Annotated in this window: 50 protein-coding genes, 1 tRNA gene and 1 pseudogene (2 of these 52 cut by a window edge); 31 read left to right on the top strand and 21 right to left on the bottom strand. The window is 60.4% G+C overall.

Annotated features, from left to right (window positions below):
• A protein-coding gene (locus ACR0LZ_RS07825; protein WP_480749230.1) for a LysR family transcriptional regulator crosses the window boundary here: on the bottom strand, positions 1-596 show its 5' portion. The gene continues 433 nt to the left of window position 1, outside the view; the window shows 596 of its 1,029 coding nt (coding positions 1-596); its start codon is at positions 594-596; its stop codon lies beyond the left edge, outside the window.
• Between the two features lie 68 nt (positions 597-664).
• Between ACR0LZ_RS07825 and cuyA the strand changes: the two genes are divergently transcribed.
• From cuyA to ACR0LZ_RS07795, 6 genes are all read left to right on the top strand, one after another.
• The gene (cuyA, locus tag ACR0LZ_RS07820; protein WP_480749337.1) at positions 665-1,678 is read left to right on the top strand and encodes a D-cysteate sulfo-lyase; all 1,014 of its coding nucleotides are present in this window, start codon (positions 665-667) and stop codon (positions 1,676-1,678) included.
• 33 nt (positions 1,679-1,711) lie between these two features.
• The gene (locus ACR0LZ_RS07815) at positions 1,712-2,671 is read left to right on the top strand and encodes an ABC transporter substrate-binding protein (protein ID WP_480749229.1); all 960 of its coding nucleotides are present in this window, start codon (positions 1,712-1,714) and stop codon (positions 2,669-2,671) included.
• A 69-nt stretch (positions 2,672-2,740) separates the two neighbouring features.
• Complete coding sequence (locus ACR0LZ_RS07810) at positions 2,741-3,796, top strand: betaine/proline/choline family ABC transporter ATP-binding protein (protein WP_170506780.1); 1,056 nt, start codon at positions 2,741-2,743, stop codon at positions 3,794-3,796.
• Entirely contained in the window at positions 3,793-5,337 is a 1,545-nt protein-coding gene (locus tag ACR0LZ_RS07805; protein ID WP_480749228.1) for an ABC transporter permease subunit, read from the top strand. The genes ACR0LZ_RS07810 and ACR0LZ_RS07805 overlap by 4 nt, the downstream gene beginning before the upstream one ends.
• A complete protein-coding gene (locus tag ACR0LZ_RS07800) occupies positions 5,334-6,056 on the top strand; it encodes an alpha/beta fold hydrolase (RefSeq protein ID WP_480749227.1) in 723 nt (240 codons plus the stop codon). Before ACR0LZ_RS07805 ends, ACR0LZ_RS07800 begins: the two co-directional genes overlap by 4 nt.
• A gap of 298 nt (positions 6,057-6,354) precedes the next feature.
• Positions 6,355-6,828 carry a hypothetical protein gene (locus tag ACR0LZ_RS07795; protein ID WP_480749226.1) on the top strand — a complete coding sequence of 158 codons (474 nt, stop codon included), beginning with the start codon at positions 6,355-6,357 and terminating at the stop codon, positions 6,826-6,828.
• Positions 6,829-7,056: 228 nt separating this feature from the next.
• Here the strand turns inward: ACR0LZ_RS07795 and ACR0LZ_RS07790 are convergent, their stop codons facing one another.
• The 4 genes from ACR0LZ_RS07790 to ACR0LZ_RS07775 form a co-directional block, all read right to left on the bottom strand.
• On the bottom strand, positions 7,057-7,254 hold the full coding sequence (locus ACR0LZ_RS07790) for a hypothetical protein (protein ID WP_480749225.1): 198 nt from the start codon (positions 7,252-7,254) through the stop codon (positions 7,057-7,059).
• Between the two features lie 711 nt (positions 7,255-7,965).
• Positions 7,966-8,050, bottom strand: a tRNA-Leu gene (locus ACR0LZ_RS07785).
• Positions 8,051-8,139: 89 nt separating this feature from the next.
• Complete coding sequence (locus tag ACR0LZ_RS07780; RefSeq protein ID WP_480749224.1) at positions 8,140-8,706, bottom strand: tetratricopeptide repeat protein; 567 nt, start codon at positions 8,704-8,706, stop codon at positions 8,140-8,142.
• Positions 8,707-8,736: 30 nt separating this feature from the next.
• A complete protein-coding gene (locus ACR0LZ_RS07775; RefSeq protein ID WP_480749223.1) occupies positions 8,737-9,225 on the bottom strand; it encodes an Lrp/AsnC family transcriptional regulator in 489 nt (162 codons plus the stop codon).
• Between the two features lie 103 nt (positions 9,226-9,328).
• On the opposite strand from ACR0LZ_RS07775, the gene putA reads away from it, so the two are divergent.
• From putA to ACR0LZ_RS07760, 3 genes are read left to right on the top strand one after another with little or no spacing between them, the layout of a single operon-like run.
• Entirely contained in the window at positions 9,329-12,733 is a 3,405-nt protein-coding gene (gene putA, locus ACR0LZ_RS07770) for a bifunctional proline dehydrogenase/L-glutamate gamma-semialdehyde dehydrogenase PutA (RefSeq protein ID WP_480749222.1), read from the top strand.
• A gap of 41 nt (positions 12,734-12,774) precedes the next feature.
• Positions 12,775-13,518: a rhomboid family intramembrane serine protease gene (locus tag ACR0LZ_RS07765; protein ID WP_480749221.1), complete on the top strand. Its 744-nt coding sequence runs from the start codon at positions 12,775-12,777 to the stop codon at positions 13,516-13,518.
• The gene (locus ACR0LZ_RS07760; RefSeq protein WP_480749220.1) at positions 13,515-13,880 is read left to right on the top strand and encodes a GFA family protein; all 366 of its coding nucleotides are present in this window, start codon (positions 13,515-13,517) and stop codon (positions 13,878-13,880) included. The genes ACR0LZ_RS07765 and ACR0LZ_RS07760 overlap by 4 nt, the downstream gene beginning before the upstream one ends.
• A 74-nt stretch (positions 13,881-13,954) precedes the next feature.
• Here the strand turns inward: ACR0LZ_RS07760 and ACR0LZ_RS07755 are convergent, their stop codons facing one another.
• Positions 13,955-14,740 carry an inositol monophosphatase family protein gene (locus ACR0LZ_RS07755; RefSeq protein ID WP_480749219.1) on the bottom strand — a complete coding sequence of 262 codons (786 nt, stop codon included), beginning with the start codon at positions 14,738-14,740 and terminating at the stop codon, positions 13,955-13,957.
• A 97-nt stretch (positions 14,741-14,837) separates the two neighbouring features.
• Positions 14,838-15,743 carry a LysR family transcriptional regulator gene (locus tag ACR0LZ_RS07750; protein ID WP_480749218.1) on the bottom strand — a complete coding sequence of 302 codons (906 nt, stop codon included), beginning with the start codon at positions 15,741-15,743 and terminating at the stop codon, positions 14,838-14,840.
• Positions 15,744-15,840: 97 nt separating this feature from the next.
• Between ACR0LZ_RS07750 and metF the strand changes: the two genes are divergently transcribed.
• Both metF and ACR0LZ_RS07740 read left to right on the top strand, forming a co-directional pair.
• Entirely contained in the window at positions 15,841-16,707 is an 867-nt protein-coding gene (metF, locus tag ACR0LZ_RS07745) for a methylenetetrahydrofolate reductase [NAD(P)H] (RefSeq protein WP_480749217.1), read from the top strand.
• Between the two features lie 61 nt (positions 16,708-16,768).
• Entirely contained in the window at positions 16,769-17,254 is a 486-nt protein-coding gene (locus ACR0LZ_RS07740; RefSeq protein ID WP_480749216.1) for a PaaI family thioesterase, read from the top strand.
• Between the two features lie 7 nt (positions 17,255-17,261).
• Here ACR0LZ_RS07740 and ACR0LZ_RS07735 read toward each other — a convergent pair whose 3' ends face one another.
• Together ACR0LZ_RS07735 and ACR0LZ_RS07730 are read right to left on the bottom strand one after the other, a co-directional pair.
• Positions 17,262-18,338, bottom strand: a complete 1,077-nt coding sequence (locus tag ACR0LZ_RS07735; RefSeq protein WP_480749215.1) for a DUF2235 domain-containing protein — start codon at positions 18,336-18,338, stop codon at positions 17,262-17,264.
• Positions 18,316-20,607, bottom strand: a complete 2,292-nt coding sequence (locus tag ACR0LZ_RS07730; RefSeq protein ID WP_480749214.1) for a xanthine dehydrogenase family protein molybdopterin-binding subunit — start codon at positions 20,605-20,607, stop codon at positions 18,316-18,318. The genes ACR0LZ_RS07735 and ACR0LZ_RS07730 overlap by 23 nt, the downstream gene beginning before the upstream one ends.
• A gap of 444 nt (positions 20,608-21,051) precedes the next feature.
• On the opposite strand from ACR0LZ_RS07730, the gene ACR0LZ_RS07725 reads away from it, so the two are divergent.
• From ACR0LZ_RS07725 to ACR0LZ_RS07715, 3 genes are all read left to right on the top strand, one after another.
• The gene (locus ACR0LZ_RS07725; protein ID WP_480749213.1) at positions 21,052-24,198 is read left to right on the top strand and encodes a valine--tRNA ligase; all 3,147 of its coding nucleotides are present in this window, start codon (positions 21,052-21,054) and stop codon (positions 24,196-24,198) included.
• Between the two features lie 132 nt (positions 24,199-24,330).
• A complete protein-coding gene (locus ACR0LZ_RS07720) occupies positions 24,331-25,494 on the top strand; it encodes a benzoate/H(+) symporter BenE family transporter (RefSeq protein ID WP_480749212.1) in 1,164 nt (387 codons plus the stop codon).
• A 39-nt stretch (positions 25,495-25,533) separates the two neighbouring features.
• Positions 25,534-25,866: a DnaJ family domain-containing protein gene (locus ACR0LZ_RS07715; RefSeq protein WP_480749211.1), complete on the top strand. Its 333-nt coding sequence runs from the start codon at positions 25,534-25,536 to the stop codon at positions 25,864-25,866.
• Here the strand turns inward: ACR0LZ_RS07715 and ACR0LZ_RS07710 are convergent, their stop codons facing one another.
• Both ACR0LZ_RS07710 and ACR0LZ_RS07705 read right to left on the bottom strand, forming a co-directional pair.
• Positions 25,867-26,649: a crotonase/enoyl-CoA hydratase family protein gene (locus ACR0LZ_RS07710; protein WP_480749210.1), complete on the bottom strand. Its 783-nt coding sequence runs from the start codon at positions 26,647-26,649 to the stop codon at positions 25,867-25,869.
• A 76-nt stretch (positions 26,650-26,725) separates the two neighbouring features.
• Entirely contained in the window at positions 26,726-27,796 is a 1,071-nt protein-coding gene (locus ACR0LZ_RS07705; protein WP_480749209.1) for an SMP-30/gluconolactonase/LRE family protein, read from the bottom strand.
• Between the two features lie 92 nt (positions 27,797-27,888).
• Here ACR0LZ_RS07705 and ACR0LZ_RS07700 point away from each other — a divergent pair, with 92 nt between their 5' ends.
• Both ACR0LZ_RS07700 and ACR0LZ_RS07695 read left to right on the top strand, forming a co-directional pair.
• Entirely contained in the window at positions 27,889-28,995 is a 1,107-nt protein-coding gene (locus ACR0LZ_RS07700; protein ID WP_480749208.1) for a pyridoxal phosphate-dependent aminotransferase, read from the top strand.
• A 72-nt stretch (positions 28,996-29,067) separates the two neighbouring features.
• Positions 29,068-29,247, top strand: coding sequence for a hypothetical protein (locus tag ACR0LZ_RS07695; RefSeq protein ID WP_480749207.1), 180 nt, complete (start codon positions 29,068-29,070; stop codon positions 29,245-29,247).
• Here ACR0LZ_RS07695 and ACR0LZ_RS07690 read toward each other — a convergent pair.
• A complete protein-coding gene (locus ACR0LZ_RS07690; protein ID WP_480749206.1) occupies positions 29,244-30,455 on the bottom strand; it encodes a pyridoxal-phosphate-dependent aminotransferase family protein in 1,212 nt (403 codons plus the stop codon). The genes ACR0LZ_RS07695 and ACR0LZ_RS07690 overlap by 4 nt on opposite strands.
• Before the next feature lie 209 nt (positions 30,456-30,664).
• On the opposite strand from ACR0LZ_RS07690, the gene ACR0LZ_RS07685 reads away from it, so the two are divergent.
• Positions 30,665-32,554: an ABC transporter ATP-binding protein gene (locus ACR0LZ_RS07685; RefSeq protein WP_480749205.1), complete on the top strand. Its 1,890-nt coding sequence runs from the start codon at positions 30,665-30,667 to the stop codon at positions 32,552-32,554.
• A gap of 11 nt (positions 32,555-32,565) precedes the next feature.
• On the opposite strand, the gene eda is transcribed toward ACR0LZ_RS07685, so the two are convergent.
• Genes eda through zwf form a run of 3 tightly spaced genes read right to left on the bottom strand, consistent with a single transcriptional unit; the run spans position 32,566 to position 36,457 of the window.
• Positions 32,566-33,195 carry a bifunctional 4-hydroxy-2-oxoglutarate aldolase/2-dehydro-3-deoxy-phosphogluconate aldolase gene (gene eda, locus ACR0LZ_RS07680; protein WP_480749336.1) on the bottom strand — a complete coding sequence of 210 codons (630 nt, stop codon included), beginning with the start codon at positions 33,193-33,195 and terminating at the stop codon, positions 32,566-32,568.
• 9 nt (positions 33,196-33,204) lie between these two features.
• Positions 33,205-35,010: a phosphogluconate dehydratase gene (gene edd / locus ACR0LZ_RS07675; RefSeq protein WP_480749204.1), complete on the bottom strand. Its 1,806-nt coding sequence runs from the start codon at positions 35,008-35,010 to the stop codon at positions 33,205-33,207.
• 1 nt (position 35,011) lies between these two features.
• Positions 35,012-36,457, bottom strand: a complete 1,446-nt coding sequence (gene zwf / locus ACR0LZ_RS07670) for a glucose-6-phosphate dehydrogenase (protein ID WP_480749203.1) — start codon at positions 36,455-36,457, stop codon at positions 35,012-35,014.
• 624 nt (positions 36,458-37,081) lie between these two features.
• Here zwf and ACR0LZ_RS07665 point away from each other — a divergent pair.
• From ACR0LZ_RS07665 to ACR0LZ_RS07615, 11 genes are all read left to right on the top strand, one after another.
• Positions 37,082-38,890, top strand: a complete 1,809-nt coding sequence (locus ACR0LZ_RS07665) for a helix-turn-helix domain-containing protein (RefSeq protein WP_480749202.1) — start codon at positions 37,082-37,084, stop codon at positions 38,888-38,890.
• A 93-nt stretch (positions 38,891-38,983) separates the two neighbouring features.
• A complete protein-coding gene (locus ACR0LZ_RS07660) occupies positions 38,984-39,982 on the top strand; it encodes a flavin reductase (protein ID WP_480749201.1) in 999 nt (332 codons plus the stop codon).
• Positions 39,979-41,487, top strand: a complete 1,509-nt coding sequence (locus tag ACR0LZ_RS07655) for an aldehyde dehydrogenase (RefSeq protein ID WP_480749200.1) — start codon at positions 39,979-39,981, stop codon at positions 41,485-41,487. The genes ACR0LZ_RS07660 and ACR0LZ_RS07655 overlap by 4 nt, the downstream gene beginning before the upstream one ends.
• A gap of 9 nt (positions 41,488-41,496) precedes the next feature.
• Positions 41,497-42,549 (top strand): LLM class flavin-dependent oxidoreductase, encoded by a 1,053-nt coding sequence (locus ACR0LZ_RS07650; RefSeq protein ID WP_480749199.1) that lies wholly within the window; start codon positions 41,497-41,499, stop codon positions 42,547-42,549.
• 46 nt (positions 42,550-42,595) lie between these two features.
• Positions 42,596-43,672, top strand: coding sequence for an ABC transporter substrate-binding protein (locus ACR0LZ_RS07645; RefSeq protein ID WP_480749198.1), 1,077 nt, complete (start codon positions 42,596-42,598; stop codon positions 43,670-43,672).
• A 26-nt stretch (positions 43,673-43,698) separates the two neighbouring features.
• Positions 43,699-44,523 carry an ABC transporter permease gene (locus ACR0LZ_RS07640; protein ID WP_480749197.1) on the top strand — a complete coding sequence of 275 codons (825 nt, stop codon included), beginning with the start codon at positions 43,699-43,701 and terminating at the stop codon, positions 44,521-44,523.
• Positions 44,523-45,326: an ABC transporter permease gene (locus tag ACR0LZ_RS07635; protein ID WP_480749196.1), complete on the top strand. Its 804-nt coding sequence runs from the start codon at positions 44,523-44,525 to the stop codon at positions 45,324-45,326. Before ACR0LZ_RS07640 ends, ACR0LZ_RS07635 begins: the two co-directional genes overlap by 1 nt.
• Positions 45,327-45,337: 11 nt before the next feature.
• Positions 45,338-46,243, top strand: a complete 906-nt coding sequence (locus tag ACR0LZ_RS07630) for an ABC transporter ATP-binding protein (RefSeq protein WP_480749195.1) — start codon at positions 45,338-45,340, stop codon at positions 46,241-46,243.
• Between the two features lie 3 nt (positions 46,244-46,246).
• Positions 46,247-46,414 carry a TOBE domain-containing protein gene (locus ACR0LZ_RS07625; protein WP_480749335.1) on the top strand — a complete coding sequence of 56 codons (168 nt, stop codon included), beginning with the start codon at positions 46,247-46,249 and terminating at the stop codon, positions 46,412-46,414.
• Positions 46,407-47,198 carry an alpha/beta fold hydrolase gene (locus ACR0LZ_RS07620; protein ID WP_480749194.1) on the top strand — a complete coding sequence of 264 codons (792 nt, stop codon included), beginning with the start codon at positions 46,407-46,409 and terminating at the stop codon, positions 47,196-47,198. The genes ACR0LZ_RS07625 and ACR0LZ_RS07620 overlap by 8 nt, the downstream gene beginning before the upstream one ends.
• 21 nt (positions 47,199-47,219) lie before the next feature.
• Positions 47,220-47,822, top strand: a complete 603-nt coding sequence (locus tag ACR0LZ_RS07615) for an amino acid synthesis family protein (RefSeq protein WP_480749193.1) — start codon at positions 47,220-47,222, stop codon at positions 47,820-47,822.
• Positions 47,823-48,265: 443 nt separating this feature from the next.
• Here ACR0LZ_RS07615 and ACR0LZ_RS07610 read toward each other — a convergent pair.
• From ACR0LZ_RS07610 to ACR0LZ_RS07600, 3 genes and pseudogenes are all read right to left on the bottom strand, one after another.
• A pseudogene (locus tag ACR0LZ_RS07610) lies at positions 48,266-49,017 on the bottom strand (alkaline phosphatase family protein); the annotation flags it as partial.
• Positions 49,018-49,297: 280 nt separating this feature from the next.
• Positions 49,298-50,554: an asparaginase gene (locus tag ACR0LZ_RS07605; RefSeq protein ID WP_480749192.1), complete on the bottom strand. Its 1,257-nt coding sequence runs from the start codon at positions 50,552-50,554 to the stop codon at positions 49,298-49,300.
• Entirely contained in the window at positions 50,551-51,918 is a 1,368-nt protein-coding gene (locus ACR0LZ_RS07600; RefSeq protein WP_480749191.1) for an MFS transporter, read from the bottom strand. The genes ACR0LZ_RS07605 and ACR0LZ_RS07600 overlap by 4 nt, the downstream gene beginning before the upstream one ends.
• Before the next feature lie 199 nt (positions 51,919-52,117).
• Here ACR0LZ_RS07600 and ACR0LZ_RS07595 point away from each other — a divergent pair, with 199 nt between their 5' ends.
• Positions 52,118-52,546 carry a DUF4177 domain-containing protein gene (locus ACR0LZ_RS07595; protein ID WP_480749190.1) on the top strand — a complete coding sequence of 143 codons (429 nt, stop codon included), beginning with the start codon at positions 52,118-52,120 and terminating at the stop codon, positions 52,544-52,546.
• A 145-nt stretch (positions 52,547-52,691) separates the two neighbouring features.
• Positions 52,692-53,462, top strand: coding sequence for a sulfite exporter TauE/SafE family protein (locus ACR0LZ_RS07590; RefSeq protein ID WP_480749189.1), 771 nt, complete (start codon positions 52,692-52,694; stop codon positions 53,460-53,462).
• A 123-nt stretch (positions 53,463-53,585) separates the two neighbouring features.
• Here ACR0LZ_RS07590 and ACR0LZ_RS07585 read toward each other — a convergent pair whose 3' ends face one another.
• From ACR0LZ_RS07585 to ACR0LZ_RS07575, 3 genes are all read right to left on the bottom strand, one after another.
• On the bottom strand, positions 53,586-54,887 hold the full coding sequence (locus ACR0LZ_RS07585) for an adenylate/guanylate cyclase domain-containing protein (protein WP_480749188.1): 1,302 nt from the start codon (positions 54,885-54,887) through the stop codon (positions 53,586-53,588).
• Positions 54,888-54,993: 106 nt separating this feature from the next.
• Positions 54,994-56,709 (bottom strand): tetratricopeptide repeat protein, encoded by a 1,716-nt coding sequence (locus ACR0LZ_RS07580; protein ID WP_480749187.1) that lies wholly within the window; start codon positions 56,707-56,709, stop codon positions 54,994-54,996.
• 89 nt (positions 56,710-56,798) lie between these two features.
• Positions 56,799-57,053, bottom strand: a complete 255-nt coding sequence (locus ACR0LZ_RS07575; RefSeq protein ID WP_480749186.1) for a BolA family protein — start codon at positions 57,051-57,053, stop codon at positions 56,799-56,801.
• A gap of 107 nt (positions 57,054-57,160) precedes the next feature.
• On the opposite strand from ACR0LZ_RS07575, the gene ACR0LZ_RS07570 reads away from it, so the two are divergent.
• On the top strand, positions 57,161-57,671 hold the 5' portion of the coding sequence (locus ACR0LZ_RS07570) for a J domain-containing protein (RefSeq protein WP_480749185.1). The gene runs 113 nt beyond the window's last position; only the first 511 of its 624 coding nucleotides appear in the window; the start codon lies at positions 57,161-57,163; its stop codon lies beyond the right edge, outside the window.

Below are 57,671 nucleotides of genomic sequence, written 5' to 3'. Positions count from 1 at the left end.
CCGAACGGCATTGGGGCGACGTTTCGCGCCTCATAGCATAGCAACATGTTGGTATCGCCGCGCAGGAACAGAGTGACGCAATCGTTCAGATTGGCAGTCCTGAGGCGAAAACGGAGCCCCTTGAACGTGGCACGTGCACGCAATGCCATATCAGGGAAGGTGGAGACGACCGATGCGTGTGTCGCGGCGATCGTCACAATCGAAACGGTGGGGTCATGTTGCGCAATTTTTGTGCGCAGGTCATTTAGCCTTGCGATCAAAGAGCGGATTTCGGCCTCGTTAGAGGCCAGTGCTGGACTGATCTCGACCCGGTTCGATTTGCGATCGAGAACTTCAATCCCCAGCCACTCCTCAAAACTGCGAATACGCCTTGAGAACGCTGGTTGTGTGATGTTTCTGCGGGCCGCGGCCCGCGTCATGTTCCGCTCTTCCAGAAGGGCCAGAACATCATCAAACCACAGCATATTCATCCGCACCTCCCGAGTACCCAAACAAAATGTATGAGCAGCCTGCGAAATATGCACTGTTTTTCTTCTTTTTCTTTTGAAAGTGTTTGGCTGTAGGCAAAAGCAGGGAGAGTGTGGTGGCGGAGACAATTCAGATGACCGGCGGTGACAAGATGGTCGCGCCGGAGATGGTTTTGAGCATGTGCAAGGAATTATCGCTGACGCTGGCGAAATTTCCCCGGGTATCGCTTGGTCATCTTCCTACGCCGTTGGAGCCGATGGATCGCCTGAGCGAGGCTTTGGGTGGTCCTCGGTTTTGGGTCAAACGGGATGATTGCACTGGCCTCTCGTCGGGTGGGAACAAGACCCGTAAGCTGGAATTTCTGATGGCTGACGCAGTCCAGAAAGGCGCAGATACAATCATCACGCAAGGGGCGACGCAATCTAATCACGCGCGTCAGACAGCAGCGGCGGCCGCAAAACTTGGCCTTGCGTGCCATATCCTGCTTGAGGATCGTACGGGTTCCAATGACCCGAACTATATTCTGAATGGAAACGTCCTGTTGGATCGATTGCATGGTGCCAGTGTCTCCAAGCGTCCCGGTGGCGCAGACATGAACGCCGAGATGGAAGCCTGCGCTGCGCAGATGAAGTCAGAAGGCAAAAACCCTTACATCATCCCGGGCGGTGGATCGAACCCGATCGGGGCATTGGGCTACGTGAACTGCGCGCGCGAGTTATGCGAACAGGCCGCCAATGCCGGGTTGAAAATTGATGCGCTGGTACATGCGACCGGCAGCTCGGGCACACAAGCCGGATTAGTCGCCGGTCTTGCCGCCCTAGAAAGTGACATTCACCTTTTGGGCATCGGCGTGCGGGCCCCGCAAGACAAACAGGAAGGCATGGTCCATGATCTGGCCGTACGTACTGTCGAGTATATGGAGACGGGTACGCCCATTGCGCGCGAAAATGTGCGCGCAAACTGCGACTACGTCGGTGCAGGATATGGTCTTCCGACCAAAGGGATGATTGACGCGCTCAAGCTGTTGGCCCGCACCGAAGGGCTTCTGTTCGACCCGGTCTATTCCGGTAAAGGGTTGGATGGTCTCATCGACCAAACCCGCAAAGGCTATTTCGACGGCATGGACAATGTCGTCTTTCTGCACACCGGCGGAAGTGCAGCCCTGTTTGGCTATCCCGAAACTTTCGAACTTCCTGGCTACGTGGCCTGAAAATATACAAAAAAACCAACAAGGAGATATCAAATGACACTAAAAAAATACTTGATCAGCGCGGCTTTGGTTTCAGCTCTCGGCGCACCACTCGCCGCTGAAGAGGTTAAGATCGGTGTTCCCACATGGACCGGAGCACAGGCTATTGCTCATGTCTTGGGTGAGATCGTGACCACTCGCATTGGCGGCACGGTGGAGTACGTGCCTGGTAACAATGCTACGATTTTTCAAGCGATGGATCAGGGTAAGGGTGACATCGATGTTCATCCAGATGTATGGTTGCCAAACCAGGAAGCGTTCACCAAGCAATATGTTGATGGTGCCGGCACAGTGACGTTGTCATCGAACCCCTATCAGGGCAATCAGGGTTTCTGTGTCTCCAAAGACTTTGCCGCAGAGATGAATATCACCGACATCGCGGATCTTGGACGCCCCGATGTGGCGGCTGCGATGGACAGCGATGGCAATGGTAAGGGTGAAATGTGGATCGGTGCACCCGGCTGGGCCTCGGCCAATGTGAACGAGGTAAAGGTGCGCGACTATGGCCTGTTGGATTTCATCGACCCGATCCGCGCCGAGGAAGCTGTAAAGACCGCGCGCATCAAGGACAGTATAGCCAAAAACGAAGGATATGCCTTCTACTGTTATGAGCCGCATGCTGTCTGGTACATGTTCGACGTGGTGATGCTGACCGAACCGACTTATGACCCCGAAAAATACGTCATGGTGCAGCCCTCCGACGATCCTGATTGGTACAACAAGTCGATGGTTGCCAGCAAGGACGCCCTGAAGGAAGTGCAGATCGCCTGGTCCAACTCGCTTGCAGATCGCTCGCCGGCGATTGCGGAGTTCTTCGCGAACTTCTCCCTGACCGCCGATGACGTGAGCTCGCTGGCCTTCGAGATCAGTGCCAATGGGCGGGATGCTGAGGAAGTTGCGGCCGAATGGGTTAACGCCAATTCCGAGCGCGTAGATTCGATGCTGGGTCTCTGAGCCAGGCCAAAAAACAACGGGCAGCACCTAGCGGTGCCGCCCCACTTGAAGGCACGCACGGGTGGGCGGATGAGCGACGAGACTGTAATCGAAATTTCCAACATCTGGAAAATCTTCGGGGCAAAACCCGAGGCCGCTCTTGAAGCCATTCGTGCGCGGGGGCTGACCAAGGCTGAAGTCCTTGCTGAATTCAACGCGGTGGTGGGCGTGGCCGATGTCAGCCTCGACGTCAAACGCGGTGAGATCTTCTGTATCATGGGCCTATCAGGGAGCGGCAAATCCACACTCGTGCGCCATTTCAATCGCCTGCTCGAACCAACGGCCGGCAAGATCGAGATCGAAGGCACGGACGTCATGGCGCTCGGCACAAAGGAACTTCAGGCTTTCCGCAACCGAAAAATCGGGATGGTCTTCCAGAACTTTGCGCTGATGCCCCACCGTTCAGTCCTTGATAACGTAGCAATGCCCCTGGAAATCCGCCAGGTCGCCAAGAACGAGCGCATGCGGCAGGCGGCCGCCATTCTCGACATTGTCGAATTGGGGGCTTGGGGGTCGAAATTCGCTCACGAACTCTCTGGCGGCATGCAGCAACGTGTGGGGCTTGCCCGTGCGCTCGCGGCCAACCCTGATGTTCTATTGATGGATGAGCCCTTCTCCGCACTTGATCCCCTGATCCGGCGACAATTGCAGGATGAGTTCATCCGGCTGTCCAAAATCCTCAAAAAGACCACGATCTTCATCACTCATGATCTGGATGAGGCCGTCCGTATAGGAGACCGGATTGCGATCATGCGTGATGGCAAAATGGTGCAGATCGGCTCGGCTGAGGACATTGTCATGCATCCCGCTGATGACTACGTTGCTGATTTCGTGGCCGGGATATCGCGCCTGAAGGTGGTGCATGCTCATGCGGCGATGCAACCCTTGGACAGCTACCTCGCCACGCACGGCCCGCTGCCCGCTGACATCGACCGGGTGGACCACAATGAGACGCTTTCCGCTTTAATTACGCGAGCCATCGACGATGAACGGCCGGTTCTGGTGTCCGAAGGCGGCGAAGACAGAGGTGTCATCACTCGCGCAGATCTGTTGCGCACCGTGATTGAAGGGACGGAAATGTCATGAGCGAAGATCTTGGTGTGAACCCCCTTGAAGACACAGAAAGCGAAGCCGCGCAGGCCTACGCCGAGGAACGCCGCGAGAATATCCGCACCTTTGTGCGCACAAGTCCCGACTACTACATCCGCAACTTCGACAAGATCGGTTCGTCCGCGCGCTTTACGGCAACCTTCAATGTGATGGCCGGGCTTTTTGGTCCGATCTGGTTCGGCGCACGCGGACTTTGGTCATGGGCATTGGCCTTTCTTGTCGTCGAGGCAATCGGCTTTGTGCAGATAGCGCGGGGCCTATTCGGAGATCTGGGAGCGGATGCGCTGGCCCGTGTGACCTCGATCGAAGGTACGCTCGATTTGCGCTACCAGCAGCTTGCTGCAGCTCAAGAAAGCGGCTCGGATCGAGCCGCCGCAATCCAGCGCCAGATCGAAGGGCTGGAGGCCAACATTGAAGGTTTCCGCGCCGAGGCAGAGCTGCTCGCCGCGCAAGGTCCGTCGATTGCACTCACCGGGGTTATCATCTTGCTTGTGGCTAAGCTCATACAGGCTGTGGCCGCCAACTGGGCACTGGAGGCCCGGTTTTCTGACTGGCTCTCAGATCGCGCCATTCGCTCTGGCATGCCGGTCAGTCAGATTGTTTTCAGCGCGGGTTTCATGATCTTGTTGGTCGCGACCGCAATGATCCACTACAGTTTCCCCGGCCGTTTTTCATTTCTCAGCGAGTTTCCGACGGACAACTCAATCCGCCTGGCCAGTATTGACAGCGTAGAGGGTTTTATCGCCTGGTGCGTCGCCAACAGTGTGGCGTTCTTTGAAGGGCTCACCGCGGCCATTCGCTGGTTGCTGGATGCCATGGAGGTTGCACTGGTTCAAACGCCTTGGATTGTGGTGGCCTCGCTGATCGTTCTGTTGACCTGGCTCACGGCTGGGTTGCGCATGGCTATATGGTCTGGTGCCTTTCTGGCCTACATGGGCCTTCTCGGCTTCTGGGAAAAAGCTATGACCACTTTGGCGCTTCTCGGCACTGCAGCGCTGCTTTCCATCGTGATTGGCATTCCTTTGGGCATGTTCTCTGCTCGCCGACCGCGGTTCTATGCTGTCATCCAGCCGATTATGGATTTCATGCAGACCATGCCTGCCTTTGTCTTCATGGTGCCTGTGATTGCCTTTTTTGGTGTTGGCAAGCCAGCGGCAGTGATTGTCACTATGATCTTCGGCGGGACACCTGTGGTACGCCTTACCGTTTTGGGTCTGCGCGGTGTTCCTGAAAGCGTGCGTGAAGCCGCGATCAGTTTTGGCGCCAACAAGTGGTACCTTCTCACCAAGGTCGATCTGCCGCTCGCCAGCCCCTCCATTCGCGCGGGCATCAACCAGACAATCATGCTGTCGCTGGCCATGGTCGTGGTGGCCTCGCTTATTGGCGCGAAAGGGCTGGGCGAAGACGTCCTTGAGGCGCTGCAATACGCCAATGTGGGCCAGGGTATCCTCGCAGGTTTTGCCATTCTCTTCTGTGCGATGATCCTTGATCGGATCGTTCAAGGTCAGCGAAAGTGATCCCCCTTGTCCTTGTTCATGGTTTCATGGGGGGCAGCGCACAATGGGATGGGTGTCGTGATGCCCTGCAGCAGTATACTGATGTGATTGCAGTCGACCTGCCTGGGTTCGGTGCAAATGCCTATCTGCCGCCAATTGACAGTATTGGCGGATATGCGGATTGGGTCGTCCGGCATCTCCGCGGCCTTGGAGTAGAGGAATATCATCTGCTGGGTCACTCCATGGGCGGTATGATCGCTCAGGAAATTGCCTTGCGCGAGGCTGAAAGGATTGACCGTCTTGTGCTTTACGCAACGGGCGCGGTCGGTGTTTTGCCGGGGCGGTTCGAGACCATTGAACACAGTAAAAAACGCGCTGCGGAAGACGGCCCGGCGGCCACCGCACGTAGGATCGCAGCGACTTGGTTTCTGGATTGCGAAGCTGCGCCAGGATATGAACACTGCGCCGGGATCGCCGCTCAAGCCAAACTGGCCGCCATAAATGCTGGGCTTGAAGCGATGCAATCCTGGTCAGGAGAGCAGAACCTTAGCCGGATCCGGCAGGAAACTCTTGTGCTTTGGGGCGATCAAGATCGGACATATCCGTGGAGCCAAATTCAAATGCTTTGGGAAACAATTCCCAATACATTGTTAGCAGTTGTGCCAGGTTGCGCTCACGCTCTACATGCCGAGAGACCTGATTTTTTCACACGTTTAATCTCCGACTTTTTGGACCGCTGAGCAATCCCAACAACTTGGACTTTTGCAGGGCGGCAGCCAAGATCAGCTTTGTCCGCAGTGTTCGTTTTCATCAGCTTGAGGAACGTGGTCTGCAATCGACCAAAAGCTGCCGAATGCATCCGCAGCACCTAAGCTGAGCGGCAATGTCGGCTCGGGGCTCTGACCGCCAGTCGGTGCCAGCCGCAGAGAATGGCGGCGCCGAGCCCGATGTGACCGATGCTGCGCGTCGTTCAAATGTCTGATATTCATTTGCGCAAGCGTCTCAATCAAACTGCACAAGCCCAATGAACCCATGCAAATGAAGCTGACATTATTAAATTTGATCTTTTCCGTGTGTTTCTCAATATCGTATCTCAAAACGAATGCGACGTACGCCAAGTCCGCTCATTTGAATGGTGCATGGGTCGCCACGTCCAAGGTCTCAACGGGAGTTTATTCGGATAGAGAGGTCGATGTTGTTGATCCTCTTGAAGGGATGCGGATCGTCATTGAGGGTCAGAACCTGCACCTTGCACAAGACGTCATTTGCTTAATTTCGCGAAGTTATCCAGAGGTTTTGGTCAACGACATGCGGACCTTTGGCTCGTTTGGAGGAGATTGGTCTGACCTTGGATTGATCGCGGCAGATGGTGAAAATTTCGAAGTTATTCGCCACGAAATGGAATGTCCGGACGCAAATCAACCGCGATTGTCAATTGTGGCGCAGCCTCAGCATGAAGTTGTCCTTCTAGGAGCCTTTCGTGTCTTTGTAAGGCTGCAGCCCTCGGAATGACACCCGATTGATCTATTTGAGTCTCCATATCCGCAAAAGCAGACGTAAGTTAGACCGTCCCAAAGGGAAGCTTCGTCCGCATAGCACCAGTTCCCCCAACTGCCGATATTGCTCTTGCAGCGAAAGTCCGGTCTGAGGAGCCGCACCGAAGCAACAACGGACGCTTGTCGAGGTCCAGTTGGCAGCGATCCACACCCAGCTCCGGGGACACCCGTCCCGGCACCGCAGTCAATCGGTGACTGAATGGCTATCGCGGCGCGGGAAGGCGACCATTTCGACGTCGGGGAACATGCTGTGTTTGACGTTGATCGACGTGATGTTGCCGCGGTCGTCGGTGTTGACGAAGAGCACCCCGCAGCGGTCCCAGAAGTTCTTGCCGTCTTTTTCGCCGGATTTGGCGTTCAGTTTCAGAGTTTGAGTAGCCATTTTTCGATCCTCACTTTGAGTGTTTCGATGAACATGACCAAAGCTGGCACCAAGGGACTGTCAGCGAGAAACTTGCCTCGCAAGGAATGCGCTGGCGCAGGGGAACTTTCTTGTTGAAGCGGGGCTTGCCTCGCGTCTGACACGGCTGCCTGCCTATGTTCAGCAATCGGAAACACGGCGTTGAGGATCTGGGTTCGGCACTAACAAACTGAACGGTCTCGTCATCCTGCGTCACAAGAACTGAGAACAAAAAATCCGCTGCGCCTTAACGGCTGTCACTCCTTCACTGCGGAACTTCAGTCGAATATGTTGTCAAAATCAGATGTGGAGCCCTTACTGCGTGTTCTGACCAATAGTTCCAGGTCGAGGGCTGCCAGCAGCGCCAGGATCGTGCCCAACAACGGCGGCGGCGAATGGATGATCGTGCACGGCTCAAGGCCAAACTGAGATCGAAGAGTTCGAAGCGTTGAAATTTTTCATGTGCCTTTTCAAAGAAGGTGCGCGACGTTCCCGACGATGAAATAGGAAACCAGGAATCAGGTCATCAAAAAATGACGCTCGACGAAAAGTGGAGCCCTTGGCCTTCACCCACCATGGATTTTCCAATTCAGGAGATCGAGAGTACAGATCGAGCATGAAGCGCCACACAAAAGGTGGGCTGAAAACAAGGCGATCCCTACAAATTATTGAAATACATTATTAATAAGTATTTGGTGCGGGCGGTGGGACTCGAACCCACACGGCACAAGGCCTTCGGATTTTAAGTCCGATATGTCTACCATTCCATCACGCCCGCATCGGCCTGTGGCTGAACAAGCTCTACTCAGTCACGGAAAGATGCTCAACGTGATATCGTGATGATCACCAAGATTTTTTCCGACCGTTTCAGATATCCTGCCCCTTTGGCGCCAGCGGCCCGCCCGGGGCGGCCAGTCCGCGCTCGGGCAGCCAGGGGTTCAGCTCCAGCGCCCTGGCCATGTCCCGCCGCGCCTCGTCGAACCGTTGCAGGCCCATCAGTGTCAGCGCGCGCCCGCTGATCGCCGCGATATGGCGCGGCGACAGTTCGATGGCACGGTCCAGATCGACAAGCGCCGCCGGGAAATCCTGCCGCAGAAAGTTGACAAAGGCGCGCTGATTGTACCCTTCGGCATAGTCCGGGCAATAATCGATCAACCGGTCGAAATCCTCGCGTGCGCCCAGCAGATCCCATGCCTCGCGCTTCGACATGCCGCGATCCAGAATCGCCTGCGACTGCTCGTTCGGCGCATCCGCCCAGAACTCCCACATCTGGTTCGAGATGGTCCGCGCCTCGGTCTCGTTCGGCGCATTCTGTATCTCGGCGATCAACCGCCCCAACCCCTCGGAATGGTCGGGCGCGTCAGGACAGGTTTCTGCCAGCACGGCGCTGGCGGCAAAGGCGGGCGCAACAAGCACGGAAAGAAAGCGTTTCATGACCCAATGCTGACGCAACTCACGTCCGCGTCAACTCACATTTTCGAGCGAGCCCAGCAAACCCGCCTCTTTCACCGCTTCCATCGCCACGAAGGTCGAGGTGCTGGACACATGCGGCAACGAGGAAATCTTCTCGGCCATCACTGCGCGATATTCCGACATCGACCGTGTGCGCACCTTGAGCAGATAGTCGAAATTGCTGGCAATCATATGGGCTTGCTCGACCTCTCCGATCTTGCGCACCGCCGCGTTGAACTCGGCCAGCGCCTTTTCGCGGGTATCCGTCAGGCGCACCTCGACAAAGGCCACGTGATCCAGCCCCAGCCGGATCGGATCGATCAGCGCGCGATAGCCGGTGATGATCCCGTCCGCTTCCAGTTTCTTCAGCCGCGCCTGCGTCGGCGATTTCGAAAGGCCGATCCGCCGCGCCAGATCGGCAACCGAGATTCGCCCGTCCCCGGCCAGTGCCTTGAGAATGGCACGGTCGAAGCGGTCCAGGTCAGGCAAGTCGTTTTGCATCGAATTGCGTCCAAAAATCAGGTCATTGAACCATTATTAGCAACTCTTCGGGCGATTGTCCCGTATATCTCGCGGTATACTACGCAAAACGCCCGGAGAAACCATGAAACACGACCTGCGCTTGCTGATCGACAGCCAGACCTATGCCGATCAATCCGACATTCTGGCCGCCCTGACCAAACAGGCGGCCCTGACCCCCGCCGACCGCACCGCCATCTGTGGCTCTGCCGCTCAGCTGGTGCGCGACATCCGCTCCAGCACAGCGCCGGGGTTGATGGAGGTGTTTCTGGCCGAATACGGCCTGTCGACCGACGAAGGCATCGCCCTGATGTGCCTGGCCGAGGCGTTGCTGCGCGTGCCCGATGCCGACACTATCGACGCGCTGATCGAAGACAAGATCGCGCCGTCGGACTGGGGCAAGCATCTGGGCCATTCCTCGTCGTCGCTGGTCAACGCCTCAACCTGGGCGCTGATGCTGACCGGAAAGGTGCTGGATGAACGCAAGGCCGCCCCGGTCAGTGCCCTGCGCGGCGCGATCAAGCGTTTGGGCGAGCCGGTGATCCGCACCGCCGTGGGTCGCGCGATGAAGGAAATGGGTCGTCAGTTCGTGCTGGGCGAGACCATCCAGTCCGCCATGAAACGCGCCAGCGGGATGGAATCCAAGGGTTACACCTATTCCTACGACATGCTGGGCGAGGCCGCGCGCACCGAAAAGGATGCCGCCCGTTATCACCTGTCCTATTCGCGCGCCATTGCCGCCATTGCCGAGGCCTGCACCCACAAGGACATCCGCGAAAACCCCGGCATCTCGGTCAAGCTCTCGGCCCTGCATCCCCGCTATGAGGTGGCGCAGGAAAAACGCGTCATGGACGAGCTGGTACCCCGCCTGCGCGCGCTGGCGCTGCTGGCCAAGGCCGCCGGAATGGGCCTGAACGTGGACGCCGAAGAGGCCGACCGCCTGTCGCTGTCGCTGCAGGTGATCGAAGAGGTCATGGCCGAACCGGCGCTTGCGGGCTGGGACGGCTTCGGCATCGTGGTGCAGGCCTACGGCCCCCGCGCCGGGCTGGTTCTGGACACGCTCTACGAGATGGCCGAACGCCACGACCGCAAGCTGATGGTGCGACTGGTCAAGGGCGCCTATTGGGATACCGAGATCAAGCGCGCGCAGGTTGCCGGCATCGACGGCTTCCCCGTCTTCACCCAAAAGGCAGCAACCGACATCTCCTACATCGCCAATGCCCGCAAGTTGCTGGGCATGACCGACCGCATCTATCCACAGTTCGCCACCCACAACGCACACACCGTTTCGGCAATCCTGCACATGGCGCAGGACGGACAGCCATTCGAATTTCAGCGTCTGCACGGCATGGGCGAAACCCTGCACAGCCTGGTGAAAGACCGCCAGAACACCCGCTGCCGCATCTATGCGCCCGTCGGCGCGCATCGCGACCTTCTGGCCTATCTGGTGCGCCGCCTGCTGGAAAACGGCGCCAACAGCTCGTTCGTCAACCAGATCGTCGACGAAAACGTTCCCCCCGAAGAGGTCGCCGCCGATCCCTTCGACACCGTTCAGAAACCCGCAAAGAACCTGCCCAAAGGCCCCGAGCTGTTTGCCCCCGAGCGGGTCAACTCCAAGGGCTTCGACCTGCATCATGTACCCACTCTCGACCAGATCGAAAAGGCCCGCGCCCCGTGGCTGACGCACCAGTGGAATGCCGCTCCCCTGCTGGCGGACGCTGCTGCGCCCGAAGCCTCCAAGGACGTCACCAACCCCAATGACGGCGGCGTCATCGGCACCGTTTCCATGTGCAGCCCCGAAGATATCGAACTGGCGCTGGCCTCGGCCAACACGTGGGAGGCCACGCCCGCCGAACGCGGCGCGATCCTGAACAGGGCCGCTGACCTGTACGAGGCGCATTTTGGCGAAATCTTTGCCATCCTCGCCCGCGAGGCCGGAAAATCCATCCCCGACGCCGTGGCCGAACTGCGCGAGGCAGTGGATTTCCTGCGCTACTACGGCGCCAACGCACCGACGGCCAAACCCGCCGGGATCTTCACCTGCATCAGCCCGTGGAACTTCCCGCTGGCCATCTTTACCGGACAGGTCGCGGCGGCGCTTGCCGCAGGCAACGCCGTGCTGGCCAAACCCGCTGACCAGACCCCGCTCATCGCCCACCGCGCGGTGCAACTGATGCACGAGGCGGGCGTGCCCCGTGCCACGCTGCAACTGATGCCTGGCCGTGGCAGCACCGTCGGCGCGGCGATCACCTCGGACCCGCGGGTGAACGGTGTGGCCTTCACCGGCTCGACCGCCACCGCCCTGCGCATCCGCAAGGCGATGGCCGAAAACCTGACCCCCGGCACACCGCTGATCGCCGAAACCGGCGGCCTCAACGCCATGATCGTCGACAGCACCGCCCTGCCCGAACAGGCGGTACAGGCTGTGATCGAAAGCGCCTTCCAGTCTGCGGGCCAGCGCTGTTCCGCCCTGCGTTGCCTCTATCTGCAAGAAGACATCGCAGATGACGTGCTGACCATGCTTCAGGGCGCGATGGACGCACTCAAGGTCGGCAACCCCTGGAACCTTTCCACAGATTGCGGCCCCGTCATCGACGAAGGCGCGCGTCAGGGCATCGCCGATCACGTGGCCAAGGCCCGCACCGAAGGCCGCGTCCTGAAAGAACTGGCCACACCGCCCCAGGGCACCTTCATCGCCCCCACGATGATCGAGATCCCCGGCATTGCCGCGCTGGAAGAGGAAATCTTTGGCCCGGTCCTGCACGTGGCCCGGTTCAAATCGCATGAAATCGACAATGTCATCGCCGATATCAACGCCACCGGCTATGGCCTGACCTTCGGTCTGCAAACCCGCATCGACGACCGCGTGCAGCACGTGACCGAAGCGGTGCATGCGGGCAACATCTATGTCAACCGCAACCAGATCGGCGCCATCGTTGGCAGCCAGCCCTTCGGCGGCGAGGGGCTCTCGGGCACCGGCCCCAAGGCGGGCGGCCCGAACTATCTGGCCCGCTTCTGCGCCCCCGACCGCCGCAATGGCGGCGCGGCGTGGGCTACCGTCATGGCGGATCTGCCCAGGCCGACCGGCACACCGGCGGCGGTAAAAACCCACACGCTGCCCGGCCCGACCGGCGAGTCGAACCGGCTCAGTGAAATCCCGCGCGAACCGCTCCTGTGCCTCGGCCCCGACGCCGACACGGTGCGCCAGCAAGCCGAAAGTGTCTTTGCCCAGGGCGGCACCGCGATCTGCGCCACCGGCGCGCTCGACCTGCACAAGCTCGAACATATCCAGGGCATCTCGGGCGTCCTGTGGTGGGGCGACGATGAGACCGGGCGCGAGATAGAGCGTCACCTGGCCCGACGCGCCGGCCCGATCCTGCCGCTCATCCCCGGCAAGCCCGACCGCGCCCGCGTGGTGGGTGAACGCCATGTCTGCGTCGACACCACCGCCGCGGGCGGCAACGCGGCACTCCTGGGAGGTGCGGCATAACCTGACTTGACGCTGGGCCACGAAAGGCCCAGCGTCCCCCCATGATACCGATACGCGACCACAACCCGTCAGGGCGCACGCCTTATGTCGTCTACGCCCTGATCGCCGCCAATGTCCTGATTTTCCTCAGCTATGTGAGCATCATGGACAATGACCGGCTGCTCACCCGCTTTTTCTTCGACTATGCCGTCATTCCGGCGCGGGTGGCCGACGGCTATGGCCTGCAAACGCTGGTCACCTCGATGTTCCTGCATGGTGGCTGGATGCATCTGGCGGGCAACATGCTGTTCCTCTGGATCTTCGGCGACAACCTCGAAGACGAGATGGGCCATGTGCCGTTCCTGATTTTCTACCTCGCCAGCGGCATTGCGGCAGGGCTGGCGCATGTGGTCTCGGCGCCGGGCTCGCTGGTGCCCACCGTCGGCGCATCGGGGGCCATCGCCGGTGTCATGGGCGGCTACCTGCTGCTGTTTCCCCGGGCGCGCGTCGATATCCTGCTGATCCTGATCGTCTATGTCCGCATCATCACGATCCCGGCCTTCATCATGCTGGGCGTGTGGCTGGGCATGCAGTTCCTCGGCAGCCTCGCCTCCGACCCCGATCACGGAGGCGTCGCCTATTGGGCGCATTCGGGCGGCTTCGTGATCGGGCTGGTCTTCTGCATCCCGCTCTGGCTCAGGCGCGGCGGACGCCACTATTGGCAGCGCACGCACGGTCAGCCGCCCCACCCCGAACACGCTTACAAACTGTCCCGATCCCGCATTCCAAAGGTGCCCCGCCGATGACCCGCCTGAAAGCCACCTGCCATTGCGGCGCTGTCGAGATCGAGGCCGAGTTCCCGCAGGGCCTCGCTTCGGCTACCCGCTGCGACTGCTCCTTCTGCATCCGCCGGGGCGCTGCCGCCGTCACCGCCATCGCCGCTTCGCTCAAGGTTCTGAAAGGCGCCGACAACCTGACGCTCTACACCTGGGGCACGCATACGGCCAAACACCATTTCTGCAAGACCTGCGGCATCTATGTCTATCACCAGCGACGCACAAACCCGGCCGAATGCGGCGTCAACCTGGGCTGTATCGAGGGCGGCAATCCCCGCACCCACGGCCCGATTCCGTGGACCGACGGCGTCAACCACCCGTCAGACCGCTAGGTCGCCCCCGCCGCTTCATCTTTTCGAAAATACTCCCGCAGGAGGCACCGATGCCCAGCATCGGTTTTTGCGGATCAGCCCCGGATCACCTTGGCGAAATGGTCGAAAATCGGCTCGTTGGCACAGATCACCTCACCATCCGACAAGATGCTGCCCTTGGGGTCAAGCGGCTCGCACAGCCCGCCCGCCTCTTTCACGATGATGATGCCCGCTGCCAGATCCCAGGCGTTCAGACGACGTTCCCAGAAACCCTCGTACCGGCCCGCCGCCACATAGGCCATGTCCAGCGCCGCCGCACCCCAGCGCCGCACCCCGGCGCAAGCCGGCATCAGCCGCGCCAGATCCTGCAGCGTTGCCGGCAGATCGGACCGCCCGCCAAACGGCAGACCGGTGGCAAAGATCGATTCGATCATCCGCTGCCGGCCCGAAACGCGAATGCGCATGTCGTTCATCCACGCGCCCTCGCCCTTTTCGGCAAAAAACATCTCGTCCTTGGCGGCATCATAGATCACGCCCGACACGATCTTGCCCTTGTGCTCCAGCGCGATCGAGATCGCCCAGTGCGGCAGCCCGTGCAGAAAATTGGTGGTCCCGTCCAGCGGATCGACGATCCAGCGCCGGGTCGGATCTTCGCCTGCGATCCCGCCACCTTCCTCGGCCAGCCAGCCATAGGTCGGGCGCGCGCCCATCAGTTCCTCTTTCAGGATCTTCTCGGCGGCGATATCGGCCTTCGAAACGAAATCCCCCGCCCCTTTCATCGACACCTGCAGGTTCTCGACCTCACGAAAATCCTTGACCAGAGAACGGCCCGCCTTGCGCGCGGCCTTGATCATGATGTTGAGATTCGCACTGCCATTCATTGTCGTGGGGCTCCTGTCCGGTCAAACCGCGCGTATACTGGGGCAAGGCGGGCTTGCCAAGGGGCATGATGCGCATAGCTGCCCCCCGGTTTGCGCCCTATTGCGCCTGCAGTTTGCGCGCCTCGCTGCGCGCCAGTTTCACCAGTTCCTGAACGAACGGTTTTTCCAGGTCCTCCGAGCGCACCGCCGCATAAAGCCGCCGGGTTATACCATCGCTGGTAAGGGGCCGCGTGACATAGTCCGAGTTGTATTTCACCTCGCGAACGACCCAGTCCGGCAGCACCGAAATGCCCCGGTTCGACGCCACCAGCAACAGGATCACCGCCGTCAGCTCCACCTGCCGGATCGCCGCCGGCTCCACCCGCGCCGGGATCAGCAACTGGCTGAACACATCCAGCCTCGTGCGCTCCACCGGATAGGTGATCAGGGTCTGCCCCCGGAAATCCTCGGCCTCTATGAACGGTTTTTCGGCCAGCGGATGGGACGACGCCGCCACGAACACCGGATCATAGTCGAACAGTTCCACAAACTCGACCCCCGGCAGGTCCTCAGGATCCGAGGACACCACCAGATCGACCTCCTCCTTCTGCAGCGCGGGCAGCGCGTCAAAGGCCAGACCGGGCCGGATGTCCACATCCACATCCGGCCATGTCTTGCGAAACGCCTCCAGCACCGGGAACAGCCATTCGAAACAGGCGTGACATTCGATGGCGATATGCATCCGTCCCGTACGCCCGTCGCGCAGCGACGAAAACTCGGCCTGCATCGCCTCGACCTGCGGCAGGATCTGCTCGGCCAGCCGCAACAGGCGCAGCCCCGCCGCCGACAGTTTCATCGGCTTGGACCGCCGCAGAAACAGCTCGACCCCCGCCTGATCCTCCAACCCCTTGATCTGATGGCTTAAAGCCGACTGCGTGATGTTCAGTTGATCCGCCGCACGGGCCAGGCCGCCGCACTCATGAATGGCCTTGATGGTGCGGAGATGGCGAAATTCGATGTGCATTCTACAAAGTGACTCATGTTGTTCTTGAGTAATATGAGTTTGTCTCACAAAGCGTACCATGCAACAAGGGATCAAATTCTTAGCGATGAGAAAACTGATGACCGCGCCAAAAGTCTCCTTTGAGTTCTTTCCGCCCAAAACCCTCGAGGCTTCTTTCCGCCTTTGGGATACCGTGCACACACTCGCTCCGCTCGACCCGCGATTCGTCTCGGTCACCTACGGTGCCTGCGGCACCACCCGCGAACTGACCCGCGATGCGGTGTCCACGCTGCACAAGACCTCGGGGCTGAACGTGGCGGCTCATCTGACCTGCGTTCGCGCGACCAAAGAGGAAACTCTGGCCATCGCCGACAGCTTTGCCGAGGTCGGCGTGACCGACATCGTCGCCCTGCGCGGCGACCCACCGGCGGGCGAGGGCCGGTTCGAACCCCATCCCGGCGGTTTTGCCCATTCAGTCGAACTGATCGAGGCGCTGGCAGATACCGGCAAGTTCACCATCCGTGTTGGCGCCTATCCCGACAAGCACCCCGAAGCCGACAGCCATGACGCCAATGTCGACTGGCTCAAGGCCAAGCTGGACGCCGGCGCCGACGAGGCGCTGACCCAGTTCTTCTTCGAGGCGGAGACATTTTTCCGCTTCCGCGACGCCTGCGCCAAGGCGGGCATCGACAAGCAGATCACGCCGGGCATCCTGCCCATCGAGAACTGGAAAGGCGCGCGCAGTTTCGCCCGCCGCTGCGGCGCCAACATCCCGGCCTGGGTCGAGGATGCCTTTGAAAAGGCGATGCGCGACAACCGCGAAGACCTGCTGGCGACAGTACTGTGCACCGAGCTGTGCACCGACCTGATCGAGGGCGGCGTCGACAAGCTGCACTTCTATACGCTGAACCGCCCCGAATTGACCCGCGATGTGTGCCACGCACTTGGCGTCACACCAAAGGTTGAACTGCAGAACGTGGCGTAAACCTTGCCCGCAAAAACCTGACTGCTAGCGTTCCCCGGACACCCCGAGGGAACGCAGACGCATGTATTACGCCAAAGACTTCAACGAACTTCTGGGGCCAGCGGATATGGCCACCATGTCCGGGCTGGAATTCCTTCAGGGCATGCTCGAGGGCAAGCTGCCCGCGCCCCCCATCGCCAGAACGCTGGGATACGAACTCTACGCTGCCGAGGAAGGCCGCGTCGCCTTTCGCGGAACGCCCACGATGGAGGTCTGCAATCCGCTCGGCTCGGTTCACGGCGGCTGGTACGGCACCTTGCTCGACAGTGCCATGGCCTGCGCCGTTCAGTCCTGCGTTCCCCGTGGTGCGGCCTATACGACGCTCGAATACAAGATCAACATCCTGCGCGGCATTCCTCTGGGCACCGAAATCGAATGCGTCGGCGTGACCGATCACGTCGGCCGCTCGACCGGCGTGGCGCATGGCGAAATCCGCGGCATCGAGGATGGGCGGCTTTACGCAACCGGCTCGACCACCTGTATCGTTTTGAACCTGCCGCGCGGCTGAACGGCACCTATTGCGCCGGGTGTGAGTGTGCCTCGGGCACATGTGCCCAGTTCGGCAGGGTCTCGGGCCGGACGCTTTCATGCAACCGCTCCGACCGGTCGGCACCCACGGTACGGTGGCTGCGCAAAAGGAATATCTTGCCCCAGCCGCGCCATGTCCCGGCAGACGGCGCAGCAGGATTGGTCGGGAACCGCCGGCGCCATCCCTCGGGCAGCGGCAATCCATGCTCTTCGGCCCGATCCAGCATCCAGACCAGCGAGATATTTGCCAGCGGCCGCGCCGCCTCGTACCCGCCAAGCTGGCCGCCGACATCCCCATGGGTGCCCCGGAACCAGACCTGTTCCACATGCCCTTCGAAATCCGCCGATGTGTCCCACAAAACGGGCATGAAAACCTCGCGCGTTTCATCCAGCGCCAGCGCGTGATAACCGTGGCGCACGCTGGAGCCCAACTGGTGGTTGTGGAACGCATGCCGCTCCTCAGCCCAGCGCCACAGCAGCGGCAAACGCATGCCCAGCGCCTTGACCGTATCCCAGACGCCAATCATCTCGATGGTGATCTCTTCGTGACAGAACCGGTGCCGGAATTCAGCCGCATGGGTGCCGAACACGTTGCATTCATAGTGGCGATAGGCCTGCTTGATGTTTCTTTCGGTCGCATGCTCGGCCCTGAGCAGCCCGATCATCTGAATGACCCCCGCAAGGCTGCGCACCCCATAGGCGCCGCGCGAATAGCCGATCAGATAGATCTTGTCGCCGGGTTTGTACCGCGATGCGAGATAGCCATAGGCACGCCGGATCTGCCGGTTGATGCCCCGTCCCATCATCACGTCCGGCGTGGTCTTCCAGCTTTTCCACTGAACACCGGACTCATAGAACACCGATACCCGCCCACCCATCTCGCAGCACAGCCGATAGGCCTGGCCCGCATGGGTTTCGTGCCCCGGCTCCAGCGTCGACATGGTGCCGTCCAGAATGATCACATGCGCCTGCGGTTCGCGATGCCGCGTCTCCTTGGAATGCTCCGACCGCAGCGGCCGCCCGAGCCATCCCAGAATTTTCCTACTTAGCCGCGACAGAACCATGTGTCAGCAAATCCCAAACCTTGTGCGGCGTGAACGGCATATCGGCCTGTCTCACCCCGCAGTCCCAGAGCGCATCCTGAACCGCGTTTGCGACCGCGGCCAGCGCCCCCACCGTTCCGGCCTCGCCACAGCCCTTCATCCCCATCGGGTTGGCCGTCGACGGAACCGGAACCGAGGTAAACTGAATCATGGGTACGTCAACGGCCCGTGGCAAGGCATAGTCCATGAACGTTGCCGTGAGCAGTTGCCCGTCCGCATCATGCACCACATGCTCGCACAGCGCCTGTCCGATCCCCTGTGCCACCCCGCCATGCACCTGCCCCTCGGCCAGCATCGGGTTGATCAGGTTACCAAAATCATCGACGACCGTATAGCGGTCGACGGTCACGAGGCCGGTGAAGGAATCGATCACAACCTCGGCAACATGCGCCCCGTTGGGATAGCTGCGCCCCGGCAGTTTCGCCCGCGCCGCATGGCTCAGCAGGTCTTTGCGACCATCCTCGCGCGCCATCGCCGCAGCCTCCAGCAGCGTCGGGGTCAGATTCGACCCGGCGGCACGGAAGGTTTCGTGATCAAAGCTCACCTCATCCTCCTTCACCCCCATCTTAGCCGCCAGATAGGGCATGAATGCGGCAACCATCTGATCAACCGTGACAAGCGTTGCATGGCTCTGCGTGGTGACTGAACGCGACCCGCCGGTGCCGCCTCCCTGCCCGATCCGGTCACTGTCGCCCTGCACCACCCTGATCCGGTCCATCGGGATGCCGGTCTGATCCGACAAAAAGCTGGCATAGGCCGTCTCGTGCCCCTGCCCGTTCGATTGCGTGCCGACAAAAAGGCTTACCGTGCCATCCGAATTGAACTCAACCTTCGCCCCTTCCGAAGGATCGCCCAGAATACTTTCGATATAGTAACACAGGCCCTGCCCCCGCAGCAGGCCACGTTCAAGATCCGCCGCCTTTCGCGCCTCGAACCCCTGAACCTGATCCTGCGCCCGGCCCAGAACCATGTCGAACGCGCCCACATCATAGGTCTCCCCCGTCGCGGTCCTGTACGGAAACGCCTCGGGCCGGATGAAGTTTTTCCGCCGCAACTCCCAGGGATCGATGCCAAGCTCGCGTGCGGCGCGGTCGATGACACGTTCCAGAACGTAGATCGCCTCGGGCCGCCCCGCCCCGCGATAGGCATCGACCTGCGTGGTGTTGGTGTAATAGCCCTCGACCTGCAGCCACACGTTCTGGACGTCGTAGACCCCCATCATCACCCGGCTGAACAGATTGGTCTGGATCGCCTGTGCAAAATGGCTGTTATAGGCGCCCAGATTGCACCGCGTTCGTACGCGATAGGCAGTGATCCTGTAATCCGCGTCAAAGGCCAGCTCCGCCAGCGATGTCAGGTCGCGCCCGTGATTGTCGCTCAGCATCGCTTCGGTCCGGTCCGACATCCAGAACACCGGTCGCCCCGTCAACCGGGCCGCCGCCGCCACCACGAAATACTCGGGATATGGCATCGCCTTCATTCCGAACCCGCCGCCGACATCCGGGATGGTGACATGCACCGCCTCGCTTTCCAGTCCCAGCTTCTCAGCCAGTTGCGCCTTCATCCCCCAGACGCCCTGCCCGCCAAAGGCAAAATGCAGCCGCCCGTCCCGCCAATCGGCATGACAGCCACGCGGTTCCAGCGAATTCACGATCACCCGGTTGTCGTGAACGCTCAGCGCAACCTTGTGCGCCGCATCCCGAAACGCGGCCTCGGTCCCCGCTTCGTCGCCCGTACCCCAATCAAACGCCCGGTTGTCGGGGGCTTCGGCATGGATCACCTCGCCGCCCGGCGCCACATCCATCTTGGCGGGCAGATCCTCGGTCTCCATCCAGACCGCCTCGACCGCATCGCGCGCCTGCTCCGGTGTTTCGGCAAACACGACGGCAACCGGTTCACCCACGAATCGGACCCGATCCGCCGCCAGCATATGCCGTTCGGGCGCGGCCCCCTTGCTCCCGTCGCGGTTGGTCAGAACGGTTGCACTCATCGCCGTGTTCACGCCCGCCGCCTTCAGGTCCCGCAGCGCCATGACCAGATGAACCCCCTCCATACCGCGCGCGGCGTCCAGATCCAGCGCCGTGATGACCGCATGGGCCACGGAACTTCGGAAAAAGGCGGCGTAAAGCGCATGCTCGGGAACGGAATCCTCCAGATACGCGCCGCCGCCGGTCAGAAACCGGATATCCTCGATCCGTGCGACCGGCTGGCTTTTTCCGAATTTCTCCATGATGCGCCCCTTCCAAACAGTTCAGACCGCGACCCTAGCTCGTGCTGCGCGCATGTCCAGTGCACCAATTGTGCGCCTGCGGCGCGCGTGTTTGGATTTTTCATTGAGGAACCCGGACACGGCCAGCCTGAAGCATGCACATCCAGAAAATGCAGGCCGAAGCGCCCTTGCCGCCAGCCGTCCGAACGTAGGAGGGACATCCCCGCCAGCGCACAAAGGCCGCTTCTTCCTGGTGCGGTCATCGGCTTTCCAGCCTGTACCGCCCGCCCAGGCTGAGGCGATTCTGGTTAACAAACCGTTGCGGCTTCTTTCTGGACATGAATACCCAAATCCCGCCCTTGCCGCCCGCACCGCGCCCCGAAGGCAAAGAAAACGCCTTTGCCGCCTTTTCCTTCGCGCCTTCATTGGGTAATTGGACCCTCGATTGACGAAGGGATCACCACCATGGCGATGGAAAAGACGTTCAACGCGGCCGAAGCCGAGGCCCGCATCTACAAGGCCTGGGAACAGGCGGGCGCCTTCAAGGCGGGCGCAAACAGATCGCGCGACGAAAGCTTTACCATCATGATCCCGCCGCCCAACGTCACCGGTGCGCTGCACGTGGGTCATGCCTTCAACAACACGCTGCAGGATATCCTGATCCGCTGGCACCGGATGCGCGGCTTCGACACGCTCTGGCAGCCGGGTCAGGACCACGCGGGCATCGCCACCCAGATGCAGGTGGAAAAGATGCTGGCGGCGCAGGGCAACGAAGGTCGGCGCGAGTTGGGACGCGAGAAATTCCTTGAGAAAGTCTGGGAGTGGAAAGGCGAATACGGCGGCACGATCATTGAACAGCTCAAGCGTCTGGGGGCCAGCTGCGACTGGTCGCGCAACGCCTTTACCATGGCGGGCGCGCCGGGTGACCCGCGCACCGGGCACGAAAATTCACCCAACTTCCATGATGCCGTTATCAAGGTCTTCGTCGACATGTACGATAAGGGCCTGATCTATCGCGGCAAGCGTCTGGTCAACTGGGACCCTCATTTCGAGACCGCGATCTCGGACCTCGAGGTCGAGAATATCGAGGTCGCCGGCCACATGTGGCACTTCAAATACCCGCTGGCAGGTGGCGCGACCTACACTTACGTGGAAAAGGACGAGGACGGCAACGTCATCCTCGAAGAGGAACGCGACTACATCTCCATCGCCACCACCCGCCCCGAAACCATGCTGGGCGACGGTGCGGTTGCGGTGCACCCCTCGGATGAACGCTATGCGCCCATCGTCGGCCAGCTGTGCGAGATTCCGGTTGGCCCGAAAGAGCACCGCCGCCAGATCCCGATCATCACCGACGACTACCCCGATCCGACCTTCGGCTCGGGCGCGGTCAAGATCACCGGCGCGCATGACTTCAACGACTACGCGGTCGCCAAGCGCGGCAACATCCCCTGCTATCGCCTGATGGATACGCGCGGCGCGATGCGGGCCGATGGCGCGCCTTACGCCGAGGAGGCGGGCAAGGCGCAGGACTATGCGCGCGGCAAGGACTTCACCGAGAACGAGATCGACGCCATCAACCTCGTCCCCGATCACCTGCGCGGCCTCGACCGGTTCGAGGCGCGCGCAAAAGTGGTCGAAGAGATCACCGCCGAAGGTCTGGCCGTCATGACCCGTGCGGATGATCCGCGGCTTGGGCAAAGCCGGGTTGAAGCCCAGCCCACGGAAGACGAAGACGATAGGCCGGACTTCAGCCCGGCACTCGTCCCGCTGGTCGAAAGCAAACCGATCATGCAGCCCTTTGGCGACCGGTCCAAGGTGGTCATTGAACCGATGTTCACCGACCAGTGGTTCGTGGACGCCGCCAAGGTCGTCGGCCCCGCGCTGGACGCCGTGAAGGACGGCACCGTCAAGATCATCCCGGAAAGCGGTGAGAAAACCTATTACCACTGGCTGGAAAACATCGAGCCCTGGTGCATCTCGCGCCAGCTGTGGTGGGGGCACCAGATACCGGTTTGGTATGGGCCTAAGAAGGATGCTTCGAGTTCTCTGGGCGTTGACTACTCTTCCGGTGAACTGGTTCCATTCTGTGGCGCAACTTTCGATGAGGCCGCAAGCGCCGCTCAGGAATACTACGGTGTTTCTAGTGCGCGGGAGTTCTTCGAAGATCAGACAACCTCACTTGATCCGTCTGAGGTGCACCCAAACGTCAACAGCAACGCATGGCAAGATGAAGCCTTTGCAACTGCCGTCGAAGGCGGTCGTGATTTCGTTTTGCTTAAACGCGATCCCGACGTCCTTGACACGTGGTTCTCCTCCGGCCTCTGGCCCATCGGCACCCTCGGCTGGCCCGAGCAAACCGAAGAGATGGAACGCTACTTCCCCACGGACGTTCTGATCACCGGCTTCGACATCCTGTTCTTCTGGGTCGCCCGGATGATGATGATGCAACTGGCCGTAGTGAATGAAATCCCGTTCCACACCGTCTACCTGCACCAGCTCGTCCGCGACGAGAAGGGCAAGAAGATGTCCAAGACCACCGGAAACGTCATCGACCCGCTGGAAATCGTCGACGAATTCGGCGCCGACGCGCTGCGGTTCACCAACGCCTCGATGGCGGCAATCGGCGGCGTGCTGAAACTGTCGCGCGAGCGCATCACCGGCTATCGCAACTTTGGCACCAAGCTGTGGAACGCCGTCCGCTTTGCCGAAATGAACGGCGTCTACGATGGTACAATTCGCACAGTCGGGTCTCTGGAACAGGTACAAAATGCACAATTCGCGGTAAACCGCTGGATCATTGGCGAAACCGCCCGCGTGCGGGAAGAGGTCGACGCCGCACTAGACACCTACCGCTTCAACGACGCCGCCAACGCCTTGTACGCTTTCGTCTGGGGCAAGGTCTGCGACTGGTACGTGGAATTGTCCAAGCCTCTTTTGCAAGGCGAAGACACCGCCGCACAGGAAGAAACCCGCGCCACCATGGCCTGGGTCATGGACCAGTGCATGATCCTCTTGCACCCGATCATGCCCTTTGTCACCGAAGAGCTTTGGGGCCTCACGGCCGAGCGCGCCAAGATGCTGGTTCATGCCGACTGGCCCGATTACAAGGCCGCCGACCTGATCGACGAGGCCGCCGATCGCGAGATGAACTGGGTCATTTCGGTGATCGAGAATACCCGCTCGGCCCGCGCCCAGATGCGCGTGCCCGCTGGTCTCTATGTCCCTATGATCGTTACGGAAATCGACGATCATGGGCAGGCGGCATGGGACCGGAACGAGGCGCTGATCAAGCGTCTGGCGCGCATCGACAGCCTGACAAAGGCGGATACGCTGCCCAAGGGCACCATCTCGATCACCGCCCCCGGAGCCTCCTTCGGCCTGCCGCTGGCGGACATCATCGACATCGGTGCCGAAAAAGACCGGCTGGAAAAGGCCAAGGGCAAACTTTCCAAGGAACTGGGGGGCCTGCGCGGTCGCCTGAACAACCCCAAATTCGTGGCCTCGGCCCCGGAAGAGGTGGTGGAAGAGGCCAAGGCCAACCTCGCCGCCCGCGAAGAGGAAGAGGCACGGATCGACGAGGCGCTGGCCCGTCTGGCAGAAATCGCCTGATCTCTTCATCTTTTCGAAAATCCTCAAATCCCCCGCCAAGGCCCGCGGGGGATTTTTGTTTCTGTGCTGACACTTAGCCTTGCTTGTCGCCGTTTTCGGTTGCTATCCTGTTGCATCCGTTCCGAGGTATAGATGACGCGCACCCTGCCCCCCATGCAAACCGTATCGACCGGCCTCGTGGTGGCGGTGGTCGGGTTCTTCAGCTCGTTCCCCATTGTCCTGCAGGGCCTTTCGGCCATGGGCGCTTCACCGCAGCAAGCATCGTCAGGCCTCATGAGCGCGGCGATTTCGATGGGGCTGGCGGCGGTGGTTCTGGGGCTCTGGTATCGCCAACCGGTCAGCGTCGCCTGGTCGACGCCCGGCGCCGCGCTGCTGGCCGTCTCGGCAACGCCTGCCGACGGATTTTCCGGTGCGGTGGGCGCGTTTCTCTGCGCGGGCGCGCTGACCGTACTGGCGGGGCTTTGGCGTCCGCTGGGCCGTTTGGCGGCGGCCATTCCTCCGACGCTGGCGCAGGCGATGCTGGGCGGTGTTCTGTTGCCGCTTTGCATCCAACCTTTCAAGGCTGTGGTCGAACTGCCCTGGCAGGCATTGCCCGTCATCCTGACCTGGTTCATCGCCGGACGTTTCAACCGGCTGCTCGCAGTGCCCGCCGCTGTCGCGGCCTCTGCCGTCACCGTGATCATGAATGCCGGCGATACATCTGTAATCCCTCAGCAAATCCTCGCTGCGCCAGTCTGGACCACACCCAGTTTCTCGCTGTCTTCCGCTCTGGGGATCGGGGTGCCGCTTTTCATCGTCACCATGGCCACGCAGAACATACCGGGCGTCGCGGTGTTGCGCAGCTATGGTTATGATCCCAAACCCGGGCCCCTGTTTTCGTCGGTTGGCGCGGCGAGTCTTCTCAGCGCGCCCATCGGTGCTCCGGCAACCTGCCTTGCCGCCATCACAGCCGCAATGTGTTCGAACGAAGACAGCCACCCCGATCCCGCCCTGCGGTATTGGTCGGCGGTCATGGCTGGGATCTTCTATTGTATATTTGGCGTGCTCGCGGTCGCCATCACCGGATTTGCCGCGCATGCCGATCCATTGTTGATGGGAACGCTGACCGGCATTGCCCTGATCGGTGTGATGGCAAACGCAATCTTCGCGGCCCTGGAGGTACCCACCGAGCGGGAGGCCGCCATTCTGACTTTTGCAATTACTGCATCGGGCGTCACGGTATTTGGGCTGGGCGCTGCGGTCTGGGGATTGCTGGCCGGTGGTCTGACCTATCTGATTTCAGTCCGGGTGCGATAACACCTTTTGCCATGTCCCTAAGCGGCATAAAATGACTTCATGCGCAAAGCTTTTGACAGACTCATTGAACGCCAGATCAGAAAGGCACAGGCCGAAGGCCAGCTTGACGGACTGGACGGCGAAGGCAAACCCCTCCCCGACAGATCAGCCGAAGCTCAAACCGACCCGGCCCTCGCCGCCGGTCACCGGATCATGGCGCAGGCCGGTGTGCTGCCCGAAGAGTTCGAGTTCAAGAAACAGCTAGACACGGCGCGCACGCAGTATGCGCAATTGACTGATCCTGACGCGCAAAAAGCCGCAATGGCGCGATTGGCTGATCTGGAGATGCGCTACAACATGGCCCGCGATGCCAGACGCGCGTTCATGCGGTAATCATTTGAAGACCGGTTTGCGCCCCTGCAAACGGGCGGCGATGACTTCCAATTGATCCGGCTTGCCGATCAGTTCAACCTGTTCGCGCGATTCCGCCAGCAAGACCTGTTCACGTTCCGTGGTTTCCGCAACTTCGATCAGCCGCTTGGCGGCACGGATGGCCGACGGGCTTTGACCGGCGATGTCTTCGGCCAGTGCAAGTGCCTCAGTCAACGGATCGTCGGACAATCTGGTCACCAATCCCCACTCTGCCGCCTGTGCGGCGCTGATCGGGCGCGCGGTGTAGGTCAGCAGGCGCAGGACATCAGAACGCACCAGTTGCGGCAGCAAGACCATGCCACCCATATCCGGGATGATACCCCATTTCATTTCCATCACCGCCCATTTGCTATCAGGATGGGCGATGCGGATATCTGCGCCCAGCGCGATCTGCAGCCCGCCACCATAAGCAACACCCTGCACCGCGCAGATGACCGGAACAGGTATCCGTCGCCACACAAGGGCCAGCTCCTGCATTTCGTTGGCGTCCCCATGGCTGCGGCTCATCAGCCATTCGGTCGGATCGGTATGCGCCATGGACGCAAAACTCGCCATGTCGAGGCCTGCGCAAAAACTTTTGCCCTCGCCCGACAGCACCACCGCCCGCGCGTCCGAGGCCCCGACCTCCTGCCCGGCGGCGAGGATCGCCTTGGCCATCGCATCGTCAAGCGCATTCATCTTGTCGCCACGGGTCAGGGTGACGTGGGCGATATGATCCTTGTATTCGACTGATACGCGCGCCATGCGGACCTCCGGTTATGGGTTTTCGCCTCATCTTGCCCCGAACCCGCGCAGGCTTCCACAGCAACGTCGGGGCAGATTACGGCAGATCGTCTGCAGACATCCTGCCGAACCAAGGCGAATCGAGCGTCATGACGTAGAACTGATCCCCTACGATCTTGCCGCCCGTTGTGATCCCCAGCCTGCCATCAGGGTCCTGTACCGTGCGCAGGATGCGCCCGTCGCCGTCGAACTGAACCAGCATCCCGCGATGGATCGGTGCAGGACGCACCATCGGCCCGAGCCGCCAGACCACCTTGCGAAGAAAGGGATAGGGCATCAGCTTTTCCGACGGAACACGGGGGCTGGCGAAGGCCACCCAAAAGGTGCCGTCCCCCTGCGCCTCAAGATTATCGGGATAGCCCGGAAGATTGTCCAGAAACACCTCGCGCTGTCCCGCCTTGTCGCCTGTCAGCCACAATCTGTGAATACGCGCCCGACCTGTTTCGGCGATAAGCAGGAAATCTTCCTCTGGAGATAGCGCCACCCCGTTGGCATAAACAAACCCATTCGCCACCTTTTCGACTGCGCCGTCCGGATCGCGGCGGGCGACATAGCCGGTATCGGATTGCTCCCATATCGTCAGGATCGAGGTCGGCTTGGTCCCTCCCATCGTCTCGGGGTCGAAACGGTCGGACGAGTTTGAGAAATAGACCGTGCCATCCTGCCCCACATCCAGTTGGTTGGCATAGATGACCGGTGCGCCGCCAATCTGCTCCACAAGCGTCTCAAGGCTGCCCGGCCCGGACCAGCGCATTACCCCGCGGTAGCTGTCAGAGATGTACAGCGCCCCATCCGGCCCTGCCCGAAGGCCCAGCGGCCGGCCTCCCAAACGATCCACCTCGACCGGCTCTGGCCCGTCGATCCGATAAAGAATCCCGGACAGGCTAGTGGTATAGACGGTGCCATCCGGCATAACGGCCAGGTCTTCGGGGCCGATTTCTCCATCAGGAAGGGAGATGAGCTGCGTCCTGTCCAAGGCATGATTCTCGGAAAAATCACCGGTGAAACCAGGCGCGGCAGGAGGCTCATAGGCCACCGGTTCAACCGGGACGGGCCACAAAAGCAGGTAGGCTAGCCCAATCACCGCGAGAACAGTCAGAATACGCAAACCATACCTCCAGATTCATTGCAGCAGCCTGCGAGGGAAAGTCGGCACATGCAAGCCTTGCCCACACCTGTGACATGGGTTTATCTGCCGACATGCGTGCCCCCAGATACACCCCGCTTGCCCTGTCCCTGCCCGCCACGGTGCCCTTTGTCGGCCCAGAAACGCAAGAGCGTCATCGCGGTACGCGTTTTGTCGCGCGCCTCGGTGCGAACGAGAATATCTTCGGCCCTTCGCCCCGCGCGGTCGAGGCGATGCAGAAAGCCGCCGCCGATATCTGGATGTATGGCGATGCCGAAAATCACGATCTGCGCGCGGCACTGGCGGAGTATCACGGGATTCGCCCGGAACACATCGTCGTGGGCGAAGGGATCGACGGCCTGCTGGGCTATCTGGTTCGGCTGATGGTCGCGCCCGGCGACACGGTGGTGACATCCGATGGTGCCTATCCCACCTTCAACTATCACGTCGCGGGCTTTGGCGGTGTATTGCACACCGTTCCTTATCTGGACGATCGCGAAGATCCCGTAGCGCTGTTTGCCAAAGCTGCCGAAGTGGATGCCAAGCTGGTCTACCTTGCCAACCCCGACAATCCCATGGGCACATGGCACAGCGGGGCTGAGATCGTCGCGGCGCTGGATTACCTGCCCGACGGCACTTTGCTGGTATTGGACGAAGCCTACGTCGAATGCGCGCCGGATGGGACTGCGGCGCAGATCGCTGCGGACGACCCCCGGATAATCCGCATGCGAACCTTCTCCAAAGCCTATGGCATGGCTGGGGCGCGTGTAGGTTACGCCATAGGCGCACCCGAACTGATCTTGGCCTTCAACAAGGTCAGAAACCATTTCGGCATGAACCGGTCGGCACAGGCTGGCGCGCTGGAAGCGCTGCGCGATGGTGAATGGCTTGCTCATGTTCTGGGTCAGATCGAATTCGCGCGCCGGCGGATCGGACAAATCGCCCATGAAAACAGGCTTGTCCCGCTCCCCTCGGCCACAAACTTTGTCACGATCGATTGCGGCAAGGATAGTGAATTCGCCAAGGTGGTGCTGGCCTCACTGATCGATCAAAGCATTTTCGTCCGCATGCCCTTCGTCGCACCGCAAAATCGCTGCATCCGGGTCAGTTGCGGACCGACAAGTGATCTTGACGCATTCGCGGCAGCGCTGCCCAAAGCACTGGCCGCCGCGTCGGCATAGTCGCGCCGGATTTACCTGACTTTCCTCCGAATTCCTCTAAAATAGTAGGTGGAGGATATTCAGGAGGCGCAGATGCGCGACCACAAGATCGGACGAGCGCCGGACTATACGGTTGCAGCCCTGGTCATGTTGGGCGTGAATTTGGTGTGGATACTCGTCGCAATCTGGGCGATCTGGGGGTTCGTGACTGCCGTCGTGATCGGCCTGATATTCAACCACGGCATTACTGTGCTGTCACGCCGGTCGCATTAAAGCTTGCCCGCCAGAACATGGGCAGCGGCAGCTAACGCGCCTGAGCCGTGCGGGATACTCAGGGCCGTCAGCCCGGATTCGACCCCGCCCAGCAATCCCATAACCATCTGCCCGTTGACGTGCCCCATGTGCCCAAACCGGAAATAGTCATCCCGCCCGGTTCCATCAGGGGCCGCCATACCCAATCCGATTCCCAGCGTCAGCCCTTGATTACTCTCGACCCAGTGCCTGAGCGCGCTGCCCTGACCATCGGAAAGCCCCAGCGCGGTAACAGCATGGCTGCGATGCCGCGGGTCTGTGACATTCATCCCGAATCTACCACCTTCCGCCCAAATCTCGCAGGCCGCCCAGATCGCCTGCGCCAAACGTTGGTGCCGTGCCCAGACATTTTCGAGACCCTCGGCCTCGATCATGTCAAGCGCCGCTCGTAACCCGTAGAGGTGATGCGTTGGAGCCGTTCCTCCGAAATACTGATAAAATTCGTCCGGATTGGCCCGAGGTTGCCAGTCCCAGTATTTCGTCACGCGCGGCATTGCCGACCGCTTGGCCTGTGCCTTGTCATTGAAAAAGACAAAACTCAGCCCTGGCGGCACCATAAGCCCCTTTTGGCAAGCGGCAACCATGACGTCGACACCCCACGCGTCCATATCGAACCGCTCACAGGCCAGCGACGCGATGCAGTCGGCCATCAGCAGCGCGGGATGCTGCAGTTCGTCAAGAAGGTTTCGCAGCGCGGGTATGTCGTTTCGGATCGAACTCGATGTATCGACATGGACAGCGAGTACGGCCTTGATCTTGTGTTCCTGATCCTTGCGCAACACTTCGGCAATCCTGCCCAGATCCCATGCCGACGACCTGCCGAAATCGATCGTTCTGACCCTGGCGCCCAAGCCCCGCGCGATTTCTGCCCAGCCATGGGTGAATATGCCTGAAGCGGGTGCAAGCACCGTCTCACCGGGCGCTATGACGTTGGCAAGGGACGCCTCCCACGCGCCATGTCCGTTGGAGATATAAACGGACGCCTGATGCCGGGTGCGTGCGACGGCGCGCAGACCTTCGATAATGCCCGGCACCATCTCGACCAGTTCTCCGGAATAGATGTTGGGTGCAGGACGATGCATGGCCTGAAGGACCACGTCAGGAATGATCGATGGGCCCGGGATGGCGAGGTATTCGCGTCCTTGCGAGACTTTGCTGGAGTGTGACATGCGATCTGCCAGATGATTTTTGCGCCTACACTATGTTTACCGCAGACGGCGTCAAGCTGCGCATTTGCATGTACTCAGGTCGTCGCGTCAGCAAAGCCCCGCAGTTACATGAAAAAACCCTGCTCAGCTTGCGCAGTGCGGCCGGGGTGCTTAAATGGGCGCGTCATGACAAAAAAATACCCCCCTTTCCTGCATACGAAAGCCGGACGATGAGCGTCAAACCCAAATCCTCGGTCGAGCTGTTCGGCTGGTTGTGGGAGAAGTACCTGCGTCCACGCATGGGACTGCTTGCTATTGCAGCGGTCTTCATGATCATCGAAGGGTCCATGGTCGGCGCGATCAGTTACATGATGCAGCCGATGTTCGACAACATCTTCGTTCAGGGCAATTCCAACGCTCTGGTTTGGGTCAGCATTGCGTTTTTCGTGATCTTTTCGGTTCGGGGTCTTGCGGGTGTTACGCAAAAGGTGATCCTGTCCAGAATTTCGCAGGAAACAGCGGCGCATCTCAGAACAGATCTGCTGGACCATCTGATCCGGCAGGACACATCGTTCCATCAGGTTCATCCGCCGGGCTTTCTTATTCAGCGGGTGCAGGCAGACGTTGGCGCCGTGAACAACGTTTGGCAGATCATCATCCGGGGTGCGGGCAAGGATCTTGTGTCGCTCGTTGTGCTGATGGGTGTGGCGATCAATGTGGACTGGATCTGGACCGCGATCATGCTGATTGGCGTACCGCTGATGTTCCTGCCCATCGGTGCTGCGCAGCGCTATGTCCGCAAGAAAGCCGCGTCAGCCCGCGATCTCGGTGCAACGCTTTCGACACGATTGGACGAGATTTTCCACGGCATCGTACCGATAAAGCTGAACAATCTGGAACACTATCAGGCAGACCGTTTCGGCAAACACATGAACGGGTTCGTCCGTTCGGAAATCCGGGCCTCTTTCGGAACCGCCTCGATCACAGGCCTGATCGACGTGATGGCCGGTGTCGGCTTCATGGGCGTGCTTCTTTATGGCGGGGCCGAAATCATTTCGGGCGAAAAGACAGTCGGCCAGTTCATGAGCTTTTTCACTGCAATTGGACTGGCCTTCGACCCCATGCGGCGTTTGGCATCGATTTCCGGCACCTGGCAGGTCGCCGCCGCGGCGATGGAGCGGATCAAGGAATTGATGGATTCACCGATCCGGCTGAAATCGCCCGCCAAACCCGTTGCCGCGCCAAAGGGGTTGCCCGAGATCCTGTTGAAGGATGTTACTCTGTCCTATGGTGACGCCAAGGTCTTGCGCGGCCTGACCGTAACGGCAGAGGCGGGTAAGACCACCGCGCTTGTTGGTGCATCGGGCGCAGGAAAATCCACCGTGTTCAACCTGTTGACGCGCCTTGTCGATCCCAAGGACGGGTCGGTCGAAATTGCCGGGGTCGCGGTCAAGGACATGGCGCTGCCGGACCTGCGCAATCTGTTCTCCGTGGTGACGCAAGAGGCCTTGCTGTTCGACGAAACTCTGCGCGAAAATATCCTTCTGGGCCGCACCGACGTGACGGACGCGCAGTTGAAAGAGGTTCTGGACGCCGCCCACGTCACCGACTTTTTGCCCAAGCTTGAAAATGGGTTGGAGACGCTTGTCGGGCCGCGCGGATCGGCCCTGTCCGGCGGCCAGCGGCAGCGTGTGGTTATCGCGCGCGCCCTGCTGCGCAATACTCCGATCCTATTGCTGGACGAAGCGACATCGGCGCTGGACGCGCAATCGGAAAAGGTGGTTCAGGCCGCGTTGGACAAACTGTCTGGTGGACGAACCACCATCGTCATCGCGCACCGGCTGTCGACGATCCGGAATGCCGACAAGATTGTCGTGATGGATCGCGGGCGGGCAGTTGACGAGGGCACTCACGAAGAGCTTCTGGCGCGCGGCGGCATATATGCCGATCTATACCGTCTGCAATTCCAGGATGGATTGACTGTTGTCGATCCCGAAGGCGTCGCGGCGCAGACCCGGCAACCTGTTGACGCGGATACGCAAGACCAGGGTTGGCTGCGCAAGGTCGTGGCACGGATGTTGGGCGGAAAGTCCGGGCAAAACTCGGTCGGCGCAAAATAGGTGGCGTCGGATCAGGGCTTTAGCGTCGCTGCTTCACGCGCCAGTTTCTCGATTCCAGCCCAGTCGCCCGCTGCGACCATTCGTTTCGGTGCAACCCAACTGCCGCCTGCGCAGATCACGTTCGGCAAGCTCAGATAGCTGATGGCATTTGCAGGGGAAACGCCACCGGTTGGGCAAAAAGATATCTGCGGCAACGGAGCGCCAATCGCCTTTAGCGCCGCAGAGCCGCCCGATGTTTCGGCGGGAAAGAACTTGAGCATGTCATAGCCCTGCTCCAAAAGACGCATTGCTTCGGTTGCAGTGGCGGCACCTGGCAACAGCGGCAACCCTTCGGACTCGCAGGCGGCAATCAATCTGTCGGTGGCGCCGGGCGACACCCCGAACTGCGCCCCGGCCTGTTTTGCGGCGCGCACGTCGTCGGGCGTGACCAGTGTTCCGGCCCCAACCACTCCGCCCGGCACCTCGGCCATCGCCCGGATCGCATCCAGCGCGGCAGATGTTCTCAGCGTGACCTCCAGCGCGGGCAAACCTCCTGCGATCAAAGCCTCTGCCAGGGGCCGGGCATGAGCTGCATCGTCGATAACAAGCACGGGGACAATTGGGGCGAGTTCGCAGATTTCGCGGGTGCGAGCTGTTTTCATTGTCACGATCTATCCTCCAAACACACTTGCCCCAGCATCGGCAGAACTGACGGCGGAACGGAATGCCGCGAACAGTTCTCGCCCGACGCCAAACTGGTGTGCCGACAAATCGGCCTTGGCTGGCGCGCGGTCCAGAACGCCTTCGGTCAGTATTTCCAGAACGCCTTGCTTGGCATCCACACGCACGATATCCCCGTCGCGCAGTTGAGAAATCGGACCACCATCCAGCGCTTCGGGACAGACATGGATTGCGGCAGGCACCTTGCCCGAAGCCCCGGACATACGCCCATCAGTAACCAGCGCCACCTTTTGTCCCCGCCCCTGAAGGATCGACAGGATCGGCGTTAGCGAATGCAGCTCGGGCATGCCATTGGCCTTGGGTCCCTGAAACCGCACAACCAACACCAGATCACTGGTCAGTTCGCCCGTCTTGAATGCCGCCTTCACTTCGTCCTGGTCGTGGAAGACCCGCACCGGGGCCTCGACACGCCAATGCTCCGGCGCGACTGCCGAGGTCTTCATCACCGCCGTTCCCAATGAACCACTGAGCCGGGACAGCCCGCCAGTCGGCTGAAACGGCTCCGAGGCTGGGCGCAGGATCTTGTCATTGAGGCTGGTCCCAGCCCCCTTCTGCCAGACCAGATTACCATCAATCAGCTTCGGCTCCTGCGTGTAATGATGCAGGCCCTTCCCTGCGACTGTTGTCGTGTCGGGATGCAGCAATCCTTCGTCCAACAGGGTCCCGATGGCATATCCGAGTCCGCCCGCCGCGTGGAAATGGTTCACATCGGCCAGGCCGTTGGGATAGACCCTTGCGATCAGGGGCACCGCCTGGGAAATATCGGAAAAGTCGTGCCAATCCAGAACGATCCCGCCTGCGCGCGCCATTGCGACAAGGTGGATCAGCAGGTTGGTGGACCCTCCGGTCGCCATCAAACCGACAATGCCGTTTACAAAGGCGCGCTCATCAAGAATCTTGCAGACCGGCGTATAGCTGTTTCCCAGGGCGCTTAGCGACAAGGCACGACGCGCGCCTTCTTCGGTCAGGGCGTCCCGCAGGGCGGTATTCGGGGTCACGAAACTGGACCCCGGCAGGTGCAGTCCCATGAACTCCATCAGCATCTGGTTTGTATTAGCCGTCCCGTAAAAGGTGCAAGTGCCCGGCCCATGATAGGCTGCCATCTCGGCTGCCATCAACTCGGCCCGCCCACATTCACCCGCCGCAAACTGCTGACGGACCTTTGCTTTTTCGTCATTGGCCAGGCCGCTGGTCATGGGACCGGCCGGCAGGAAGACCGCTGGCAGATGCCCAAAGGCCTGCGCAGCGATAACCAGCCCCGGAACGATCTTGTCGCAAACTCCAAGAAACACCGCTGCGTCAAAGGTGTTGTGACTGAGCGCCACCCCCGCCGCCATCGCAATCACGTCGCGTGAGAACAGCGACAATTCCATCCCCGCCGCCCCTTGTGTGACGCCGTCGCACATAGCCGGAACACCACCAGCCACCTGCGCGGTGCCACCCGCCGCGCGAGCTGCGTTGCGGATGAGCTCGGGATACCGCTCAAAGGGCTGATGCGCCGAGAGCATGTCATTATAGCTGGTGACGACCCCCAGATGCCCGGCGCTGCCGATAGCAAGCGCCTCCTGGTCTTTACCCGCGCCCGCATAGGCGTGCGCCTGACCACTGCAGGAGAGATGCGCGCGCGCCGGACCAGACGCCAAGGCATGCTCCATCCGGTGCAGATGAGCAGCGCGCAAGTCTTTGCTGCGCTCGATGATGCGCCGCGTGACCTGTTCGATGACCTTATTTACCATCTCACTCTCCGATCTGCCGCCAGCGTCTGCCATCGCGGTGCATCAGCATCAGCGCATCTTCGGGGCCGGAACTGCCTTGATCGTAAAGCGATGGGCGGTCGCGGTTGTCCTCCCAACTCTGGATGACAGGATCGACCCATGCCCATGCAGCTTCGACCTCGTCGCCGCGCATGAACAGGGTCTGGTCGCCGCGAATGACATCCATTACCAGCCGTTCATAGGCGTCCTGCGCGCGGGAATCCGCGCCCAGCGCCTCGGCAAAACTCATGTCCAGCGACACATCCGCCAGCCGGAACCCGCCCGGACCCGGATCCTTGATGGTGGTGCTCAGAGTGATGCCTTCGTCCGGCTGCAGGCGGATCACCAGTACGTTGCCGCGCAGGTGGCCGACATTGGGAAATATCGTATGTGGCGGGTCGCGGAAATACACGGCGATTTCGGATTCCCGTGCACGCAGGCGCTTGCCCGTTCGCAGATAGAACGGCACCCCGGCCCAGCGCCAGTTGCCGACACGCACCTTGAGCGCAATGAAGCTTTCGGTGCGGCTTTCCTTGTTGCCCACGTGATCGATAAAGCCGTCTGCACCCTTGTCGGCGCGATACTGCCCGCGCGCGATGTCACCGGGTTCCACCGGCTCAAGTGCCTCTATTACCTTGACTTTCTCGTCACGAACCGCGTTGGGGTTGAACTTTGACGGGGGTTCCATCGCGATGAGACAGAGAAGCTGGATCAGGTGATTCTGGATCATGTCCCGCATGGCACCGGACCTGTCATAATAGGCTTCGCGTCCCTCGATTCCGACGGTTTCGGCCACGGTGATCTGAACATGGTCGATATGGGTCGAATTCCACAAAGGTTCGAACAGCGAATTGGCGAAGCGCAGCGCCATCAGGTTCTGAACGGTTTCCTTGCCCAGATAATGATCAATGCGATAGATCTGATGTTCTTTGAAACAACCACGCAATTCCGCGTTCAGGGCCTGCGCCGAGGACAGGTCATGACCGAAAGGCTTTTCGATGACGATACGGCTTTCCAGAGTGGCCAGACCGTAGTCGTGCAACCGCCGCGCGATGCCGGAAAAGAGCGACGGGCCGACCGACAGATAGAAAGCGCGCACCGCGTCAGGGCGCAGGGAATTGACCAGATCGGACCAACCCGAGTCGCCCAGCGCATCAACCGGAATATATTCAACGCGCTCCAGGAAACGAGCCAAGATGTCCGATTTGTACTGGGGTGCGAACTGCCTTATGCCATTTTGTACAAGTTCCCGGAACGCCACGGCGTCCATATCAGAACGCGCCGAACCGATAATCCGGGCCGCGTCCGGCATCTGCCCGACCTCGAACCGGTGATAAAGACCGGGCAATATCTTGCGTTGCGCCAGATCGCCAGTCGCGCCGAACAGTACCAGATCGAACGGGTCAACCGGTATCACGCGTGAAACCATGTTCTGGGCTCCTCCTGAAATTTACCCGCCCTTGATGATATAGCGGTCGAGCGTCCGCTTCAAAGCCGTTATGTTAGCGTTAACATATTCATGTTGCTTCATACCAATTATGGCATGGATTGCAAGGCAGGATTCCCTTGTGCTTCAGAGACCCGCACCGATGATGACAGAAGTCCTGAGAAACCCTTGTTTTCTGAACGACCCAAGGTCGGCTCTTCCCAAACCAGTCTTCTGTGGTTTGTGCAGCGAAAGCCGGGCGTGAGTCCAACCTGTGAATTCGATTTTCGTGCTGCACGCGCTCGCAGCACTGGAAATGCCGCAGAGGCGTAAATTTCAGCGCCGCCGAGCAGCGGAAAGACCGGCCATTTGCGACCAAGCAGAAACTCTCAGAGGGCCACGTACAGGGTGCGGGGCGAAGGGTGAATTCGCCTAAGTGCACACCAATGACGGCCATGGAAAAATCTTCGGTCGGTTCCGGGGCAGAAGTAGTTGTTCGAAGAATAAATCGGTCAACCCGAGCCCATGGAATGCCAAACCTTTGTGAATTTTCATGTGTTTCTAATTATTTGCCCGCGCCGTTCACCAAACGGGTTCGTATTCTTGTTGCCTTGCTGACTGTCGGCTTTGCTGCGTATTCTGAAATATCCATGCAACCATGCGTCGGGGGGTCAATTGCACAAGCAACCTGTTATCGGTTCGGAAAATCTGCTGTTGAATATTTCCAGGCTCGCACGAGTCATCGACGACAGCCAAAACGCAGAGGAGACATATCAGTTACTAACCAAGGGAGTATGCGAGCATTCCAAATGGGATATCAGCAGTATTCAAGTGTTGGATCCCGAAGCGGGTCTGGCCATTCCGATTGTCCGATATGACCCGTATTACGGCGGCGACCTGAGCAAGGTCCCTGGCTGGGATGCGCGATTTTCTCCTGTGGGCCAGGTTCTGGAACAGCGCGAGCCGCTGATCATGCGCGATGTTGCGGCGCAGGATGACTTTCCGAGTTTCCGGGATGATGCGCGGCAGCGCGGTTATCACACTGCAGTCATGATACCGCTTGACGTGCGCGATTCCGGGCAACGCCAGATGGTCTATTCGGTCGCATCGAGGAAGGTCGTCGATGTCAGCGCCGCCGACCTGGGCTTTCTGCAATGCGTGGCGGAACTGACAAATATCGCGATGCGCAAGATGCGCAAACTGGAGGAGGAGCGTCAACAGGCGCAGAGACTGAAGAGCATTCTCGAGAACATGACGGCTTCGCTCAACAAGACGCTGGAATCCGAAGCGACGGATTCATTGGCCGAAGGCCTTAGTAGCCTGTTCCCTGCGGGGTGGCTGGCAGTCGATCTGACATCGGGCCGGGGATTGTTCAACCCCGCCGCCCCACCGCCACTTCAGTTGTCGACGGCAAGGCGCCTGCCCGACGATCTGATCCGTGCGGCGCTGGCTGCCAGAAACCTGGCGAGCGAAGAGCTTGTGGATTTGCGTATCGATGGCTCGCGGATTCGTGCCGAAGTTAGCGCCCTGCAAATTGATGGCAGGCACGTGGGCGCGTTGTTCTTTTTCCGCAACGCGGTTCTGAGCGATCATGAGAGGATCGCCGCACAGGCGGGCCGGCTTGCCTTGTCATCATTCATATTGCGCAGCTTCATCGAGTTCCGGTCCCGGCGGGTCACAGCGCGGCGGCTTTTGTCGCGCCTGCTCAACGGCGACTGGAAAGACCTGGATGAAATACTTGACGAGGCGCATGTGCTGGATTTCGATCTGCAAACAGACATGCGTCTGGTTATGCTACGACTACCCACAAACCATGCCATAGATGTGGGCGCGCACAGTTTCATCCAACGTAACGCTCAGGCAAGTTTCGGCTCCGTCATCTCCTGTATACTGGAAGGCGACCTTGTCCTGTTGGTCAGCGACGCAGAAGACCGCGCGGCGAAACAAAAGACGACGTTTCTGTCACGCATCCTTTCCGTGCTCCCGCAGGGCATCGCACTGGTGATGTCGGAAAGGATCGGCAGTATCGATGGGCTTACCGCCGCGCGGCAGACCTGCGCGAACACGTTGGCGGTGGCGCATTCTCTGAAACAGACAGGTTGGGTCAGCCAGGTCAATATCGGCGATTTTCCGGTTCTGATGGCCTCGGCTGATGCGACGATGATTCAGAATTTTCTCGATAATGTCCTACCCGCGCCGCTAACCTGTGCATCGCGCAAGGCCCGGATCGCCCGGGAAACTATCGAGGTGTTCCTGCGGGCCGGCCGACGCTATCAGGAGGCCGCGGATTGCCTGGGCATTCACGTCACGACTTTGCGCTACCGGATAGAACAGATCAGCGACCAATATGGCGTCGATTTCAACGATTCGGATAAATGCTTTGAGTTTGATCTGGCATTGCGCCTTACGAAACTGATGAATTCATATGAAACGTAGGAAAAATACTTTTTGATCTAGATCAAACTGGTGGAAGCCGCGGGCCTGATTCCCTCTCTAATCTGACCGGGAACGGACAGGGAATCAGCGCGTATGGCGGCTCGGGCACAAGATGGCGAAAACGATCAGCGCTTGCGTTTGCGACAGGCATTCGGCAGCTTCACGACCGGTGTAACCGTCGTTACTGCGCGTGCCGAGGATGGAACGCCCATCGGGTTTACCGCCAACTCCTTTACATCGGTTTCTCTCGAGCCGCCCCTGCTGCTCGTGTGCCTCGCCAAGACCTCTTCCAACGTCGGCCACTTCTCCCGGGCTGGCTGCTTTGCGGTAAATATTCTTGGCGAGGCACAAAAAGATGTGTCCACCCGATTTGCCAGCCGGGTGCCTGACCGTTTCGAGGGAACCGACTGGACCGAAAGCATGTCAGGTAGTCCGCTCATCGGCGGGGCGGTTGCCTGGTTCGACTGTGAAACCGACAATCTGGTGGACGCGGGCGACCACATCATCCTGATCGGACGCATCACCGGGTTTCATCAGACTGACGGTCGCCCGCTGGCCTATTTGCGCGGGCATTACCTCGAACTGGGATTGGCAGAGACCGCCGCGGATTCTGTTTCGCATCACGGCGGTGTCCGGGTGGGTTGTCTGCTGGATCGTCAGGGCGAGGTTCTGCTGCGGCACACCGCCGAAGGCTGGAGCCTGCCCATGGGCGATGTGCGCCCCGTCTTTCGCGAGAGCCGCGCCTCGCTGGAAAGGGGGCTGGCTGACGCCGGGATCAATGCGGAACTTGGGTTTCTCTACTCGGTCTTCGATGCGCCCTCGGGCAACGCGACCTGGCTGATCTTTCACGGAGAAATGGAAGACGGTTCAGTGCCCGATGATCTGCGGCTCTTTCCGGTAACCGACCTGCCACTGCAAGAGATCGCCTCGCGGCCCGTGCAGTCGGTCCTGCGGCGTTACCAGACAGAATATCGCGATGCGCGTTTCGGACTGTACGTGGATGGCACCGACAGTCCCGGCCGGATCAACCCGATCGACCGCCAATCGACCCCGTGGAGCAAATTGCTAGCAGAACAGGAGAACGTCACGTGACCGCATTTACCGTGGCAAGCATTCAGGATACGTGCCTGCCGATCCATTTCGGGGGTGCCTTTCGCCAATCGAACGGCGCAGAGATCGAATGTTTCGATCCCACCACCGGTCGGATCTGGTGCAGGATATCCGACTGCACCGATGCCGAGGTGGATGCCGCGGTCGAAGCTGCCCGCGATGCGATGCGTGATCCTGCGTGGTGTGACATCACCCAAAGCCAGCGCGGATTGCTGATGCTGAAGCTGGCGGAAATCCTTGAACGCAATATCGATCGCATCGCCGAAATCGAGGTGAAGGACAACGGCAAGCTATTGCGTGAAATGCGGGCGCTGGCACAGGCGTTGCCGGTGGGTCTGCGCTATTTCGCGGGTATGGCCGACAAGATCGAGGGCACAACGATACCGGTCAACAAACCCGACATGCTTAATTTCACGGTACGCGAGCCGTTGGGCGTGATTGGGGTCATCATTCCCTGGAATTCCCCGCTTTACATGATGATCCGCGCTATTGCGCCCGCGCTGGCCTGTGGCAACGCGGTGGTCGTCAAACCGTCCGAACATGCCTCGGCGGGGGCCGTCGCATTCGCCGAAATGGTGGCAGAGGCGGGATTCCCCGACGGAGTGTTCAACGTTGTCACAGGCTACGGCCATAGCGCCGGCAACGCGCTGATCACCCACCCCGGCATTGCCAAGATCGACTTTACCGGCGGTCCTGCGACCGGTCGGGTCATTGCGCGAAACGCCGCTGATCAACTGACGCCAGCCACGCTTGAGCTGGGTGGAAAGTCGCCCAACGTGGTGTGTGATGACGCCGATCTGGATGCCGCGGCCAACGGTGTGGTCGCGGGAATTTTTGCTGCTGCCGGTCAAACCTGCGTGGCAGGTTCGCGTTGTTTCATACAGGAAAGCGTTTATGACGATGTGGTTGCCCGCATCATCGACAGAACCCGCGCCATCACGATCGGTGATCCACGACGGGATGACGTGCAGCTCGGCCCTCTGGCGCTGTGGTCACAGGTTGAAAAAGTCGCTGAATTTGTCGAAAGCGCCAAGTCACAGGGCGCCACGCTGGCCTTTGGCGGTGGTCGTCCTTCGGGCTTGGGTGAGGGGTGGTATGTCGAACCTACCATTTTCACCGATGTGACCAACGACATGCGGATTGCCCGGGAAGAAGTGTTCGGCCCGGTGCTGTCCATCCTGAAATTCCGCGACGAAGATGACCTTTTAAAACAGGCCAATGACAGCGACTTCGCGCTGGCCTCGGGCATCTGGACGCAGAACATCAATCGCGCGCTGCGCTTCATGCGCAGGATCGAGGCCGGGATGGTCTGGATCAACACCTACCGCAGCCCTTCCGTGATGTCGCCCGTGGGTGGCTTCAAGGACTCAGGCTACGGCAAACACAACGGCTTTGCCGCCATCGAAGAGTACAGCCGCATCAAGACAGTCGTGATCGACTATTCCGGCGCCCAGCAGGACGCCTTTGTGATGCGGATCAACAAATAGGACCAACACATGAAATTTTCCATTATCGTGAACATGGCCCGTTTCGACACATCCAAGACAATGGATGTGGTGGCCGATGAGGCACTCGATCTGGTCAGAATAGCCGATCAGGGCGGGTTCGACATCATTTGGACCGCCGAACACCATACGATCGAGCTGACGATTTCCCCGAACCCGTTCCAGTTGCTGGCACATTGGGGCAATCACACCAAGAACGCCCGGCTTGGTACGGCGGTGGTCGCGGCGCCCTATTGGCATCCGATCCGGCTGGCCGGTGAGGCGGCAATGTGTGACATCCTGACCGGTGGCCGGCTGGAGCTGGGTCTGGGTCGCGGTGCTTATCAGTACGAATTCGACCGCATGGCCGGTGGCATGCCCCAGGGCGAGGGCGGCAGATACCTGCGCGAAATCATCCCGGCGGTTCAGCGGCTGTGGGAAGGTGACTATGCCCATGACGGAGAGTTATGGAATTTCCCTTCAGTGGCGTGTGTGCCTAAACCGCTTGGCAAACCGCCCAGCATGTGGGTGGCGGCGCGTGATCAGAATACGTTCGAATTCGCGCTGAAGAACAATTGCAACGTCATGTCCACAGCCCTGCGCAAAGATTTTTCCGAGGTCGAAGACCTTGTCGAAAAATTCGGCAATGCCAGCAATGCAGCCGGAAACCCGGCCCGTCTGGAACATGCCACTTTGCGGGTCTGCTGTGTCTATGACGATCCCGGCGTACTTGATACGGCGGTAAAGTCGGTGGTTAACTTCGGGCGCAACTTCGAAAACCTGTTCAAGAATTCCGGCGCGGTGACCGACGGGTTCCCCGAGCCGGTGGATTTCGACACGGTCGCCGGACGCGGGGAATATCAGGCCGAAAACCTGAAACAGAACCTGCTGTTCGGTACGCCGGATGAAATCATCGAAAAGCTGGAACGCTATCAGGCCGCAGGAATCAACCACATCATGATCGGCCCCACCTTCGGGTTGCCGCATGACGTGGCGGTGCGAACCGTCGAGCTGTTCGGCGAACGCGTCATCCCCTATTTCCGTGCCAAGGAAATGGCGGCCTGACGGCTCGCGGGATGGGAAATGCAAACAACAACAGGGAGCCAAACCAATGACTGATCAAAACAAAATGGCGGGTCTGAGCCGCCGCAAATTCCTAAGCACGTCGCTTTATGCCTCTGCTTCTGTGGCCGCGCTCGGCGTTGCAAGCCGCCCTGCCATGGCCGCCGTCGACCTGTCAGGCCGCGAGATGGTGTTCGCCAGCTGGGGCGGAAGCTATCAGGCTGCACAGGAGGCTGCCTATTGCAACCCGTTCATGGAAGAAACCGGCGCTCTGATTATCCAGGACGGCCCGATGGACGGTTCCAAGCTGCGCACCATGGTGGAAGCGGGCGAACCAATCTGGGATACGGTTGACGTAACCGACACCTTCCTCTTTGCCAATGAAGACCTGTTCGAGGACCTGGATTTTGACATTGTCGATGCCAGCGAGCTGGACCAGGCGTACGTTCACCGCAAGGGGATCGGCTGTATCGTGTGGTCTTACAACATTGGCTACAACTCCGATGTCGTGGGCGACAATGCGCCGCAAAGTTGGGCAGATGTCTTTGATGTCGAGAAATATCCGGGCAAGCGCGCTTTACGCGACCGGGTCTATCCGATGATGGAGATTGCACTGATGGCCGACGGTGTCGCACCCGAGGACCTTTATCCGCTGGACGTGGATCGTGCCTTTGCCAAGCTCGACACCATCAAGGATCATGTGATCTGGTACAGTTCCAACTCTGTCAGCCAGCAACTATTCGTCGACAAGGAAGTTGGAGTCGGTGTGATCCTCAACGGACGCGCGTTCGACGTAAACCAAAAAGGGGCACCGGTGAACATCAGCTGGAACCAGAACATCCGGTCGATCGACTATCTGGTGATTCCCAAAGGGGCACCAAACGCCGAGGTCGCGCAGCACTTCATGAACGCAACAGCGGACGCCGACAATCAGGCACTGATGGCTAACACGCTGGCCTATGCGCCGGTGAACCCTGCTGCCTTTGCCAATGTCAACGAGGACGTTTTACCTTGGCTTGCCACGAGCGAGGACAATCAGGCCAAGGGGTTCCTGATCCGAGCCGATTACTGGCGCGACAACCTTGCAGAGCTGACCGAACGCTGGACAGAGTGGAAGCTAACCTGACGTAAACCAACCGGAGACGCTGCGCGATGTTCCTGAAGGATCGTAACATCTGGCTACTGGCACCGGCAGTGCTGTTGGTCGGGTTATGTTTTCTCTATCCCGTTAGCTGGCTGTTACAGCGCAGCGTCTCTGAACCCGTCTGGGGTTTGCAGAATTACATCACGATTTTTTCCCGAACGATCTATCTGGGTGTTCTGTGGAACACCGTGGCGATTGCCGGGGCAACGACGATTTTATGCGCGTTGATCGGGTTTCCTGTCGCCTACTCTATGGTTCATTCAAGCCCCTGGGTGCGCAAGGTTCTGATCTTTTCGGTCCTGATCCCGTTCTGGACCTCGATCCTGGTACGCAGTTTCGCCTGGCTGGTGATCCTGCAACGCGGCGGGATCATCAACGACATCCTGATCGGCATCGGCCTCCTCACAGAACCGCTGGACCTGGTTTACAACCGTTTTGGAGTGTTGCTGGGAATGGTGCAGGTGCTGTTGCCCTTCATGGTCTTTCCCCTGTTCTCCGTCATGGCGCGCATCGACGGGTCGTATTTCAAGGCCGCCACCAACCTTGGCGCCACCCCCATCCGGGCGTTTTTCCGGATCTACCTGCCGCTTTGCCTGCCGGGGTTGGCAACCGGGGCGATGCTCGTCTTCATCATCGCGCTTGGGTATTTCATTACCCCGGCTTTGCTGGGTGGCCGCGGCGATATCATGATCGCACAGCTGATCTTCGAGAGGATCGACGAATTCGGCGACTGGCCGCTGGCGTCCGCCCTGGCCATCGTTCTGCTGGTCGGGACCGGCCTGCTGTTCCTGCTGATCAACGCCCTCCTCAAGATCAAGGGAAGGCGCATCTGATGTTCCATTCCGATCGGTTCTGGGGCGGGGTGCGCGGCGTGATCAACGTTCTGTTGGTCATCTACATGTTGTCGCCGCTGGTGATTACCTTGGTAATCTCGTTCAGTTCGGCGCTGTACCTCACCTTCCCACCGCCTGGCTTTTCGCTGCAATGGTACGAGAAGATGTTCAACAATCCGACTTGGACGAGAACGCTCTGGACGTCGGTGAAGATCCTTTTGCCCACTGCAATCATCGCCACAATATTTGGCACCGCTGCTGCACTTGCGCTCAGCCGGATGCAAAGCAAATGGGCAATAGCGATCCGTGGTATCCTGATGGCACCGCTGATTATCCCGGTGATCATCACTGCCGCTGCGATCTTCGGCGTGTTCCGGATTTGGGGCCTTTACGGTACACTCTCCGGGCTGGTCATCGCGCATGTGATCCTGACCCTGCCCTTTGTTCTGTCGACTGTAAGCGCCAATCTGGCCGTGTTCGACAAGCGTCTAGAGGACGCCGCCGCAAATTGTGGCGCACCCCCATGGACTGCATTCCGCCGGGTTACCCTGCCGCTGATCGCGCCCTCGGTGATGTCAGGCATGTTGTTTGCAATGGTCATCTCTTTTGACGAACTCGTTGTATCGCTGTTTCTATCGACACCAAGGGTGCGCCCGGTAACGGTGCAGATGTGGTCGAACGTCAAGGGTGACACTGACCCGACCATTGCCGCCATCGCGACAGTGCTGTTCTTGTTTTCTCTCTTCGCCCTTCTGATGGATGGGCTTGCGCGACGCCGTTCCGGCCGTGCGCCCGGGCTGTAAGGACCTCCCAGATGACCGACCCAATTCTCAAACTTTCTGAAATCGGCAAGGCCTATGGAAGTGTTGTTGCTGCCAAGGATATCAATCTTGATGTTGCACCGGGCGAATTTGTCACTTTCCTTGGGCCCTCTGGGTCGGGCAAAACCACTACCTTGATGATGGTTGCAGGTTTCACCGAACCAACCAAAGGACATATCCAGCTGGAAGGCAAACCACTTGATCCGATCCCGGTATGGAAACGCGACATCGGCATGGTGTTTCAACATTATGCACTGTTCCCGCATATGTCTGTGGCCCAAAACGTAGCCTTTCCGTTAGAGATGCGAGGCGTACCCAAGGCGGACCGCCGCGCGCGGGTCGAGGAAGCGATGGAAATGGTGGGTCTGGCCGGGTTTGGCCTGCGTTTGCCCAAGGAACTGTCGGGGGGTCAACAACAGCGCGTGGCTCTGGCCCGCGCCATGGTGTTCAAGCCTCGGCTTCTTTTGATGGATGAACCTCTTGGTGCGCTCGACAAGAAACTTCGCGAGCATATGCAGATCGAAATCATGCATTTGCACAAGAACCTTGGTGCAACTGTTTTGTACGTTACCCACGATCAGGAAGAGGCATTGGTGATGTCCGACCGAATTGCCGTATTCAACGAGGGTCGTATTGAGCAGATCGGCACACCGCACGATCTCTACGAGGCGCCCCAGACCAAATTTGTCGCTGACTTCATCGGCGAGACCAATTTCGTTTCCGGCCGGATCGAAGCGGCGACAGGGAAAAATGCCAAGGTGCGTGGTCTCAGCGGGCAGATGGATGCTCCTCTGCCTGAGGGCGCGGCTGCTGTTCTGGCTATCAGGCCCGAGCGGCTTCACGTCGTGGGCGGGACAAATGCATCAGGCGATGACAACACGCTCAGCGGCACCGTATAGGAGCTGATCTACCTCGGACAGTCGCGCAAGGCGATCATCGCACTTGAGGACGGCACAGAAGTGATCGCATTGGAACAAGCCGCGCAGGCCGAGGCGACCGCGCTCGAAATCGGATCGCAGGCAACGCTCAGTTTTAGGTCGCGGGATGCCCGGATTCTTGCGGATGTTTAAGCGCGGAGCGGCGGTAGCGCTCAACTACCGTGATGAAGGAACCGGCCCCCCGGTTTTGCTGATCCATGGCGTGGGTGCCGATTTGGAAAGTTGGGATGGTGTGCTGTCACACATGTCGCCGGATCGGCGTTATGTTCGTTATGATCAGCGCGGGCACGGGCAATCACAGCGAACGCCGGGGCCTTATACGCTGGATGATCTAAGTGGCGATGCCGTCGCTTTGCTGGATCATCTGGGGTTGAACCGTGTTTCGGTCATCGGCTTTTCTCTGGGCGGTCTGGTGGCGCAATCCCTGGCGCTGTCTCATCCTGACCGTGTGCAATCCCTTACTCTGGTTTCTACCGTCGCGGGTCGCACACCTGATGAGCAGGCCCGCGTCAACGAACGTGCCGAAACCCTTGCGCGCGAAGGAGCGACAACCCATCTGTCCAACGCCGTTGATCGTTGGTTCACCCCCGAATTCGCCGCGGCCCACCCCGAGGTACTGGAGGCGCGCCGTCAGAAATCCCTGCAAAATGACCCAGATTGCTACGTCGCCGCTTATCGCGTGCTTGCAGGCAGCGATCTGGGGGATCAACTCGAACGTATCGCCGTGCCGACGCTGATCATGACTGGCGAAAAGGACATTGGTTCTAATCCACGCATGTCGGAATTCATCCATGCACGGATCGCCGGATCAGAACTGCACATCCTGCCTCGCCTCAAACACTCGGTGCTGCTGGAAGCCCCCGATCAAATTGGTGGCCTGATTGACCCATTCCTCGCCGCCAATTGTGGCACCTAACCCCAAATAGGCAGAGAACATATGACACCCGAAGTTCGCAAATACGTCGCCTTTGTCGAAGACACTCTGATCGAAGGCCACAAACCGGCAACCCCGCCATTGCGTATGGCCGCCGTCGCCGCCGTTCTGAAAAACCCGTGGTCTGGTCGGTTTGTCGAGGATCTGCGCCCCGAAATTCACGCTTTCGCTCCGGTGCTCGGAGAGGAGATGGTCGGCCGGCTCATGCCGCTGGTGGGTGGCGGCGAAAACGTCGAGGCGTTTGGAAAATCCGCCATTGTTGGCGTGAACGGTGAGGTCGAACACGGATCAGCCCTAATCCATACCCTGCGGTTTGGCAATTTTTTGCGCGACGCGGTGCAAAGCATTGAGTTCATTCCGTTTTCAAACAAACGTGGCGGGCCGGGCAATTCGATCACCATGCCGCTCAAGCATATAACCCGGGGCGGTGCGCGCTCTCACTTTATGACCGTAGAGTTTAACATTCCCGATGCGCCCGCCGCCGATGAAATCCTGATCGCGATCGGCGTGGCAACAGGTGGCCGCCCGCATCATCGCATCGGTGATCGTTTCAAGGATATGGAAGATCTCGATCACGATCAAACCGTGCGACCCCGCCAAGATTAGAAACCCGCCTGCCAACGACCACAAATTAGATGGTATTGCAGCCCTTTCGGCTGCGCGCAGCACTGGTGGATCTGGGCTCTTCACAGCCATGCTGTGTCGCCGCGATCCGCGATGATGACACGCTCTGAGACAGTCCTTTGGCCAAGTCCTCGCACCTTCCGGCCAAACATCCGCAACTGCACGGAGTTCCCGAATTTTCGAGATATTCGTGTGCCGTTTGCTATCTGGCAGCGGGCATTCTGGCAAGGAGCGGCGGATTCAACGGCTGAGCCCATTTTGCAAATGCTGCGAGATACACAAATAGCGACCTTACACTCAAAGCTGTCTTTCAAAGTTGGAATGTTTTGGTTGGGTTGATCCGCAAAAAGGGGTGGCGCCGATATTGACGCCACCCAGGTTGCGCGAACTCATCGCGACAGGGAGGTCATATTCGCGAGTGTGACTCAGTTTAGGAAACTGTCCTCCGACATGGGTCCAGGGATTGGCAGACCCAGGCGGGAAATGACTGTTGGGGCGAGCTGGGTAAGTTTCAGGGCCGTTTCGGGATCGGGGCCGTTTGCTCCGCCGAAGTAATAAAGGGCGACGTCTTGCTGGTCTTCACCGCGCCCGCCATGGCGACCGCGCAGCGACTGGCGGTGATCGGCGGCAACGATCACCTCGTAGCCGTTGTCACGCCAGCGCCGGATATAGGGCGTCAGCTGAGCGTCGAGGGCGCAGCACGCGCCGTCCATCTCTTCACAGTCATGTTTGAACCTGTGGCCCATGCTATCAAGCGTGCAGGTGTGCAGAATGCCGAAATTGAGGTTGTAGCGCTCTGTCAGCATCGTCAGCGTCGCGAAGAGGTCGGCATCACTGGGCGTCATCTGGTTGGCCGACCAGTACCCCGCCATCGTGTGGAAGCGGCCATGGTTGATGCTGCCGCTCTCAGGCTCGTCATATTCGATGTCGCGGACCGGATCGAAGGGCGCGTGGTTGAAAAACTCTGACCAGTAGGAATGGGCCACGGCCCGGTCACGCCACCCCGCTTGCGCACCTCCGAAAAGATATCGGGCATCGAGAAGCGAAACACATCGTGGTTGCCGGTCGATCCATGTACGGCAGGCACCACGCCGGTATGGATCGAGGCATCGCAAGAGGCCGAGGTCGAGGGCAGCGGGGGCTCTGATGATGTGACCCAGAAGGCAATATTTTGGAACTGGATCAATCTATCACTCAATAAGACCAGCCCTTGGCGCAACTGCAGCGAAATGGCGCTTTGTCCTGCGTGGATGGCTCCTGCAAAGCAAGACATTTTTGAGGTGATTTGCATTTTGTCAGAAGCGGTCTTGTGTTCGGCCTTTAGACGCGGTGCACGTGACCGCTGGCCCTGATGGTTTACGCGACCCGCGCGGCGAGGTCAGTTAGCAGATATTCCCGTCCAGTGGCGTTTGGCCGCTTCGGGCTGCGACATGCCGACTGCATCCGCAAAAACCAGTTCACATGGCAACGGCAGCCGTGGCCTCGAACCCGACGACCTCGACGCGTTCATCGCCCATGTTGCAGACCATCTTTGACAAACTGCAACCTCTGCTGTGAGGGGCTGGCCAATCGGGTGCTATTTTGTCTGGAGCCGGGTCATCCCCCTCAAACAGCTTCCCCAACGCCGCCCTGTCCGGCCCGTGCTGCAGCAGGCCCAGCATCAGCAGCAGGCGGGCCTTGGTCGATGGCAGGTCTCCGGCGAGGATGCAGCCCGCTTTCTGCAGCGTCGCGCCGCCGCCCTGATCGCCATAGATCGGTTCGACCCGGCCATGGGGAACGCGGGTGGCGATGACCACGGGCAGCCCCCTGGACAGAGCGTATTCGATGGCCTTGAAGGTGGCGGCGTTCACGTTGCCCGCGCCGACGCCTTCGACCACCAGCCCCCTGGCGCCACTGTCGACGGCATGACGCAGCAATCCGCCGTCAGAGCCGGCATAATCCATGATGATCGGGATGTCGGGAAAGTCTTGCGGCATCGGCTCGGGCAGCGGCAGGCGGATACGGTTCACCCGGTCGTTGAGGCGCTGCACATCGGTGCCCAGGACATAGCCCAGATACCCTTTTTCGCCCGAGTTGAAGGTCTGGACGTTGGTTGTCTGGGTCTTGCGCACGTGGCGGGCGGAATTGACATAGCGGTTGAGGGTCACGGTCACGCCCCAGTTTCCGGCATTGGGCGACAGCACCTGTGCGACGGCGGCATGGATGTTGCCGGGGCCGTCGGGGTTGGGACTGGAGGCGTCGTTCATCGCGCCTGTGAACACCACCGGCTTGCCGCTTTTGAGCGTTACATCCACGAAAAACGCGCCCTCGGCCATGGTGTCGGTGCCGTGGGTGACGACCGCTCCGGCAATGTCGGGGCGTGCGAGCACCGCGTCCAGATCGGTGCTGAGCCTGGCCCAGATCAACGGGGTCATTTGCGAGGAATCGATGTTGCTGACCTGCAGCACGCCGATATTGGCCAGTTTGGACAGGCCCGGCACGGCGGCAACCAGATCCTTGGCCGAGACCGCCGGAACCGCGCCGCCGGTCTTGGGGTCGGTGCGTTCGGCGATGGTGCCGCCGGTGGCCAGCACCGCGACATTGGGCAAGTCGGGATTGCGCGAGGCGAAGTCGAGCTTTGGCGCGCCGTCCTGCGCCGATGCAAGCCCGGCTGTCAGGCCAGGTAGAAAGGCGATGGCGAGTGCGCGCAGGAGGCGGGTCAGATTGGGTTTCACGGGGTCCCTTTCGGCTTGCTGTGCTTCGGATGTTCGATGGCAAAGTGCGCATAGAGCAGCACCGCCAGCGCAAAGGCGGCGGTGGTCCAGAACACCGCCGGAAAGCTGCCGGTCATGGCATAGACCGTGCTGCAGAGCGCCATGCCGAGGGTGCCGCCCAGAAGCTGGCTGCTGAGCACGATGCCGCCCGCCTGCCCCTGCATCGCGGGCGGCACCGACATCATCACCGCGCGCTGCGGCGGCACGAACAGAAAGGATACGGCGACGCCCGACAAAAGCAGCCCGGCAAGGATCAGCGCGTGGCTGTGCATCCCCATACCCAGCGCCACCGCCGAAATACCAAGCATCGACCCCAGCACCCCCATGAGCGACGGGCCACGGGTTCCGAACCTGTCCGCGGCCTTGCCCGCAAAGGGGGCCGAGAACATCGGCGGCGCCACGGCGGGCAACAGCGCTACGCCCGCCATCAGCGGCGACAGGCCCATCGCGGTTTGAAAATACATCGCGCCAAAGACATAGCTGGCGATCTTTACATATTGGGCCAGGAACACGATCAGGTTCGAGGCGGCGAAGGTCGGGTTGGAAAACAGGCGCACCGCGATCAGGGGCGGTGTGAATTTCAGCTCGGCCGGGATCAGCAGCGCCAGCAGCACCAGCCCCAGACCCAGCGGCAGAACCACGTCCGCGCGGGTCCAGCCGCGGTCCGGCCCCTCCATTATGGCAAAGACGGTCAGGGTCAGGCCGGTGACCAGCAGCACAAGGCCACGCCAGTCGAACCGGTCCTCGGGCACGCGGTCGGGGTCGCGCCAGAACCGCCAGGTGACCGCCGCCACGACCAGAACGATCGGCGGGTTGATCCAGAAGATCCAGCGCCAGGAGAGGTATTCGGTCAGCAGCCCTCCGACCACCGGCCCCAGCGCCAGAAAGGTGGTGCCGATGGAGCCGTAGATGCCCAGCGCCATGCCGCGCTCATCCTCGCCGAAGGACATCGAGACCAGCACCAGAGACAGCGGAAAGATCACCGCGGCCCCGATACCCTGCATCATGCGCGCCAGCATCAGGGTTGTGCCGCTGCCCGCCATCCCGGCGACAGCCGAGGACAGGCCGAACAGCACCAGCCCCGCCACGACCAGCGCCCGCGTGCCCAGAATGTCGCCCAGTCTGCCCGCCGCTCCGGCCAGCGCCGCCAGCGTCAGCAGATAGACGTTCACCACCCAATGCGCGCCCAGCGCGGTCAGGCCGATCTCGGCCTGGATGGTCGGCAGGGCGACGCCGACGACGGTTTCGTCCAGCAGGATGACCCCGAGGATCACCCCCATCGCGCCCAAAATCCACCAGCGTGTGTTGTCTTGGCCTTTCGTCAATGGACAGGTCCTGAAAGCATGGATCAAATCGCAAAATCGCCCCTGCATTAAGCCTACGCGCAGGGGCGTGCGTCAAGTTGGCGGGTTTTGGCCACGGGTCTGGCGGAAATGCCGCCACCTGGCGGTTGCGGGTTTCAGAGCTCTGGCCTTTTGGACGGAGGTTGCAGTAACCTGCGCGCAATCAACCAAAGGCGCGAGCATGATCCGATACGAATACAAGGTGGTCCCGGCCCCGCAAAAGGGCACCAAGGCCAGGGGTGTCAAAACGGCAGAGGGGCGGTTTGCCCTTTCGGTGCAACAGTCGCTCAACGCCCTGGCGGCCGAGGGGTGGGAATATCTGCGGGCCGAACTGCTGCCCAGCGAAGAGCGCAGCGGGATCACGGGAAGCACGGTCAACTGGCGCAACGTGCTGGTCTTTCGCAGGCCGCTGGCGGAGGGCAGCGAGCCGACAACTGCGGAAGTCGAGATGCCCAGTCACACGCCCGAGGGCATCCCGCTGGCCCGCCCGGTTCCGGGGCCCGGCACGATTTCCGGCCCGGCGCGGATCTCGCAGGAGTCGAATGATCCGCCGTTGTCTTTCAAGAGGGCCGAGACACAGCCCGAACTGGACGAAGAAGAAAAAACCTGACGGCGCAGGTGAAAAACACGCCGACTGTCTGTTCCTTGACGGACCTGAGCGGCCCGGACCAGACTGAAAACGCCGGCATACTTGATTTGGGTGACCCGTTTTCACGGCGCTCGGACGGTCGTGTCATTCAGTTGGGGAACCTGTCTTGGAAGCCGCAGGGGTCGAGACCTATCTGATTCTTGTCGCCGCCGGCGTTCTGGCGGGCGCCACCAATGCCATTGCCGGTGGCGGGACGTTTTTCACCTTTCCAGTCCTGATATGGGCGGGCCTGCCCCCCCTGGTCGCCAACACGACGAACATGGTGGCCCTGACGCCCGCCAATCTTGCGGCACTTCCGGCATTCCGCCCTCAGTTGAAGCGTCTTGGCCGGAATTGCCTGACGCCCGTAGGCATTGGCGTTCTGGGCGGAACGCTTGGTGCCTTGTTGCTGTTGTACCTCGGCGAGGCAGCCTTTGCCTCGGCCGTGCCATATCTCATCGGATTTGCGACGGTCTTGTTTTCGACCGCGCCCGGAATTCGGCGGGCAATTCTGGTATTGAGGATCGGTTCGGCCCGCATATGGGCGTTTTTGCCGGTTGCGGTGCTTTTTCTCTTTTCTGTTTACGGCGGATACTTTGGCGCGGGCCTGGGGCAGATCCTGTTGGCCGCGCTGATACTGAACGGACACGCAGATCTGCATGAGGCCAACGCGTTGAAAAATGCGGTGGTTTTCGCCGTGAGCATCGTGGCGGTCATAATTTTCGGCCTCAGCGGTTCGGTGTCGTGGCCATTCGCTGTGGTCATGATGGTCAGCTCTTCCATAGGTGGTTATCTTGGCGGATTTCTGTCTCTGATGGTTCCTCAGTCGACGCTGCGCGCAGGCATCATAGCTTTTGGACTGTTCCTGACCGGATACTATTTTTGGCAAGGCGCGTAGTCGGGCATTCGTGCAGGCGGTCTTCGCTGGCGCATGAAAGCGGTGTCGCGCGCAAGAACGGCAGTTGCGGTATTCAGGACACTCGGCGGCAAGGCGCAGGTCGTTGTCCCGTCGCGCGACGGATCAGCGGAACGTAAACAGCTCCAGCGGCTGTTCCAGCCCTGCCAGTTCGAAAAAGCCGAGGCTGGCGAGATCGCGGCTGGCGAGGGAAGCGACCGGCGCGGTGACCAGCACGGGCCGTTGGGTGGTTTTGCAAAGCGCCTCGACCCGGCTTGCGGTGTTCACCGCCTTGCCGATCACGGTGAAATCCAGCCTGTCCGGCGCGCCGACATTTCCGAAAAACACCGTGCCGCGGTGGAGCGCAATTCCCGTCTGCAGGGGCCGCCAGGCCGTGACCCCGGCAAGAGCGGCGGGATCGGCGTTCAGGGCATCGAGTGCGCCCAGCGCCTGTTGTGTGGCGGAGAGTGCGGCCTGTGCTGTGGCGGTCTCATCGCTGAAGGCCGCAAAGGGAAACACCGCCAGCATCCCGTCCCCGATGAATTTCAGGACATCGCCGCCCTGCGCGATGACCGCACTGGCGAGGCATTCGAAATAGGCATTCAGGACGGCTGTCAGCTGACCATCGGTCATCTGGTCGGAAAGCCGCGTGAACCCGCGCAGGTCCGATGCCCAGATGATCGCCTCGACCGCGGCACCGGAACCGCGCCGGATCGAGCCGTCGAGAACCTGACGGCCGGCATCCGAGCCGAGATAGGTGCTGGCGATGTTTTGGGAAATCCGCTCGGCGATGTGGCGTTCGACATGCAGAGCGAAAATGCGCAACAGGCGCTCGATCTGGCCGAACTCTTCGTCCGAATACCCACCCTGCTGCCGTGTCGCAACGGTTGCCGCATTGTGGTTGGCGCCGCCGGAGCGGAGGGGAAAGGCCGCGTATTCGGTATATCCCTGCTCGGCGAGGTCGCCCAACAACGGGCCATGCTTGGCCCGTCTGGACGGATCGAGGCGTGCACGGAAGCGTTCGCCATGATCGATCACCCGGGACAGCGGATTGCGGCGGTAGGCATCCGTCATGCGCACCGACTGGTCGATGACACCCTCGTCGCAGAAACCGTCGTCGCTGTTCCACATCCAGACATAGCCCAGGACCTGCGGGTGCAGAGTGCCGACATGCAGGCTGCTTCGTTCCACCGGCATCCCGGCCTTGAGCATGCGCCACAGGAATTCCTGATAGAATTCCAGAAGATCCCCGGCGGCAAGCGCGTCTTCGAGCAGCCATGCCTCGATCTGCGCGGGGGTTTGGCTGGGCAGGCGGTCGGGGGCGAAGGTTGCGCGGCGCAACAGGGTGACGGTGTCGGAATATGTGCGGGGCGACGGATCAAGCCCCGCTTTGAACACCGGTTTGCCCTGCGTCTCAGGAGGTTGCATGCGGCCACTCCGATCCATGAATGTGATCTTGCAGGTTCGACCTTAGCGCCTTGTCGGGACGCGCGGCAAACCGGTGGCAGCGGTCGGGCTGCGCCCGATACGCTGTTCAATCCGGCAGACCGGCCTGCCGCAGATGATCGCAATCCCTGTCCAGGTTACGGGGATCGCGGTAAAGCTGCGTTTTCTTCCACGAAGATATCGTGAAGTTCGGGCGGTGTTTCAGCAGCGTTTGCGCCTCTTGCCGGGCCGTGTCGATATCGCCGGTTTCGGCATGGACAATCGCAAGATCCAGATGGCCGAAGCCCTCGACGATGTCGCTGTATTCCCTGAAGGCCTCGATGGCCCTGGCGTGTCGCCCATCGAGCCGCAACGCAAAGCCAAGCACGCCCGCATACCATCCGGGATAGTACGGGTTGAGCGTGATGGCCTGCTGCGCGAAACGGATCGCCTCGGTAACCTGCCCGTTGAAGGCCAGCGTCAGCGAAAGCCGGGCGGCGACATCGGCGTGGTTCGGATTGAGCGCCAACGCCGTGTTGAATTTGCGGATCGCGGCGTCGAGATTTCCGTCGATGGCCTCGGCAAAGCCGTCGATCGCGTGGGCCTCGGGATTGTAGCTGTCGATCTGCAGGGCGCGCTGCGCGCATTCGCGCGCCTCGGCCAGTGCTGCGGCGCGATCCGGCGTGAAATCGTGCCGTGCCTCGACGGTGCAGACATGCCCGAGGGTGCACAGAGGGGCCGAGTAGGATGCATCCAGCGCAATTGCGCGTTCGGCGAGACGGCGGGCCTCGGCATAGCTTTCTTTCGTGACTTTCCGGCAGCATTCGACCGCCTTGAGTTGCGAGGTCCACGCCTCCATGTTGGTGGTTCCCGATCCGCGGAAGCGGGCCATTTCGCCTTCGAGCAGTTCGACCCGAAGCTCTGTCGCGATCTTGAGGGCAATCTCGTCCTGCACCTCGAAGACATCCTCGAGGTGCCTGTCGAAACGGTCGGCCCAAAGATGCATCCCCGATCTGGCGTCGATGAGCTGGGCGGTGATCCTGACCCGGTCGCGGCTTTGCCGCACGCTGCCTTCCAGAACCAGATCGAGACCCTGTTCCAGCCCGACCTGTTTGATGTCGACGGAACGCCCCTTGTACACAAACGTGGAATTGCGCGCGACCACCAGCAGTTTCGGAAGCTTGGAGAGCGTGGTGATGATCTCTTCGGTGATGCCGTCGGCAAAAAACGCCTGATCGGGATCCGAGGACAGGTTGTCGAACGGCAGCACGCCGATCATGAGGGACTGGGCATGGGTTTTCGGCGTCACGCGCGGCGGCGGCGCCTCGGGCGGGGACCATTGAAACACCGGGACGGGCGCGGGCAGGTTCTTGAAGTTGCGATCTCCGGCCCGGCGAAAGATCTTGGCCAGTTCTTCGTCGACACTGCGCTGGACCACGTCGGAAATCAGCACCGTACCCGGTTCAGCCTCGGCCTGAAGGCGAGCGGCCAGATTGACGCCGTCGCCAAAGATGTCGTCATCGTCAAAGGCGACGTCGCCCAGATGTACCCCGACCCGCAGTTGCAGCGCGGAATGCTGCGCCGTGCCGCTTTGAAGATCGAGGGCGCAGCGCACGGCGTCGGAAACCGCCGCAAACTCGACCAGCCAGCCGTCGCCCATGCGCTTGATCACGTTGCCCAGATGATCGGCGACCATCGGCTCGAACACGTCCTTTCGCAGTTTGCGAAGCTCGGTGAGCGTTCGGTTTTCGTCAGCCTTCATCTGCCCCGAATAGTTCACGACATCGGCAGAGAGGACTGCGGCCAGTTTTCTGGTCGGCGGCATGGCGATACTCGATCCAACTTGATCCGGCCAGCTTAGCGCGGGCGCCTGCCGTGTCAAAGCGGTGCCGCCCTGCGCGGACCAGCGCGGCGCTAGCTGCCGATATCCAGCGACAACGCATGGATGCGGGGGACGATGTCACCCAGGGCGGCATGCACCGCGCGGTGACAGGCGACGCGGGATTTGCCGGCAAAGGCCTCGGCGCGGATGCGGACATTGAAATGGCTTTCGCCACCTTCGCGATATCCCGCGTGGCCGCGATGGCTTTCGCTGTCGTCGATCACGTCAAGCTCGCGCGGCTCAAACGCCTGGGTCAGGCGGGTACGGATGTCTTCGGTCATGCTCATTTCTGCTCATGCGGCAAAATAATTGCCGCTCCCCTCTTCTATCTTCGGCCACTTAGACTAAACTGCTGCCTCCGAGTCGAGAAGACGAGTTCGTAAGGAGCAGCGCCATGGTGAAATCAGACCCGTTCGGGTTCGACATGTCGGTCTCATCCGCAAAGAAGAAAAACCCGCGCGGGCGGCGGGGCATGTCGGGTGCGTCCGAGACCTCGACCCGCCTCTGCGACCACGAGGGATGCGAAGAGGCGGGCAAGTACCGCGCGCCAAAGGCGCCGGACGTTCTGGACGATTTCTTTTGGTTCTGCCAGCAGCATGTGCGCGAATATAACCAGAAATGGAACTTTTTCGACGGCACCACCGAGGCCGAGCTGAACGCGCAGCGCTCGAAGGACAAGGTGTGGGAGCGTGAGACCAAGCCCTTCATCGATCCCGAAACCCGCGCCTGGGCGCGGCTGGGCATCGAGGACCCGCATCAGGTTCTGGGCGAGAATGCCACCAAGAACCCGGGCCGTGCCGCCGCCGGAGGCCGCCGCCTGCCGCCGACCGAACGGCGCGCCATCGAGATCCTTGAGGCCAAGGACAGCTGGACCAAGGCCGAGGTGCGATCGGCCTACAAGAAGC

Source organism: Ruegeria sp. CI1, assembly GCF_056536925.1.
The sequence above is the reverse complement of the archived record's forward strand: the minus strand, read 5'-3'. Positions and strand labels throughout refer to the sequence as shown.

What these genes read in the sequence shown, in the direction of transcription:
- ACR0LZ_RS07815 (WP_480749229.1), top strand. Translation starts at nt 1,712, where the DNA reads ATGACACTAAAAAAATACTTGATCAGCGCGGCTTTGGTTTCAGCTCTC.
- ACR0LZ_RS07810 (WP_170506780.1), top strand. Translation starts at nt 2,741, where the DNA reads ATGAGCGACGAGACTGTAATCGAAATTTCCAACATCTGGAAAATCTTC.
- ACR0LZ_RS07805 (WP_480749228.1), top strand. Translation starts at nt 3,793, where the DNA reads ATGAGCGAAGATCTTGGTGTGAACCCCCTTGAAGACACAGAAAGCGAA.
- ACR0LZ_RS07795 (WP_480749226.1), top strand. Translation starts at nt 6,355, where the DNA reads ATGAAGCTGACATTATTAAATTTGATCTTTTCCGTGTGTTTCTCAATA.
- ACR0LZ_RS07790 (WP_480749225.1), bottom strand. Translation starts at nt 7,254, where the DNA reads ATGGCTACTCAAACTCTGAAACTGAACGCCAAATCCGGCGAAAAAGAC.
- ACR0LZ_RS07780 (WP_480749224.1), bottom strand. Translation starts at nt 8,706, where the DNA reads ATGAAACGCTTTCTTTCCGTGCTTGTTGCGCCCGCCTTTGCCGCCAGC.
- ACR0LZ_RS07775 (WP_480749223.1), bottom strand. Translation starts at nt 9,225, where the DNA reads ATGCAAAACGACTTGCCTGACCTGGACCGCTTCGACCGTGCCATTCTC.
- putA (WP_480749222.1), top strand. Translation starts at nt 9,329, where the DNA reads ATGAAACACGACCTGCGCTTGCTGATCGACAGCCAGACCTATGCCGAT.
- ACR0LZ_RS07765 (WP_480749221.1), top strand. Translation starts at nt 12,775, where the DNA reads ATGATACCGATACGCGACCACAACCCGTCAGGGCGCACGCCTTATGTC.
- ACR0LZ_RS07760 (WP_480749220.1), top strand. Translation starts at nt 13,515, where the DNA reads ATGACCCGCCTGAAAGCCACCTGCCATTGCGGCGCTGTCGAGATCGAG.
- ACR0LZ_RS07755 (WP_480749219.1), bottom strand. Translation starts at nt 14,740, where the DNA reads ATGAATGGCAGTGCGAATCTCAACATCATGATCAAGGCCGCGCGCAAG.
- ACR0LZ_RS07750 (WP_480749218.1), bottom strand. Translation starts at nt 15,743, where the DNA reads ATGCACATCGAATTTCGCCATCTCCGCACCATCAAGGCCATTCATGAG.
- metF (WP_480749217.1), top strand. Translation starts at nt 15,841, where the DNA reads ATGACCGCGCCAAAAGTCTCCTTTGAGTTCTTTCCGCCCAAAACCCTC.
- ACR0LZ_RS07740 (WP_480749216.1), top strand. Translation starts at nt 16,769, where the DNA reads ATGTATTACGCCAAAGACTTCAACGAACTTCTGGGGCCAGCGGATATG.
- ACR0LZ_RS07735 (WP_480749215.1), bottom strand. Translation starts at nt 18,338, where the DNA reads ATGGTTCTGTCGCGGCTAAGTAGGAAAATTCTGGGATGGCTCGGGCGG.
- ACR0LZ_RS07730 (WP_480749214.1), bottom strand. Translation starts at nt 20,607, where the DNA reads ATGGAGAAATTCGGAAAAAGCCAGCCGGTCGCACGGATCGAGGATATC.
- ACR0LZ_RS07725 (WP_480749213.1), top strand. Translation starts at nt 21,052, where the DNA reads ATGGCGATGGAAAAGACGTTCAACGCGGCCGAAGCCGAGGCCCGCATC.
- ACR0LZ_RS07720 (WP_480749212.1), top strand. Translation starts at nt 24,331, where the DNA reads ATGACGCGCACCCTGCCCCCCATGCAAACCGTATCGACCGGCCTCGTG.
- ACR0LZ_RS07715 (WP_480749211.1), top strand. Translation starts at nt 25,534, where the DNA reads ATGCGCAAAGCTTTTGACAGACTCATTGAACGCCAGATCAGAAAGGCA.
- ACR0LZ_RS07710 (WP_480749210.1), bottom strand. Translation starts at nt 26,649, where the DNA reads ATGGCGCGCGTATCAGTCGAATACAAGGATCATATCGCCCACGTCACC.
- ACR0LZ_RS07700 (WP_480749208.1), top strand. Translation starts at nt 27,889, where the DNA reads ATGCGTGCCCCCAGATACACCCCGCTTGCCCTGTCCCTGCCCGCCACG.
- ACR0LZ_RS07695 (WP_480749207.1), top strand. Translation starts at nt 29,068, where the DNA reads ATGCGCGACCACAAGATCGGACGAGCGCCGGACTATACGGTTGCAGCC.
- ACR0LZ_RS07690 (WP_480749206.1), bottom strand. Translation starts at nt 30,455, where the DNA reads ATGTCACACTCCAGCAAAGTCTCGCAAGGACGCGAATACCTCGCCATC.
- ACR0LZ_RS07685 (WP_480749205.1), top strand. Translation starts at nt 30,665, where the DNA reads ATGAGCGTCAAACCCAAATCCTCGGTCGAGCTGTTCGGCTGGTTGTGG.
- eda (WP_480749336.1), bottom strand. Translation starts at nt 33,195, where the DNA reads ATGAAAACAGCTCGCACCCGCGAAATCTGCGAACTCGCCCCAATTGTC.
- edd (WP_480749204.1), bottom strand. Translation starts at nt 35,010, where the DNA reads ATGGTAAATAAGGTCATCGAACAGGTCACGCGGCGCATCATCGAGCGC.
- zwf (WP_480749203.1), bottom strand. Translation starts at nt 36,457, where the DNA reads ATGGTTTCACGCGTGATACCGGTTGACCCGTTCGATCTGGTACTGTTC.
- ACR0LZ_RS07660 (WP_480749201.1), top strand. Translation starts at nt 38,984, where the DNA reads ATGGCGGCTCGGGCACAAGATGGCGAAAACGATCAGCGCTTGCGTTTG.
- ACR0LZ_RS07650 (WP_480749199.1), top strand. Translation starts at nt 41,497, where the DNA reads ATGAAATTTTCCATTATCGTGAACATGGCCCGTTTCGACACATCCAAG.
- ACR0LZ_RS07645 (WP_480749198.1), top strand. Translation starts at nt 42,596, where the DNA reads ATGACTGATCAAAACAAAATGGCGGGTCTGAGCCGCCGCAAATTCCTA.
- ACR0LZ_RS07640 (WP_480749197.1), top strand. Translation starts at nt 43,699, where the DNA reads ATGTTCCTGAAGGATCGTAACATCTGGCTACTGGCACCGGCAGTGCTG.
- ACR0LZ_RS07635 (WP_480749196.1), top strand. Translation starts at nt 44,523, where the DNA reads ATGTTCCATTCCGATCGGTTCTGGGGCGGGGTGCGCGGCGTGATCAAC.
- ACR0LZ_RS07630 (WP_480749195.1), top strand. Translation starts at nt 45,338, where the DNA reads ATGACCGACCCAATTCTCAAACTTTCTGAAATCGGCAAGGCCTATGGA.
- ACR0LZ_RS07620 (WP_480749194.1), top strand. Translation starts at nt 46,407, where the DNA reads ATGTTTAAGCGCGGAGCGGCGGTAGCGCTCAACTACCGTGATGAAGGA.
- ACR0LZ_RS07615 (WP_480749193.1), top strand. Translation starts at nt 47,220, where the DNA reads ATGACACCCGAAGTTCGCAAATACGTCGCCTTTGTCGAAGACACTCTG.
- ACR0LZ_RS07595 (WP_480749190.1), top strand. Translation starts at nt 52,118, where the DNA reads ATGATCCGATACGAATACAAGGTGGTCCCGGCCCCGCAAAAGGGCACC.
- ACR0LZ_RS07585 (WP_480749188.1), bottom strand. Translation starts at nt 54,887, where the DNA reads ATGCAACCTCCTGAGACGCAGGGCAAACCGGTGTTCAAAGCGGGGCTT.
- ACR0LZ_RS07580 (WP_480749187.1), bottom strand. Translation starts at nt 56,709, where the DNA reads ATGCCGCCGACCAGAAAACTGGCCGCAGTCCTCTCTGCCGATGTCGTG.
- ACR0LZ_RS07575 (WP_480749186.1), bottom strand. Translation starts at nt 57,053, where the DNA reads ATGAGCATGACCGAAGACATCCGTACCCGCCTGACCCAGGCGTTTGAG.